Origin of the sequence: Anaerobiospirillum sp. NML120448 (assembly GCF_023050945.1) — a bacterium.
Taxonomy (GTDB): Bacteria; Pseudomonadota; Gammaproteobacteria; order Enterobacterales; family Succinivibrionaceae; genus Anaerobiospirillum.
The window spans coordinates 1-52948 of record NZ_JALKIM010000019.1 but is presented as its reverse complement, the minus strand read 5'-3'; the positions used below and the strand labels follow the sequence as shown (position 1 = coordinate 52948).

General features: G+C 41.0%; 31 protein-coding genes and 7 tRNA genes. 28 read left to right on the top strand and 10 right to left on the bottom strand.

What is annotated here, in order from left to right; all coding sequences use genetic code 11:
* Positions 1–380 precede the first annotated feature (380 nt).
* The 7 genes from MXE38_RS05335 to MXE38_RS05305 all read left to right on the top strand — a co-directional run bounded on the left by MXE38_RS05335 (position 381) and on the right by MXE38_RS05305 (position 4438).
* Positions 381–456 (top strand) — tRNA-Gly (locus tag MXE38_RS05335).
* 22 nt (positions 457–478) lie between these two features.
* Positions 479–554, top strand: a tRNA-Gly gene (locus tag MXE38_RS05330).
* Between the two features lie 28 nt (positions 555–582).
* Positions 583–658 (top strand) — tRNA-Gly (locus MXE38_RS05325).
* Positions 659–689: 31 nt separating this feature from the next.
* A tRNA-Gly gene (locus MXE38_RS05320) sits at positions 690–765 on the top strand.
* A gap of 447 nt (positions 766–1212) precedes the next feature.
* The gene (secA, locus tag MXE38_RS05315) at positions 1213–3903 is read left to right on the top strand and encodes a preprotein translocase subunit SecA (protein WP_246912940.1); all 2691 of its coding nucleotides are present in this window, start codon (positions 1213–1215) and stop codon (positions 3901–3903) included.
* Positions 3904–4242: 339 nt separating this feature from the next.
* A tRNA-Phe gene (locus MXE38_RS05310) sits at positions 4243–4318 on the top strand.
* A 44-nt stretch (positions 4319–4362) separates the two neighbouring features.
* Positions 4363–4438: transfer RNA gene (locus MXE38_RS05305), tRNA-Phe, on the top strand.
* A gap of 879 nt (positions 4439–5317) precedes the next feature.
* Here the strand turns inward: MXE38_RS05305 and MXE38_RS05300 are convergent.
* Positions 5318–5923, bottom strand: coding sequence for an HAD-IA family hydrolase (locus MXE38_RS05300; RefSeq protein ID WP_246912939.1), 606 nt, complete (start codon positions 5921–5923; stop codon positions 5318–5320).
* 125 nt (positions 5924–6048) lie between these two features.
* On the opposite strand from MXE38_RS05300, the gene MXE38_RS05295 reads away from it, so the two are divergent.
* The 10 genes from MXE38_RS05295 (at position 6049) to MXE38_RS05250 (ending at position 19809) form a co-directional block, all read left to right on the top strand.
* Complete coding sequence (locus MXE38_RS05295; protein ID WP_246912937.1) at positions 6049–7473, top strand: FAD-dependent oxidoreductase; 1425 nt, start codon at positions 6049–6051, stop codon at positions 7471–7473.
* A 110-nt stretch (positions 7474–7583) separates the two neighbouring features.
* Positions 7584–8189: an RdgB/HAM1 family non-canonical purine NTP pyrophosphatase gene (gene rdgB, locus MXE38_RS05290; protein ID WP_246912935.1), complete on the top strand. Its 606-nt coding sequence runs from the start codon at positions 7584–7586 to the stop codon at positions 8187–8189.
* A 67-nt stretch (positions 8190–8256) separates the two neighbouring features.
* Positions 8257–9570, top strand: coding sequence for a radical SAM family heme chaperone HemW (gene hemW / locus MXE38_RS05285; RefSeq protein WP_246912933.1), 1314 nt, complete (start codon positions 8257–8259; stop codon positions 9568–9570).
* Positions 9571–9859: 289 nt separating this feature from the next.
* Positions 9860–13972 (top strand): VacB/RNase II family 3'-5' exoribonuclease, encoded by a 4113-nt coding sequence (locus MXE38_RS05280; protein WP_246912931.1) that lies wholly within the window; start codon positions 9860–9862, stop codon positions 13970–13972.
* Positions 13973–14135: 163 nt separating this feature from the next.
* Complete coding sequence (rlmB, locus tag MXE38_RS05275) at positions 14136–14912, top strand: 23S rRNA (guanosine(2251)-2'-O)-methyltransferase RlmB (RefSeq protein WP_246912929.1); 777 nt, start codon at positions 14136–14138, stop codon at positions 14910–14912.
* 243 nt (positions 14913–15155) lie between these two features.
* Complete coding sequence (gene rpsF / locus MXE38_RS05270) at positions 15156–15572, top strand: 30S ribosomal protein S6 (protein WP_246912927.1); 417 nt, start codon at positions 15156–15158, stop codon at positions 15570–15572.
* A 17-nt stretch (positions 15573–15589) separates the two neighbouring features.
* Positions 15590–15820 (top strand): 30S ribosomal protein S18, encoded by a 231-nt coding sequence (gene rpsR / locus MXE38_RS05265; protein ID WP_246912924.1) that lies wholly within the window; start codon positions 15590–15592, stop codon positions 15818–15820.
* Positions 15821–15891: 71 nt separating this feature from the next.
* Positions 15892–16344, top strand: coding sequence for a 50S ribosomal protein L9 (rplI, locus tag MXE38_RS05260; RefSeq protein WP_246912922.1), 453 nt, complete (start codon positions 15892–15894; stop codon positions 16342–16344).
* A 482-nt stretch (positions 16345–16826) separates the two neighbouring features.
* The gene (locus MXE38_RS05255; RefSeq protein ID WP_246912919.1) at positions 16827–17768 is read left to right on the top strand and encodes a Cof-type HAD-IIB family hydrolase; all 942 of its coding nucleotides are present in this window, start codon (positions 16827–16829) and stop codon (positions 17766–17768) included.
* Positions 17769–17994: 226 nt separating this feature from the next.
* Positions 17995–19809 carry an ABC transporter ATP-binding protein/permease gene (locus tag MXE38_RS05250; protein ID WP_246912916.1) on the top strand — a complete coding sequence of 605 codons (1815 nt, stop codon included), beginning with the start codon at positions 17995–17997 and terminating at the stop codon, positions 19807–19809.
* A gap of 188 nt (positions 19810–19997) precedes the next feature.
* Here the strand turns inward: MXE38_RS05250 and MXE38_RS05245 are convergent, their stop codons facing one another.
* The 3 genes from MXE38_RS05245 to MXE38_RS05235 all read right to left on the bottom strand — a co-directional run bounded on the left by MXE38_RS05245 (position 19998) and on the right by MXE38_RS05235 (position 27668).
* Positions 19998–24143, bottom strand: coding sequence for a glycoside hydrolase family 2 TIM barrel-domain containing protein (locus MXE38_RS05245; protein ID WP_246912914.1), 4146 nt, complete (start codon positions 24141–24143; stop codon positions 19998–20000).
* Positions 24144–25060: 917 nt separating this feature from the next.
* Entirely contained in the window at positions 25061–26542 is a 1482-nt protein-coding gene (locus MXE38_RS05240; RefSeq protein WP_246912912.1) for a sodium:alanine symporter family protein, read from the bottom strand.
* A gap of 343 nt (positions 26543–26885) precedes the next feature.
* A complete protein-coding gene (locus tag MXE38_RS05235; protein WP_246912910.1) occupies positions 26886–27668 on the bottom strand; it encodes a DedA family protein in 783 nt (260 codons plus the stop codon).
* 618 nt (positions 27669–28286) lie between these two features.
* Between MXE38_RS05235 and MXE38_RS05230 the strand changes: the two genes are divergently transcribed.
* The 6 genes from MXE38_RS05230 to purF all read left to right on the top strand — a co-directional run bounded on the left by MXE38_RS05230 (position 28287) and on the right by purF (position 41317).
* Positions 28287–35063: a DNA translocase FtsK gene (locus MXE38_RS05230; RefSeq protein ID WP_246912908.1), complete on the top strand. Its 6777-nt coding sequence runs from the start codon at positions 28287–28289 to the stop codon at positions 35061–35063.
* 174 nt (positions 35064–35237) lie between these two features.
* Positions 35238–35954, top strand: coding sequence for an outer membrane lipoprotein chaperone LolA (gene lolA, locus MXE38_RS05225; protein ID WP_246912905.1), 717 nt, complete (start codon positions 35238–35240; stop codon positions 35952–35954).
* 134 nt (positions 35955–36088) lie between these two features.
* Entirely contained in the window at positions 36089–37687 is a 1599-nt protein-coding gene (locus MXE38_RS05220; protein WP_246912903.1) for a replication-associated recombination protein A, read from the top strand.
* Between the two features lie 291 nt (positions 37688–37978).
* Positions 37979–39280, top strand: coding sequence for a serine--tRNA ligase (gene serS, locus MXE38_RS05215; protein WP_246912902.1), 1302 nt, complete (start codon positions 37979–37981; stop codon positions 39278–39280).
* Positions 39280–39798, top strand: coding sequence for a CvpA family protein (locus tag MXE38_RS05210; RefSeq protein WP_246912901.1), 519 nt, complete (start codon positions 39280–39282; stop codon positions 39796–39798). Before serS ends, MXE38_RS05210 begins: the two co-directional genes overlap by 1 nt.
* A gap of 1 nt (position 39799) precedes the next feature.
* The gene (gene purF / locus MXE38_RS05205; RefSeq protein WP_246912899.1) at positions 39800–41317 is read left to right on the top strand and encodes an amidophosphoribosyltransferase; all 1518 of its coding nucleotides are present in this window, start codon (positions 39800–39802) and stop codon (positions 41315–41317) included.
* Between the two features lie 133 nt (positions 41318–41450).
* On the opposite strand, the gene MXE38_RS05200 is transcribed toward purF, so the two are convergent.
* Together MXE38_RS05200 and MXE38_RS05195 are read right to left on the bottom strand one after the other, a co-directional pair.
* On the bottom strand, positions 41451–42098 hold the full coding sequence (locus tag MXE38_RS05200) for a hypothetical protein (protein ID WP_246912897.1): 648 nt from the start codon (positions 42096–42098) through the stop codon (positions 41451–41453).
* A 429-nt stretch (positions 42099–42527) separates the two neighbouring features.
* Positions 42528–42605 (bottom strand) — tRNA-Val (locus MXE38_RS05195).
* 268 nt (positions 42606–42873) lie between these two features.
* Here MXE38_RS05195 and thrS point away from each other — a divergent pair.
* The 4 genes from thrS to rplT all read left to right on the top strand — a co-directional run bounded on the left by thrS (position 42874) and on the right by rplT (position 46195).
* Positions 42874–44823 (top strand): threonine--tRNA ligase, encoded by a 1950-nt coding sequence (gene thrS, locus MXE38_RS05190; protein WP_246912896.1) that lies wholly within the window; start codon positions 42874–42876, stop codon positions 44821–44823.
* A gap of 157 nt (positions 44824–44980) precedes the next feature.
* Complete coding sequence (gene infC, locus MXE38_RS05185) at positions 44981–45523, top strand: translation initiation factor IF-3 (RefSeq protein ID WP_246912943.1); 543 nt, start codon at positions 44981–44983, stop codon at positions 45521–45523.
* An 83-nt stretch (positions 45524–45606) separates the two neighbouring features.
* Positions 45607–45819, top strand: coding sequence for a 50S ribosomal protein L35 (gene rpmI / locus MXE38_RS05180; protein ID WP_246912894.1), 213 nt, complete (start codon positions 45607–45609; stop codon positions 45817–45819).
* A 16-nt stretch (positions 45820–45835) separates the two neighbouring features.
* Positions 45836–46195, top strand: a complete 360-nt coding sequence (rplT, locus tag MXE38_RS05175; RefSeq protein WP_246912892.1) for a 50S ribosomal protein L20 — start codon at positions 45836–45838, stop codon at positions 46193–46195.
* Between the two features lie 521 nt (positions 46196–46716).
* Here the strand turns inward: rplT and MXE38_RS05170 are convergent.
* Complete coding sequence (locus MXE38_RS05170; protein WP_246912891.1) at positions 46717–48030, bottom strand: citrate synthase; 1314 nt, start codon at positions 48028–48030, stop codon at positions 46717–46719.
* A 637-nt stretch (positions 48031–48667) separates the two neighbouring features.
* Between MXE38_RS05170 and purU the strand changes: the two genes are divergently transcribed.
* Positions 48668–49516 (top strand): formyltetrahydrofolate deformylase, encoded by an 849-nt coding sequence (purU, locus tag MXE38_RS05165; protein ID WP_246912890.1) that lies wholly within the window; start codon positions 48668–48670, stop codon positions 49514–49516.
* Positions 49517–49579: 63 nt separating this feature from the next.
* Here purU and MXE38_RS05160 read toward each other — a convergent pair whose 3' ends face one another.
* From MXE38_RS05160 to pdxH, 3 genes are all read right to left on the bottom strand, one after another.
* Entirely contained in the window at positions 49580–50563 is a 984-nt protein-coding gene (locus MXE38_RS05160) for a flagellin (RefSeq protein ID WP_246912888.1), read from the bottom strand.
* 85 nt (positions 50564–50648) lie between these two features.
* Positions 50649–51479: a DUF2726 domain-containing protein gene (locus MXE38_RS05155; RefSeq protein ID WP_246912887.1), complete on the bottom strand. Its 831-nt coding sequence runs from the start codon at positions 51477–51479 to the stop codon at positions 50649–50651.
* A 400-nt stretch (positions 51480–51879) separates the two neighbouring features.
* Complete coding sequence (gene pdxH, locus MXE38_RS05150) at positions 51880–52521, bottom strand: pyridoxamine 5'-phosphate oxidase (RefSeq protein WP_246912886.1); 642 nt, start codon at positions 52519–52521, stop codon at positions 51880–51882.
* Positions 52522–52948 lie beyond the last annotated feature (427 nt).

Below are 52948 nucleotides of genomic sequence, written 5' to 3'. Positions count from 1 at the left end.
GCTTAAGAAATAGAGTACTAAGATCTAAACCCTCTAAACGTGATAAAGAAGCAGGCAAAGATCTACCTCTTCTTGCTCAGTCAATTGTCGATGATCACAAGTCTGGCAAAGGTACATTCGAGGGTATTGAAGTTAGCTTTAGCTAACTCTTAAGTACATGGGCATGATTTTTTTGGCAGCTTTTGCTTAGAGAAGTGGCTCTAGTGATGGCTTTGTTACTATATTGGGCACTTTTGGGTGAAAAAATTTTTTTAAAATTAAATTAGATAAATATGAGCTTTTAGAGAGGTTTTGCGAGGAAATTTTAAAAAAAATTAAAAAATTTTTAAAAAAGTGCTTGCATGGTCAAAAAATTTCCTTATAATGCTGCGGCATGGAGAGCGGGAATAGCTCAGTTGGTAGAGCATAACCTTGCCATGGTTAGGGTCGCGAGTTCGAACCTCGTTTCCCGCTCCAGTACAAAATATATTTTCTTTATGCGGGAATAGCTCAGTTGGTAGAGCATAACCTTGCCATGGTTAGGGTCGCGAGTTCGAACCTCGTTTCCCGCTCCAAAGTGAATGTATAAGTTGCCTTACATATGCGGGAATAGCTCAGTTGGTAGAGCATAACCTTGCCATGGTTAGGGTCGCGAGTTCGAACCTCGTTTCCCGCTCCAATGTAAAGCAAAGAAACTATCTAATCTTGATGCGGGAATAGCTCAGTTGGTAGAGCATAACCTTGCCATGGTTAGGGTCGCGAGTTCGAACCTCGTTTCCCGCTCCAGATCAGTAAGTTTCAACAAATTGGGTGCTTTAGGCACCTTTTTTTGTTTATAGAGCTTTAAGACCTTAAATGGTCTTTTTTTGTATCTTTTGCATAGATACATCATAATAGAATAGATTCTCTAGCGCTCAAAATATACAAAGTTTGCCTTTAGGACTTGAAATTTTTTCTTGTTGACCCAATATATTAAAGCATGGATTGGTTTTAAGACGTTTAGTTCACGCTCTGCTACATATATAGTAGAGGGTGGGGCTGAATTTTTTCTTTTTAGCTTTCCGTTAAATTATCTTCTTTTCTTTGTTGCGCTAAGTTCTAGCTATTATAGAGTTTGTAAGATAGTTTTATATTGTCTTTGTATAAGCATAAGCTTGAGACTTAGTTATTTTTTTTAGAATGCCAAAGTGCTATATAATAGCCAGTGGTTTCCTCTAACAGTGTTAAGAAAAAATGTTCATTACATCAATCGTTACCAAGATCATTGGCAGTAGCAATCAGCGTACTATCAAACGCTTAAATAAAATCGTTAAACAAATTAATGCTCTTGAGCCTAAGTATGAAGCTTTAAAGGATGAGGAGTTTAAAGAGCTTACTCAAAACTTTAAAGATCAGATTGCACAAGGCGCTACCTTAGAGAGTATTTTGCCTGAAGTTTTCGCTGCAGTTCGTGAAGCTGCAAAGCGTACTCTTGGTTTACGCCCATTTGATGTACAGCTCATGGGTGGTATGGTTTTAAACTCTAACCAGATTGCAGAAATGAAAACTGGTGAAGGTAAAACCTTAACTGCTTTAATGCCTTGTTATTTGAATGCTTTATCAGGTAAAGGCGTACACGTTGTTACCGTAAACGACTATTTGGCTCGTCGTGATGCTGATTGGTCTCGTCCATTCTATTCCTTTATGGGCATGACTGTAGGCTGCAATGTTCCTGGCATGGATCCTGACTCTAAGAGAGAGGCTTATGCTTGTGATGTTACTTACGGTACTAATAACGAGTTTGGCTTCGATTATCTACGTGATAACATGGCCTACACCCCAGAGCAAAGAGTACAGCGTCCATTAAATTATGCCCTCGTTGATGAGGTGGACTCCGTTTTAATTGATGAAGCTCGTACCCCTTTAATTATTTCTGGTCAGGCAGAGGACAGTTCCGATCTTTATCGTAAGATTGACCAAATCATTCCTAAACTTGAGCTTCAAGAGAAAGAAGATACCGAAGATTACACAGGTGATGGACACTACACTGTAGATCTTAAATTACGTCAAGCTTATTTAACTGAGCGTGGTCAGCTTTATGTTGAGGATTTATTACGTGAGTTAGGCTTGCTTAAGGAAAATGACTCCTTATTCTACTCTTCTAACATTGTGCTCTTACACCACGTTATGGCTGCGCTACGTGCTCATGCTTTATTCAAGCGTGATGTTGACTATGTGGTTGCTAATGGTGAAGTAGTAATTATTGATGAGCACTCTGGTCGTAAGATGGAAGGCCGTCGCTGGTCTGATGGTTTACACCAAGCTGTTGAGGCTAAAGAGGGTGTGGCCATTAAGTCAGAGAACCAAACCTTAGCTACCATTACTTTCCAGAACTACTTCCGTATGTATGAGAAGTTAGCTGGTATGACTGGTACTGCTGATACTGAGGCTTATGAGTTCCAGCAGATTTATGGCTTAAATACTGTAGTACTTCCTACCAATAAGCCAATGATCCGTAACGATATGCCAGATCTTATCTACTTAACTGAAGATGAGAAGTATCACGCTATTTTAGCTGATATTAAGGATCGTATTGCTGAGGGTCGCCCAGTTCTTGTAGGTACTATCTCTATTGAGAATTCTGAAAAGTTAGCCAATCTCTTAACCAAAGCTAAGATCCCTCATCAGGTTTTAAATGCTAAGTTCCACGAAAAAGAAGCTCATATTGTTGCTCAGGCTGGTCGTCCAAGCACAGTAACCATTGCTACTAATATGGCTGGTCGTGGTACTGATATTATCCTTGGTGGTAACTTAAAGGCTGAGATTGAAGCTTTAGGCCCAGATGCCTCTCAAAGCGACATTGATCGTGTTACCGAACAATGGCAAAAGCGCCATGATGCTGTATTAGCCGCTGGTGGCTTACACATTATTGGCTCAGAGCGCCATGAATCCCGTCGTATTGATAACCAGTTACGTGGTCGTGCTGGTCGTCAAGGCGATCCTGGTTCATCACGTTTCTACTTGTCTATGGATGACAATTTGATGCGCTTATTCGGTTCTGACAAGCTTAAGAACTTTATGAAGCGCATGGGTATGGAAGATGGTCAGCCTTTAGAGCATAAGTTAGTAACTCGTGCCATTGAGTCTGCTCAGCGTAAGGTTGAGACCAGAAACTTCGATATTCGTAAGAGCTTGCTTGAGTTTGATGATGTTGCCAACCAACAGCGTAAGGTTATTTACGAAGAGCGTAATGCTTTATTAAATGGTGAGGATGTATCAGAGACTATTAGCAATATCCGTATTGATGTATTCAATAGCGTTATTGATGAGTACATTGAGCCAAACTCCTTACCAGAGTCATGGAAGCTTGAAGAGCTTGAGACTCGTTTACGTGAAGAGTTTGTGATTGCATGCCCTGTAAGAGAGTGGATTGCAGAGGATAGCAAGTTAGTTGAGCAAGATATTCGTGATCGCATCGTATCTGAGGCTCAAAAGCTTTACGACATCAAGTGCGAAGTAATTGGCCCTGAGAATCAGAAGCAGTTAGAAAAGGGCGTAATGCTTCAAACTATTGATATGTTATGGAAAGAGCACTTAGCTGCTATGGATTACATGCGTTTAGGTATTGGCCTTCAAGGTTATGCTCAGCGTAATCCAAAGAATGAGTATAAGATTCAATCTTTCAATTTATTCACCAAGTTACTTGAAAACATTAAGTATCAAGTAATTAAGATGCTCTCTCGTGTACAAATTCAAGTACGTCCAACTCCAGAGCAAGAAGAAGCTGCTGCTCAGGCTGCTGCTTTAGCTAACTCTAGCAAAGAGGACATTGCTAGCACCGCTGCCGCTGCTGAGGAGCTTATGAAGCCAAGCATTGGTCGCAATGATCCATGTCCTTGTGGCTCTGGCAAAAAGTATAAGGATTGCCACGGCAAGGCCGTATAGTAATTTGACAAAAAACTCGTAACTATAGTAAACGACAAATAGTTTTGTCTAAAGCCTATGTGATTCATAGACTTATCCAATATTGTTAAAGCAGTAATCACTAATTATTTATGTCGTTTACTATAAAACCGCTAAGCTTGATTAAAGTTTGGCGGTTTTTTTTATCCTAACTTTTTTGGTGCTGAGTTTTTAGCTAAAAAAGATTGAAAAAAATACAGAAAAATTTAACAAAAATTTGGCTTATTTATCGAATTTTGAACAATTTGTTAAAAAATTTCCAAAAAATATTAAAAATTTTTGTTGACACTGTAGGGCTTATTTGGTTTAATAAGCGCCGTTGCCCAGATAGCTCAGTCGGTAGAGCAAAGGATTGAAAATCCTTGTGTCCCTGGTTCGATTCCAGGTCTGGGCACCATTAAGAAATAAAATGGTGCTAAAAAACAATTCACCATTACCGATGCCCAGATAGCTCAGTCGGTAGAGCAAAGGATTGAAAATCCTTGTGTCCCTGGTTCGATTCCAGGTCTGGGCACCATCTTTTAACAGTAGCCTCGAGCTACTTTTTTTATGCCCAAAATTCCCACCTGGCATAATCACCCCAACCAACCCCTAAAAAGACTCGCAAGCCACCTATCTCAATCTTGGATCAGGTTTTCATTGCACTTTTTTCCATAGCAGCACTCAAAACCAATCGCTTTAATTGTATTTAGCGCACCCTCACCATTACTGCATATTCAGTCTAGCGCTTAAAGCTTAGCAGGCTGATGCTCTGCCTTTGTCTGTACCTTTGCTCATTCCTAATATTTGTATGTAGGGCGCTGGGCCATTAGCTCAGCGGGTAAGAGCGTGAGCCATGAGCCATGAACGCAGGCGCTATGCGCTGGGGCGCAGGGCGCAGGGCTCAGGGCCCGCAATGCAGAGCATAAGGGCTCAGCCCCAGCGCAAAACGTAGGGCCACCCACTTTGGCTCTAAGTGGTTAAGGGGTAAAGCCTACTGTTAAAGCCTACTGTTAAAGCCTAGCGTTACAGCTGCTAAGGCCTAAAGGTGCCATAAAAGCACTAGCACTTATAGGTTTGTGTATGGCGAAGCTCATAAGCGCCAGTAGAGGGCCATACTGCTGTGTGTATGGTTGCTTGCCTTGTTGGGGATAGGTTTCAGGTGCTCATTGATGCAATTGTGCCTAATAGAGCGCTGTAGAGCTAGATTGGCGCTATAGGTATGGCTGTTGGTGGCTACTAGGGCTGTGTTTGGTGCTCTAGTGGGCTAGATAGGGTGGCTATGCTGCTGTAAGGGGGTATAGGGCTGTTTGAGGCAGTGTCTTTGGGCTTGAGGTGGGGCTGATAAAGGAAAGATGGCAGGTTTGGGGCCATCTTTCCTGGAGAAATGTGGGGTAGGCTTAGGTGATGCCTTAGCTTAGGCCTTATTGAGCTTAATGAATTGGTCATTGTCGACTACGAGGCAGTCAATGTGAGCGGCGCTTGCTGCTTGAATGCCTGGCATACCATCTTCAATGACAATACATTGCTCTGGTGGAAGTTGCATTAACTCCATGGCCTTTAAATAGGTTTGAGGGTGTGGTTTGTGCTCAGTTACGTCATCGGCGCTAATAATAAAGTCAACCAAGTGTGAAATTTGGTGTATTTGTAAGATATCTACTACATTGATTCTTTGAGTGCCTGTGCCAATAGCAATTTTGGCTCCACGCTCTTTAGCCTCAGTAAGAACATTAAAGACTTTTTTGAACAAAGGAACTTGATTGATGTTGCTGCGGTAGAGTTCAACCTTGCGGGCAACAAAATCTTTCACTGACCCTACATTACAACCATGTTTTTGGAGATCTAAAACGATGTTGTAAGAAGAGCAGCCACCTCGGTCGTAAATAAATTGAGGATCAATAACGTAATCGTGCTCTTTAGCTACTTGTTGCCAGGCTTTGACATGGAAAGGCATAGAGTCAATTAAGGTGCCGTCTAGATCAAAAATAAAGCCTTGGTAAGGTGAAAAATCTACATTAATCATAAAAAACTCCTTTTAAACAAATTTTGCTCTTTGAATTGCTATTTAAATTTTAAAAAAATATGTTTTCGTTTGCTATTATTACTATGATGCTAACTGATCATTAGTGCTGTAGTAGGATAAGGATTATGAGTGAGATAGTATTATCGTGCGATACTGTCATTATTGGAGCTGGTAGTGCAGGTCTTGAGGCTTATAAAGTAGCCAGTGCCTCAGGAGCTCATTGTATTTTAGTTGAATCAGGTCCCCTTGGTACCAGCGCTAAACGCACGGGTGACACTCCTTTATCTTACTTGTCTGCTGCTGGTAGGCATTGCCATTCGTTAATGGAGCTTGATAAGTATGGCGTGGGTATGAGTTTTGACTTTGCCTTCGATACTGATCATGTGCTTAATACTTTAAGAGCAGTAAGAGCCAAAGACACTAGTGAGATCCTATCTTTTATTTACCGTATTCCAGAGAGTAATCGACTAATTGGTAGAGCTCGCCTTTTAGATGAGCATACCCTTATGGTTAATGAGAGCCATAAAGTAAACTTTAAGACAGCAGTAATTGCAACAGGCTCAGTTCCTGTAGTGCCTTATGAGCTTAGTCAGCATCAGGCCTCAGGCGGTATCTTTACTACTAATGACTTTTTTGATTTAGATCATTTGCCTAATTCTATGGCCATTTTTGGCTCTAATCGTGAGGGCTTACAGCTAGGACAAGCTCTTAGCTATTTAGGTGTTAAGGTCATCGTTTTTGGCAATCAAAATCTTTGGAATTTAACTGATGATTCTGTGGTATCAGCAGCGGTAGATGTTTTTAATGATCGTTTTGACTTGGTCTTAGACAGTTATATCACGGCTATTGAGCGCTATGATCGGGGCTATGGTATTTACTATTTAGAGTCCAATTATGAAAATCATTTAGAGGTTGAAACTATTCTAGCTTGCTCTATACGCTATCCAAAGCTCGATGGTTTACATTTACGAGAGCTAGGTATGTCGCTTGGACGTACAGGATGTATTAATGTTGATGAGCAAACCATGCAAACCTCCATTCCTCACATCTTTGCCGCAGGTGATGTGACCGCTCTTAATATGACTACTGCTAGTGCTAGGGCTCAAGGCATTGCAGCTGGTACTAATGCAGTTAATTATCCTAATCTCAAGAAATTTACTCAGCCTTTTAAGCTTAATATTTTAGCCACCGATCCTGAGCTTGCTATGGTGGGTATGACTTATGAAGAGGTTAAGCAAAGAGCTAAATCAGGGCAGTCTTTTGTTTCCTCTGAGATTAGACTTAATGATGGCTTCTTTAGAGTTACCCAAAATGAGGGTGGTCTGTTCAGAATGTATGTGGACGAGGCTAGCCATAAAATATTAGGTTCAGAAATTTGTATGCATGATGCCTCTCATATTGCCCATATGCTTGCTATGGCCATGTCTCAGGAGTTAACTGTAGAGCAAGTTGCAGCTTTGCCTTATTTCAATCCTTCATACGAATCAGTGCTTAAAAAAGCTTGTGAGCAAGCAACTAAAACTATTGAGCGCAAAGTAATAGGACTTTAATGCTTAAGACTAGCAAAATAAGCTAAGCTTAGTTATTATTGCTTCGCAATTAGCTTTGCTTAGGGTGAATCTTAAGTCTAATGATGGTTTGGTAGATATAGAGCTTTATTATGTTAAAAAAGATTGTATTAGCCTCCAATAATAGTGGTAAGGCCAGTGAGTTTGGCGAGATCCTTACCCCTCTTGGTGTTGAAGTTCATTTACAAAAGGAATTTAACGTACCTGAGGCCGAGGAAAATGGTCTGAGCTTTATTGAAAATGCCTTAATCAAAGCTCGTAATGCTGCTAAATATTCTAATTTGCCTTCCCTTGCTGATGACTCAGGGTTATGTGTCGATGCACTAAATGGTGCTCCTGGCATTTATTCAGCCCGTTACTGCGGTGAGTGGGGTAATGATAAGGGCAATAATGATAAATTATTAGAAGCCCTTAAAGATGTTCCTGTAGAAAAGAGAAGCGCACGTTATTTTGTAGCTTTAGCTTACGTTCGCTCATATGACGATCCTGTTCCTGTAGTGGTTACTGCCTCTTGGGAAGGTAGCATAGGTCTAAAGCCTATGGGTCAAAATGGCTTTGGCTATGATCCGTTATTTGTTGTTACAGGTCGTAATTGCACAGCTGCTCAAATTCCATATCAAATTAAGAATGTTATTTCTCATCGTGCTCGTGCCTTGTCTTTACTTGTAGCCGAGTTACACCGCTGTCACGATATTTAATTTTCAAAAAGAGAGCTCTAGTAGCTCTCTTATTTTTTAGGCAAATTACTCTAGAAGATTTTATTTAATGTCTCTTGCTAAGCAAATTTTAGTTAACCATTATGATGAGATTACAGCTCATCTTAGGCATGCTCAAGAATTAGCCTCTACTTTGCCTTTAACCCTTAATTTGGAGCCTCAAAGTCGCAAAGACTATCTTTTTTCCCATCACGATATAGCTTTATATATTCATTATCCTTTTTGCGTGCATAAATGCCCTTATTGTGATTTTGCCTCCTTGGCTCAAGGTGCTGATGTCGTTCGTGATGGGCAATATATAGATTTACTGATTAAAGAGTTTGAACTCAAAATCCCGCTGTTAAATGGCCGTAAGCTTATTTGTGTTTATATTGGTGGTGGCACACCTAGCCTTTGTGAGCCTAAGTTGTGGGGTCGTTTATTTGAAAAGATTGGCCCATATTTATCTGATGGGGCGGAAATTTCTTTAGAGGCTAATCCTGGCACCATAGACTTAGCTTTGCTCAAAGAGTTAAGAGCGGTGGGCTTTAATAGAATCAGTATTGGTGTTCAGAGTTTTAATGATCAAGCTCTCAAGCGCTTGGGCCGTATTCATAATGCAGAGGAGGCTATTAGTGCTTGTAAGAACGCTCAAAAGGCAGGATTTTATAATTATAATCTCGACATTATGCATGGTTTGCCTAGACAAGATGTCTCTTTAGCTCTTAGTGATCTAAAAACAGCCCTACAAATGGAAAGCACGCATTTATCTTGGTATGAGCTAACCTTAGAGGAAGGTACTGTTTTTGGTGACCATCCTCCTGTACTGCCAGATGAAGATGTTCTTTATGCTATTGAGCAGGAGGGCTTTTATTTATTAGAACAAGCAAATTTTGAGCATTACGAGGTTTCTGGCTATAACTTAGGTGGCAACTATCGTTGTATTCATAATCAAAACTATTGGCTTTATGGTGATTATTTAGGCATTGGAGCAGCGGCTCACCAGAAGGTTTCATTATTAGAAAAAACCTCTGAGGGGGACACCATGCGTATTTATCGTAGTGCTAATAGTGAAAACTATCTTGAGTATATGAACTCTTGTATGAAGGCCTATTCTAATTTAGAAGAAGGGGTACTAAGTAAAAACTTAGTAGCTCAAGAGGAAATAGCCTTTGAGTTCATGTTAAATCGTTTAAGATTATTTAACGATCAAGTAAGCTCTAAAGAGTATTTAATGCGCACTGGTATGCCGATTAATACTATAGAAAAAGAGCTTAAAAAGATTCAGGCACAGGGCTTAATTGAACTTGAAAATGATTTAAGTTTTTCTTTAAATGATCAAGGCAGATTAATGCTAAATGATGTTATTTCATATTTTTTGTGAAATAAGTAATAAAGTTTAATTTTGTCTAAGTTTGTAATAGCTAAGTAGCTTAAAATCATAATAGGCAAGGTTTAATTTTATTAATTGCATTCAAGCTCACGTGCTAAAGACTAACTCTCTGATATTTCAATCTGTCTTCCATATACAATAAGATAGACAATATTCTGGACTAAAGTACACCTAACAAGACAGGTGTAAGAATTTTAAACTCAAGCTTTAAGTAAGCTGACAGCTAGTAATCATAATCAGCCGTTGGGCTTAATTAGCTTTGCACAATAAGGATTAATATATGGCAAATGAAATGCAAACTAGCACAATGTTGCCTCAAGCTGGGCAAGTGTTTGCACAGTTACTAGAGCCCAAAAAAGCTCCTAAAGGTGACTTGCAAACTGACTTTAAGACAGCGCTGTACCTTTGTGCTGCTACCAAACACTACACCTTTGAAGAAGTTCTTTCTCAACGCAAGCTAGATATTCTTAGCTTTATGCTTTCATCTGTAGGTTTTAAAGGCTCAACCAGTAATATAGGTATTGAACAATACCTTGATACTATTCAAGAGTTACTTGATGATGGTGCTATTGAATATATTGGTGAAGGTGCTGGTTTTGTTGCTAGTGCTTTTAAAAAGGTTTCACAAGGTAAGGTAAGCTGCGCTCGTTCCAATATTTATGCACCGCCTGGTATGCAAGGAAGTGAGCTGCGCTTTACTGATGAAGAGGGCAATGTTTACCCATTATTTAGTAAGTATTTAACTATTCCTGGCGATGTGGTCAAAGTAGTTATTAATACTTTCTTAGGGGCAGCCTATGTGGTCAGCTTTGTGAAAATGCGTGCCTCTTTAATGGGTGATATGCCTGAAAACTCAGAGCAGATTTTCTTTAGAGAAAAAGGTTTTAACGCCTATGACATTCGCGTTACTAAAGATCACACCATTACCCCAGGTTCTTTGGTGGTAGCAGAAATTATTTCTCGTAAATCACCAAATATCCTTATTGTTAAAGCCCAGGAGCTTAAAGGCGATCGTGGTGTCTTAGACAATTTTATTGTTAAGGCTATTTTAGAGCATGATATTGCTAGTGCCTGGCCAGATACAGTAAAGCGCTCCATCAAGAACATTCCTAAAACAGTTAATCACGATGAACTCAAAGGACGTGTTGATTTACGTAACTTGCCTTTAGTTACTATCGATGGCGAGGATGCACGTGATTTTGACGATGCTGTTTACTGTACTATTGAGGATAACAAGTATCACCTTTACGTAGCTATTGCTGATGTTTCTTACTATGTAAGAACAGGTAGTGCTATTGATGCTGAGGCTTTAGAGCGTACTACCAGTGTGTATTTCCCTTACTTTGTAGTTCCTATGTTGCCAGAGGAGCTATCTAATGGTATTTGCTCTTTAAATCCTAATGTAGATCGCCTCTGTATGGTATGCGACATGATTATTTCTAAGGCAGGTAAGATAGAAAGTTATGACTTCTATCCTGCTGTTATGAATTCTCATGCCCGATTAACTTATACCGAAGTTCATACCATGATTACTGAGGGTAAAGCCATTTATCCTGAGCATGAACAATGTCTACCTTGGATTGATAATCTGTATAAGGTTTATCAGGCCTTAAGTAAGGCTAGCGATAACCGTGGTGTCTTTAAGTTTGAAAGTACCGAAGTACATTTCCTCTTTGATGAGCATTGGAAAGTGAAAGGCATGGAGCCTGATGAGACCACTGAGGCCAATCAGCTAATTGAGGAATGCATGATTGCAGCTAACGTATGTGCTGCTACCTTTGTTAAGGAAAATGGCTTCCAAACTTTATATCGTATCCATGATGTACCTTCTGAGGAAAAACTAGATCGCCTAAGAGCTATCTTATCCCTTCACGGTATTGATTTGCCTAATGGTTATGAGCCAACCCCTCAAGACTTTAGAAAGGTCTCTGATCAAGTAAGTAAATTGCCAGAGGGTGTGCATCAGGTCATTGCTCTACAATTGTTGCGCTCTATGTCTAAGGCTCAGTACAGCCCAGACAACATTGGTCACTTTGGCTTAGCGCTACAAAATTATTCACACTTTACCTCTCCAATTCGCCGCTATCCTGACTTGCAAATTCACCGAGTCATTAAGTACATCTTAGAGAAGAAGCAAAAGAGAGATTGGGGCAAAATTGGTTCTCAACAATATAGCCATGATGCTTTAGTTAAGCTAGGCACAGCCTGTACTAAAAATGAAATTCAGGCTGCTAACGCTGAGTACGATGTTGATAACTCCTTAAAGTGCGAGTACTTAAAGAACTTTATTAATGAAGTGGTAGATGGCACTGTATCAGCTATTACTGATAGGGGAATCTTTATTACGCTTAACGATTTCTTTATCGATGGCATGATTAAAGATATTTATACAGTGGACCATGGCAATATCAAAGGTTTTTCCATTGGTTCTCGTAAGGTCTATCATGAAGGTGATCAAATTAAGGTGCGTATTGCTGCTGTTAAGAGTGAAGCACGCTTAATTGATCTTTTACCTGTAGTAAATCCTCGCAAGAAAGATGTTTCTTTTGATATTCAAGAGGCTAAAGCTTACTTAAAGCAACAAGCATCTAGTGATCTTAAGGCTTCTAATGAGATTAAGACTAAGTTCTTAGACAGTATTAGTCACTTTACCCGTGGTGTAGCTGCTGATAATGACAATACTGCTACTAGAGCTCACTTAGACTATTCTATTAAGTCATCACTAAATATTGAGGATGATATGGAAGCTATCAATGAAAAGCCTGCCTCTAGCAAGAAGGCCGATAGCTCAGTACCAAATGCTACCAAGAGTAGCTCTAAGAAAGCTCCAGCTAAGAAAGCTGCTGCCAAGACTGCTACTAAAGCTACAGCTAAGGCAGAAACTAAAGCTGATGCTAAAGCTGAGGCTAAAGCCTCTAGTAAGAGCGCCAAAGAAACTAAAGAGCCAAGCAAGGCTGTAGTTTCAGAGGATGTCTCTGGTGGTACTGTCATTACAGTAAAGCGTAAGAGCAGTTCTAAGGGCACTAAAAAGACTACTGTTATTGCTCTTGAAAATGATGCTAAGAGCAAGGCAAAGAAAGAGGAGATTGATCCTTTATTGATTGATACTGCCTCTAGAATTGACGCTGATTTGGGCTCTGATAATAAAATTAAGAGCACCAAGAGCGCTAAGAGCGATAAAACCAGCGCTCCTAAAGTAACTAAGTCTGGCTCTAAGGGCTCAAAGTCTAATGCTAAGTCTAAGCAAGTATTAGATGATGAGGAAGTTACTCCAGTAGATTCAGGCTCTTTAACCGATAATCTCACCCTGGCAAAGGAGGTTAAGTTGGCTAAACCACAAACCAAGACTGCTAAGTCTAAAGCCAAGAGCGCACCTCAAGTTGATGAGGTAAAGGATCAAGCTGATCCAAAAGTAGCAGCTAAGCCTGCTGCTAAGAGCACATCCAAGGCTAAAGCAAGTGCTAAGGCTAAGGAAGTTGATACCAAGGCCTCCACAAAGGTCAAGGCTGAGTCCCCAGTAGAGGTTAAAGAGGCAGCTGCTAAAACTTCTGCAAAGAAAGCCTCAACCAAGGCTCCTGCTAAGGCCGCTCCAAAGAGCAAGGCCAAGGCCAAAGCTGAGGTCGAGCCTGCTGTTGAATCTAAGGTAGAACCTAAGGCTGAACCAGCCAAGGCTCCAGCAAAGAGCACCGCCAAAAAGGCATCTCCAGCCAAGGCCGCTACCAAGGCATCTCCAGCCAAGGCAGCTACCGCAGCCTCTGCTAAGGCCGCTCCAGCCAAAGCAACTGCTACTAAGAGCGCAGCCAAGACTGCCGCTAAGAGCGCAGCCACTGCTGAGGCTAAGTCCAAGGTTGAGGAGGTTAAGGAAGAGGTTGCTAAGGCACCAGCAAAAGCTGCTGCCAAGAAGACTACTAAGGCTCCAGCTAAAGCTGCTGCTAAGAAAGAGCCAGCCGTAGCTGAAACTCCAGCTGTTGCTGAACCTGCCGCTAAGGCCAAGGCTCCTGCTAAGGCAACTGCCACTAAGAGCGCCTCTAGCGCCAAGACCTCAGCTAAGGCTGAGGTAAAGGAAGAGGCTAAAGCTCCTGCTAAGGCCCCAGCCAAGGCTGCTGCCAAGAAGGCTACTACTGCTAAGAAGGAGCCTGCTAAGAGTGAGGTTACTGAGGTTAAGGCAACTAAGGCCAAGGCCGAGCCTAAGGTTGCTACCAAGGCTAAGGCTGAACCTAAGGCTAAGGCTCCTGCTAAGAGCACCGCTAAAGCAGCTACTAAGAGTGTAGCTAAGAAGGCTACTACTACAGCCTCTAAGGCTGCTGAGGCTAAGGCTCCAGCCAAGGCTCCTGCTAAGAAAGCTGCTGCTAAAAAGGCTCCAGCAAAGAGCAAGGCTAAGGATGAGGCTTAATGGAGTGCTATTTGGCAAAAGCTAAATTGTTGTTGTCAATTAAAACTCGTTAAGTGATATATTAGGGGCGGGCGCAGCCTGCTCCTTTTAAAGAATTTTTATAAGGGGTTAGGTGCTCAGGGCAATTAACCCCTTTATTGTGCGTAAAAACAGGAAATTATTAATGCAAGTGCAAAAGAAGAGTCGTAGTCGCGAAATTGTTTATGGCATCAACTCTGTAGAGCAGGCTATTGAAACTAGCCCAGATAAGATCTTATCTGCCTGGGTAGTTAAGGGCCGTGAAGATGATAAGCGTATTAAGAAAATCATTAATGAGTTATCTATATACGGTATTGTGGCTCAAAGCGCTATGCGTCACTTCATTGATGAGAAGACTGATAATGGTGTACATCAGGGCATTGTTATTGAAATGAAGTCTACTCCTCCTAAGAATGAGCATGATTTAGCCGACTTTTTAGATGACCTCAATGCTAAAAAAGAGCTTCCTTTCTTATTAATCTTAGATGGCATTACTGATCCTAGAAATTTAGGTGCTGCTATGCGTTCAGTATGGGCCGCAGGTGCTCATGCCGTGATTGTTCCAAAGGATAAAACAGCTCCATTCAATCCTGCTGCTCGTAAAACAGCATCTGGTGCTGCCAGTGAAATTCCTTTATTTGCTGTTACCAATTTGGCTCGAGTATTAGATGATTTAGCTGATAGAGACATCAAAATTATTGGCATGGATGGCGAAGCTACCAATAGTATTTATGAGACCAATTTAACTGGTGCTCTAGCTATTGTGATGGGCTCTGAGGAGTCAGGTATGCGCCGCTTAACCCGTGAAAAGTGCACTGATATTACTAAGATCCCTATGGCTCAAGGTGTTGAGAGCTTAAATGTTTCTGTAGCTGCTGGTATTGCTCTTTTTGAGGCAGTAAGACAGCGCTCATTGAGCTAATTTTTCTTTAAAGCATTATGAAAAACAACCACTTAGCTTGTACAAGTTAGGTGGTTTTTTATTTTGAGTGCTTTTTATTAAAAAAATGGCTTATTTTTCTGTGATAGAGCTTGCAAAATTTCCATATTAAGGTAGAATACAACGCACTTCAGTCGCGTTGACATACCAGTGGTTGGATGTCACGTAAGCTTCCTTGTCTAAAATACGACTGAAATTTTAGACTTTTACCGTAAGGGGCATTTCATGCGTCACTACGAAATCATTTTCCTGGTTCACCCAGATCAGTCCGATCAGGTTCCAGGCATGATCGACCGTTATAAGGGCGAGATCGAGAAGACTGGCGGCAAGATTCACCGTCTTGAGGATTGGGGCCGTCGTCAATTAGCTTACCCTATCTTAAAGCTTCACAAGGCTCACTACGTTTTAATGAACGTTGAGGCTGAGCAAGAGGCTATCGACAGCATTGAGAACAATTTCCGTTTCAACGACGCTGTTATCCGTAATTTAGTCATCCGCACTTCTGGCCCTGTAACCGAGCCATCTCCAATGATGAAGGCTCGCGAGGATCGTCGTGCTGCCCGTGAAGACAACGACACCCGTCGTCAACGTAACGACCGTGATGAGTCTTCTGAGGCTGACGTTTCCGCTCAAGAAGCCTAATTTGGAGGACTAGAATAATGGCTCGTTATTTCCATCGTCGTAAGTTCTGCCGTTTCACCGCTGAGGGTGTAACCGAGATCGATTACAAGGATGTAGCCCTTTTACGTAACTATGTTACCGAGTCTGGTAAGATCGTTCCAAGCCGTATCACTGGTACTAGTGCAAAGTATCAGCGTCAGCTCGCTACTGCTATCAAGCGTGCTCGCTTCTTAGCCCTTTTACCTTACACCGATCTTCACAGCCGTTAATTGTTAATCACTGCCTCAATTTTATTGAGACAATAACTTTTAGGCGAAGCAAGATTTAAAGGAATTTTCTAATGGAAATTATTCTTCTCGATAAGATCGCTCACTTAGGCGGTCTTGGTGACAAGGTAAAAGTTCGTAACGGCTATGCTCGTAACTTCTTGTTACCACAAAAGAAGGCTGTTTTAGCTACTGAAGAGAACTTAAAGAAGTTCGAAGCTGAGCGTGTATTATACGCTGCTAAGATTGCTGCTGAATTAGAGGCTGCTCAAGCCCGTGCTAATAAGATCGAAGAGTTAGGCTCTATCACCATCGCTTCTAATGCTGGTGACGAGGGTAAGTTATTCGGTTCTATCGGTACCCGCGACATCTCTGAGGCTTTAACTGCCGCTGGCGTTGAGGCTCACAAGAGCGAAGTTCGTATGCCAGAGGGTGTAATCCGCTCTATCGGTGAGTACGAGATTGCTCTTCAGTTACACGCTGATGTTAAGACTGCTATTAAGGTAGTTGTTGTTCCAGCTAAGTAATTTTTAAATTACTTTATATGGAAAAAATAGGGCAGGTTTATCCTGCCTTATTTTTTTCCACCTGTACGGACGACGAATTAACTTTTCAAGTAGTAACTAACTAAAAAAGTGTGTTCTGTCAGGCTATTGTAGATATAGCGTGGAGAACTAGTACTATGCTGCCATTAGATCTACTTCATTGCAGGTATTACAGACATTTATTGTTGGTTACGTTAAAGTCGTCCGTACAGGTGGTATTTTTTTTCTACGTCCTACCATCTTTCCTCTCTTTTTCTTATTGCCCTTCTAGTAATAATTTCTTAGCTCTTCTCATCAATTAATCCCAGGCAAACAGTATAATAATAATTTCTTCTAGCCTGAGGCTCCCTTACTATAAGAGCTTTAGTGAAGTTACGCTTACCAATACCACAATTTTAACCGAGCTAAAAAAGGAGAGTGTGGCTAAAACTGTCTAAGACAGAGATTGCTGCGCTATTAGTATTATGACTTTAGATCATTTAGATGCCGATACCCAAAAAATTCGCGACCAGCAGTATATGACTGTTGAGGTTAATGAAGATGCTAAGCATGCTCAATTAACTTTGCCTGATTTAAAGACTTTAGCTCCTATTAAATTAGTGGCTCTAGATTTAGATGGTACTACTTTGCGTGAGGACAAAACTTTCTCACCAATGTTAATTGATACTATCCATAAAGTTCAGGATATGGGCGTTACCGTAGCTATTTGTTCAGGACGTGCTCCAGAGAGTATTGCTGAATTTGCTCATATTTTAGGTCTTGATAAGGGTCATGGTTATTGCGTGTGCTTTAATGGTGGCGCTTTAATTAACCTAGAAGACATTACTAAGGATTTAAGTGTTAACTGCTTAAATGCTCAAGATTTAATTGATGTTGAGGCCTTAGCCGTTCAAAATGGCTGTGCCATTCATGCCTACTCCGATCGTCGTGTATTATTAACTGAGAGCAATATTGTCTTTACTGAGATGGAAATTGCTGCTTCTATGCAGCCTTTTGAAAAGATCTTGTTCCCTGATGAGGTTAATCCAAAAGAGCTGGTTTATAAAATTATTGCCGTAGGCGATGAAAGTAAGCTTGATCAAATGAGAGAGCATTGCCCAGCAGAGTTTAATGAGCGTTTTAATATTGCTCGTACCCATGCTAACTTCTTAGAGTTTATGAATAAAGACTGCTCTAAGGGTGCTACTTTAAAGCGTCTTTGTGACCTATTGGGTATTACTCTTGAGAATGTAGTAGCCTTTGGTGATGCAGAAAATGATATTGAAATGATTGCTCAGGTGGGTGTAGGTGTGGCTGTTGCCAATGCTATGCCTCGTCTAAAGGCTGTCGCTAAGTATCATACCTACAATTATCTTGATGATGGCGTTGCGATATATTTACAAAAGCTTTTAGGCATTAGCCTTTAATTTTGGTTAATTTATTTGTAAAGCTTATTAAAGCCTAGTAGTTGTGTTAGATACATAGTACTAGGCTTTTTGTTTGATGCCTAATAGCAAGCTAAATTTTGTATGGCACAATATGAGCCACTTAATTTTTGCTTAGTAATTAAGTGATCGATATTATTATTAGCCCACATGGTAGCTATGGGGCATAAGTTGCTGCAACTTTATGCCATATTTAAGGAATTTATAGATGAGTACTACTAAAGCAGAAAATACCTTTAGTGACATTACTGCTAATACTCAAGGTGTGCAAAATGGCCATAGAGGTATTGATAGTTTGCCTTTAAAGGTCACGCTTAAGGCCTTTTTTCTCATGCTCAAAAGTTATTGGGGATGTAAGGACAGTATTAAGTCGTGGATTTTATTGGTAGTAATTATCTCACTTACAAGCGGCTCTGTTTATATTGCTACCTCTATTAATAGTTGGTACAAAGAATTTTGGGACACTATCCAAAACTATGATATTGATGGCTTTAAGCATCAACTCATTATCTTTGTAATTTTAGCTTCCATCCATGTGGTAGTTAGTGTTTACAACGCCTATTTAAAATCATGTTTAGCTATTAATTGGCGTACCTGGCTTACTGGCAAAACTATGACCCGTTGGCTAGAGAGCGACAACTATTACAAATTGCAATTGGCTGATAAGAATACTGATAACCCAGACCAACGTATTGCCGAAGATCTCAATATGTTTGTCTCCTCTACCATTGTGCTTATTATTGGTACTGCCACTGATCTAGCCATGATGATTTCCTTTGGCGTGGTGCTATGGCAGCTCTCCTCAGCCGTTGATATTACTGTCATGGGTATGTCTATTCATTTACCTGACGGCTATATGTGCTATTTGGCCTTGCTTTATGCCATTTTAGGTACAGCTTTAACTTTCTACTTAGGTAAGCCTTTAGTAAAGTTAAACTTTAGACAACAACGCTATGAAGCTGATTTCCGTTTCTCCTTAATTCGTGTACGTGAGAATAGTGAGTCTATTGCCTTGTATAAAGGTGAGGAAGAGGAAAACAAGTATTTACGTCAAAGCTTCTCTGATTTAGTAGCTAACTATATTAAGTTAATTGTTTGCACTAAGCGCTTAGGCTTCTTAACTTTAGGTTATTCCCAAACAGCTGTAATTTTCCCTATGTTAATTTCAGCTCCTCTTTACTTTGCCAAGATTATTACTATGGGCTCTATTATGCAGATCTCATCAGCCTTTGGCCGAGTACAAGATAGTTTGTCTACCTTAGTAAGTAACTTTACCTCATGGGCTTCCTGGAAGTCAGTAGTAGATCGTTTAGCTTTATTTTACTTATCCATGGAAGAGGTAGAAAAGCTACGTTGTATTGCTATTGAAAAGAATGCTACCAAACTTGAGGTACGTGACTTACAAATTAAGAGCCCAAGAGACAAGCTCTTGTTAGATCACGTCAATTTAGACTTATCCTCAGGAGAGTCTTTATTAATCCGTGGTGCCTCTGGTTGTGGTAAGTCAACTCTTATCAAGGCTTTGGCAGGAATTTGGCCTTATACCCAAGGTCAGGTGCGTTATCTTAATGAGGCTAAAGTCTTGTTCTTAAGCCAAAAGCCTTATTTACCTCAAGGTTCATTGCGTCTGGCCGCCTCCTATCCAAGTGCCCCTATCGAAGATGGACGTACTGAGCAATTCTTTAAACTGGTAGGTTTAGAGCATTTAATCCCTCACCTAGATGAGGTTGATACTTGGAGCCATATTCTATCGCTAGGTGAGCAGCAGCGTGTAGCCATTGTGCGTGCGCTCTTAAATCAGCCTGACATGTTGTTCTTAGATGAAGCCAGTTCAGCCATGGATGAGCAAAGTGAATCCTTGGTGTATGACTTACTAAATCAATATTTGCCACAGTGCATTATGATTTCAGTAGGCCACCGCTCTACTTTAATTGCTAAGCACAAGCTGGTACTTACCTACCAAAATGATGCTAAGTACACCATAGAGCCAAGTAATCAAGATAGCATCAAGCTAAGCTTATAATAATCAAGCTTTCCCATCTCTTGTCGTGCAGCAAGTAGGCACAGCAAGCATGGCAGCGCAGACTGTTGGGCGGAGCAGCAAGAGGGCGCAGCCAGTTGGGCGGCGCTGCTAGTGGCGATAAAAAAGGCCTCTACCTTAAGATAGGTAGGGGCCTTTTGAGTATTAATTAGTTAGAGAAAACTAAGAGATTACTTAATTACAGTGGTGTAATCTTGGTTTAAACCAGAGACCTCATTAGAGGAGATAGGCTTTAAGGTAACAGTGTACTTGTATTGCTTATCAGCTAAGTTCTGATATTTCTCAAATGGCATAGCACCCCAAGAGTTATCTCCGCCTAAGCCCATCTGACGATTGGTAAGACGTAAGGTAATATCACCCTCTTGTAAGTAGAAGCTATGGTTGTAGTTAGATAATTGCTCTGGAGTATAGAGTAGAGCATTAAACTCCATTGGAGTACCTAACTCAGCTTTAGCAAGTAGTCCTAAGCCATCCTTGTTGGTTAAAGCAACCCAACGAACATCGGTATGGTTACCTGTCTCTTGAGGCTTAATAAAGTCAGTATAGAACTCCTTAACATCCTTGCTGTATACACCAACAGGATAGCCCCATTGACGATCGATGTAGTTCTCATCAGGACCACGGCCAAACCAGCTTACGTTAGCAAACTCACGAGGCATGGTGAGCATATTACTAATTTCTGGAATGATAGGTAAACCTTGGGTTGGGTTTAAGGTAGTCTCGATCTTAATATCGCCAGAACCATATACAGTAAAGACTTGCTCATAAGCGGAGTTATCAGCTACTGGTAAAGTGCTACTTACCTTGAAGCTAATTTGCTTGGTAGAGTCTTTTACAGTCTCAACCTTAACAACTTTCTTGCTAAGACCAGCATAACGCCACTTAGAGGTCATAAACTGGTAGTAGTAGCCAAGGTCAGAGTCAGTGCCAGCACGATAGAAGTTTGGCATGATACCTGGGGTCTTAATTGAGCCATGGTCATTGTCAACAATTAAGTCCTTACCCTTATAGTTAATACCAGTTACAGTACCAAGAGCACGGTCAAAGGTAACTACTAAATCACCACTTTGGTTGGTAATGGTGGTTAATAAGCCTTCCTCTCTGACCTTGAGATCTGGCATAGAGGCTACGTCTACACTAGTAGGTGCTACCTTGGCATCCTTAGAGAAGTCTAGAGCAAATTGCTCATGAGCTATTTCATGTCCTGCCTTAGCATAAGGAGTATCTTCTTTGAGCTTAAAGGAGACATTTAAGAAGTAGTCGGCATTGGCCTTAACCTCTGGTTGGCTATAGGCAATAGAGATAGTCTTCTTAGCTAGTGGCTCAACATTAAGATCCTCAGCACTTAAGGAACCAGACTGGATGACTACGCCATTTTCAGTTAAGTTCCAGGTAGCGTCAAATTCGTTTAAGTTGGTAAATAACTTACGGTTTTCTAAGACAAACTTACCACTCTTAGCATTTTCTGAGGTAAGAGCAATTTCCTCATAGCCTTTCTTAACTTCTACTAATTCTGGTTGTACAGTGAAGTCAGCAGAAATTAAGCCGTTGGCACAGAAGTTCTTATTGTTTGGATTGCCTGAGCGAATGTCATCCCAGTCTCCGCCATAAGATAAGTAAGTGCTCTTCTCATACTTCTTATTGGTAGTGCCATCAAAGTCAAGCCATAATAAGGAGCTTGAATCAACCTTACGATCAGTGCGAGCTAATTCATCTTGATCTAAGGCACGATTATAAATGCGAACACTATCAATTAAGCCCTTAAAGGTTGGCATGGTCTCAGCTTTAGTAGCATCAAAGAGAGGAACACCACCAACACCTACTGGGTTTGGACCTACAGCAATACCCTTAGGATTGATTTGAGTAGCTACTACCTTGCCATCCAAGTACAACTTCATGGTTTGACCATCGTAAACACCTGCAATGTGGTGCCACTTGTCATTCCAATCAGCAGGGGTAGGAATAGAGGCGCTAAACTTCTCGTACATGTCCTTGTCAGAATTTAACTCACCGCCAAAGATATAGAACTCGATAGTATCGCTAACTACCTTCTTGCCTTCATTGTCATAATCTACGCTACGTTGTAAACCATAGGACTCATTGCGGGAGGCACGATCATCGCCCTTAACAATAATAGGGGCATTAAGAGCCTCTTGATCTTTAGCTGGCTTTACCCATGCTTCTAAGGTAAGAGGTTGGTTGCCGCTTAATACTAAACTTGGATCATTGTAAACAGAGGCAAAACCATCCATGGCTTTACCGTTCTTACCTGGAACGAGTTTACCTGTTAAACGAACTTCAAGGTTAGAGGCCTTTTCAGCTAACATCTTGTCAACTGGAGTTGGGATCTCTAAAGATTGATCACGCCAATCCCAAATAAAGCCACCTTGTAAGATTGGGTGCTGATTATAGAAGTCCCAGTAATCCTTAAAGTTGCCAATGCCATTACCCATACCATGAGCATACTCGCATTGAAGTTCTGGCTTATCACCATACTTAGCCCACCAGCCTAATGGGTTGGCATTCATATCTGGATTGGTAAGATCATTGACGCGGCGATACATACGTGACCAGACATCAACCTCAGGAATATCACGATGTGCTTCGTAGTGAACTAAACGAGTATTATCCATTTGATGGCAAACATCAGCTAAGATCTTCCATACATCGCCACCATAGCTCTCATTACCTAAAGACCACATAATAATGGATGGGTGGTTCTTAGCACGCTCAATGGTAGATACCATACGATCAACTGATGGCTCAATCCACTTAGGATCGGAGGCTGGTAATACTGAGTCAATAGAATCGGACTCAACATTGGCCTCATCCATCATATACATGCCATACTCATCACAAAGCTCATACCAACGAGGCTCGTTTGGATAGTGAGAGTTGCGAACTGAGTTGAGGTTGTATTGTTTCATCAATAGGATGTCACGGATCATGGACTCTTCGCTGATATAGCGGCCATTTTCTGGGCTGATCTCATGACGGTTAACACCACGGAAAACAATAGGCTTACCATTGATAGCTACTTGAGCCTTATTGGTACCCTTATTCAAGATTTCAACTTTTCTAAAGCCTACGTTAGAGGAAGTAGACTCAATAATATTACCTTGTGGATCACGTAAGGTAATTAAAGCACGATAAAGATTTGGCTTTTCAGCAGACCACTTTAATGGGTTTTCAATCTGTTTAGTGAACTTAACCTCAGCATAGCCTGGGGTTTGATCATAGGTGGCACCATCACCATGCATATTGGCTAGAGTTGCTACCTTAGAAAAATCAACAGGGGACTTTTCGTTAAATACGGCCTTACCATCCTTATCAAGTAAGGTGGTCTCTAAAGTATAGCCAGATGGACCTTGAGCTAAGAGAGTGCGTACTTTAGCGGTAAAGTTAAAGGTTGCGTCCTTATAGTCCTTATCAAGATCAGTGGTATAGCCAAAATCAAATAAGTTGGCGTTCTTGTCCTTAGCAATTAAGGCTACATCACGGAAAATACCACTTAGACGGATATAGTCGTGGTTTTCTAAATAGGAAGCATCAGACCAGCGATAGACTTGAACGGCAATAACGTTCTTCTTACCTGGGGCATTTAAGTATTTTGTAATATCAAATTCTGAGGCAGTAAAGCTATCTTCACTATAACCTACCTTTTGACCGTTAACCCAAACATAGAAGGCGGACTCTACACCAGCAAAGCTTAAGATTACTTGCTTACCATCCCAGTTAGCTGGAGTGGTAAAGTCACGACGATATGAACCTACAGGGTTGTATACAGTAGGGGAAACACCTACGCCAGGCTCCTCAGTACCTAACCAAGATAAACGGGTATCAGTGTAGTAAGGACGGTCAAAGCCCTGAGTTTGCCAAGAGCCAGGCACTTGAATATCTTTCCACTTGTTAACAGAGTAGCCTACTTTATAAAACTCATTATTACGCTCATGAGGGGTGTTGGCTAAGGAGAATTTCCAAGTGCCATTTAAGAGCATGTAGTTTTCAGAGCGGCTACGATCTCTTGCTAAAGCATCTTCTTCGTTGGTAAAAGAATAGAAAGAAGCATGGGCTTTTTCACGGTTTACGGCATAAGCAGTTGATTGATCAAACCATTCCTCTCCCTTAAACACATCAGCCTTAGGGTCACGTGCTTTTGGTAAATCGGTTGAAACACGTAAGGAACCATCGTGCACTTTTACTACAGTATCTGGTCCAGTATTCCAACTAGTTTGTTGATTGTTTGATTCACAGCCAATTACAGCTAGAGCAGATGAAACGGCAACTGCTAAGAGGGTAGGCTTTAATTTTTTCATTAACCTGATCCTAAAAAATATATAGCCACAACAATAAGTTGTACGCTATACGCTACAAAACTATCCTAAACTCTAATACCTATGTTGCTTAGGTATCTTATGTTTGCTTATCGCAAATTGTGTTTTGCGTGCAAAAACTACAACTGCACATTTTGTGCTGTGCTATAAAGTAAATAAAATAAATATATTAAGAAAAGCTTAGATGTGTCTACATGTAACCGATGTCGCAAAAATTGCACAATTAATTGTGCAAAATATCGATATGATCACATGAATTTTATTCTTGTAATACAAGTATAATAAGCGCTATATACTGACAAAACACACATTTTGTACAATAAAACCAAGCTGAATCCTAGCAAATTTTCCCTAGCCTAAAAGTCCCATCATCCCCTTAATTTCATTTCCTAAAGCCTTACTGCTATTGTGTTTGTTAGCCTTATAAGCTCAAACCACCAGCACCACCTTAGATCAGTAAAAAGTACATAATTGCAATGTTCGCTATCATTGATTTTTAATTAAATATTACCTAAAGCCTCTCATTAGCCTATCCTATCAAAGACCAGTTCTAGCACTATGCCAGCGTACCGTACGGGCGCAGTGTGCAGGCGCAGTGTGCTGGCACAGCATGTAGCGCTTATTTCAGCGCCTAACCCAAGTGATGAGCCAAGGATTGGCAAGGCAGCATGGTAAGGCATGAAGGGGAAATCAAGGCAAGGCAGAGATGGGGAGTGCAAGGGTAGATAAGGAAATATCAGAAAAGCGAGTGGGCAGGAAAGCCTAATGCCAGGAATTAATAGGGTTAAGGCTAGATTTGGTTTTAAGATGGGGTATAAAAAAGCTGTTATTAATTTTAATAACAGCTTTTTTTGAGAAAAGGGGCTAACTAAAGAAAAGTTAGTTAGTGACAAGAGTACTTAGTTGTCACGGTCGTTCTGTTCTTTAACTACACCTTTTGCCATAGCACGGCGCATTACAGCCTGTAAGTTAGCAAAACGGTTGGTTAGAACCTCTGATGGTCCAAAGAGAGGACGTTGACCTTTTAAGAACTTGTCATCGTAATCACTTACGGCACGGATAACTAACTTATAAAGACCGATAACAGCAAGAATGTTTGGAATAACCATTAAGCCATTAAAGAGATCGGCAAGCTCCCATACTAAGTTAACCTCTAAGAAGGCACCCATAAGTAGGAAACATAGCACCATCACAGAGAAGAGGTTAAGGTTTCTATAGCCAAATAGGTACTTAAAGTTTTGAGCAGCAAAGAAGTACCAGCCAATAATAGTAGTAAAGGCAGCAAAGAATAAGCAAACAGCTACGAATCCTGCACCTGCATCGCCCATGCCTCTAATAAAGGCGGTTTGGGTCAGAACAATACCTGTAGTTTTGCCATCTAAAGAGCCAGTAACTAAAATTACTAAAGCAGTAGCATTAAGTACAATAAAGGTATCAATGGTTAAGCCAATAATAGCGGCTAAACCTTGTTCGGCTGGGTGGTTTACTCGAGCTACAGCGTGAGCATGAGGGGTAGAACCCATACCAGCCTCATTAGAGAATAGACCACGAGCTACACCATAACGAATAGCTTCTTTAATACCTGCACCTACTACACCACCAGTGGCAGCCTCAGGATTAAATGCGCCAATAATAATAGACTCAAATGCAGGCAAAATCATATCGTAGTTGGTAACCATAATATAGATGGCACCTAGAACGTATACACCTGCCATAAAAGGCACAATCTTTTCTGCAAAGCTAGCAATACGCTTAATACCACCGATGAAAATAAAGCCTGCTAAACAGATAAGTAACATGCCAGAGAACCAGTTAGGCACATTAAAAGCAGAGGAGAAAGCAGTGGTAATAGAGTTTGCTTGCACCATATTGCCAATAAAGCCTAAGGCAATAATGATAAGAGCAGCAAAGAGAACAGACAAGGACTTAAGGCCTAAGCCCTTATAAATATAGTAAGAAGGGCCACCAGTAATATTGCCTTGACCGTCTCTAGTACGGTATACCTGAGCTAATACAGCCTCGGCAAAAATGGTACCCATACCAAAGAATGCAGCTACCCACATCCAGAAGATAGCGCCTGGGCCACCCATAACCATAGCAGTAGCAACACCAGCTAAATTACCAGTACCTACTTGGGCGGCAATAGCTGTAGCTAAAGACTGGAAGGAGGTCATACCATGTTGACCAGCTTTTTCACCACTAAAGCTAAAATGACCAAAAACATGCTTTACAGCACGACCAAATTGGCGAATTTGAACAAAGCGAAGTTTAAAAGTGAAAAAGATACCAGTGCCTACCAAAATTGGAATCAAGCACCAAGGGCCCCACAGAATGAAGTTAATTTCTTTCACGATCAACGTGAGCTGATCCATAGTTGACATGCACTATTCCTTTAAAAGGGTTCTCTTGAGAGTAAGTCATGAGAAAACAAGCTCATCTATATCTGACATAGGGGAGACCTCTATGATTTAGTAGGTCTTTCCTATGCCAGTTATATGCTTTAACCATAATAGAAAAATAATTAAGACTATAGTTAGGTATAAAGTAAACAAAGATGGCTGGATTAATTGATAGTTGTAAATGTGAAATAAATTCTATTTAAATCACGTGCGGGGGCTATTCTAGCATATATAAGAGCGTTTGCTTGGTTTTGGGGCGGGGTGCGAAATAAAGGTGCAAAAAATAAAAACGGGTAGCTTGTGTGGCTACCCGTGGTGCAATTCATTAATTTTGCTCTTTACTATTTTCTGGAGCCAGAGGTTTGGCTGTCTCTTGCAAATCTTTTAAGTCAGCTTGAGTATCGCTCTGTGTAAGCTGTGCAGAGCTATTATTAGCTTGAGCTTGACCTTGAGCTTGACAGCCACAAGGAGATGAGTGGCTATGAGAGTCATCAGTAAAGGTCTTAAGCTTGCTGTGGAATCTCTTCTTTAGATAAATAACTAATACTACTAAGATTACTAAACCTAAAGCTAAGTAAATCATCTTTTGGACATCTTTGACATACTCCATAAGTAAATCAAGATTGTCGGCAAAGAAGTAACCTAAGTACACCCATACAGGAACAGAGATTAAAGCCGCAAGACCATCCATTAAAATAAAGGTCAGATAGGAAATACGGCGTGACATTCCTGCTACTAAGAAAATAGGAGATCTTAAACCTGGTAAGAATCGGGCAACAAACAATAGAGATAAGCCGTATTGTTTGAACTTTCTTTGAATATGAGAAAAACGTCGTGGAGATAGGATACGGCGGAACATCTTAATGCGCTGGATACGATAACCAAAGAATCGACCAGCTAAAAACATAATACTATCGCCGATGAGGACACCAGCTAGTCCCACAATACACATAGTGTGCGGATTAGCTAAATCTAATCCAGAAATCACACCACCAGAGACTAAGGTGATATCTTCAGGGACAGGTAGACCAAATCCGCACAAGATTAAAATGCCAAATACAGCTAAATAGCCATAGTCAGTAAAGAATGCGATTAAAAAGTCTAACACTTGCTATCCCTTTTAAATAAATGATTAGAGGCTATAAATAGCTCAATCATAAGGTGAATCTTAGGCCAAAACATAGGCTATTAGTAAAAACAAATAACCTTAATCTGCCACTTAACAATTAGCTATAAAATAAAAGGACTTTAATAAGTCTAATGTTGAATGCAATTATACTCTAAACATTAATTGCTAAATAAATAATACACCTTGGTTTAAAAGCATGTTGAACATACAAGTTATTAAGGTGATTATTTTGTTGTTAATTTAATAAGACAACCCTGCAATATTAACAGATTTTGCTAATAATTTAAGAAAAATCGGCTCTTTTACGTGTTTTTTGCTTAATTATGACGGAGATTTAACGCTTTTAAGGTGAGGCTATTCAGTAATATAGGCAATTTATGGTATGGGAAAGTGGAACTAATGATATTAGTTTGGACACTAATTTGATGCTATTAAGGTATATCTAACCGATGGGCTTTTGCTTTATAAAAAGCCTTTTTTGCCTTATACTTTGTAGACTTTTTTGACTTAAAAAAGTTATTAATTAATACTGAAAGTCTAATGATAAGACTTACAAGAAAGATCTAATCTTCCAAGATCTTAAATAGGAGACGTTTTATGGCAGCCGCAAAGGGAACACCGAGCGTAAGTGGTGATCGCAATCCTTTACGCATGGTGCTCTTTATTTTGAGCATTGGACTATGTTTTTTGTGCTTTTATTTAATTTTAGACTTTCAGGGCTCTGCTCAGTCTAAATTAAGTGGTGAGCTTATTTTAGGCCAAGTAGATTCAGCTAGCTATAATCACAAAGATGCTCCTATATTAGGCTTTTTCTTTGAGTACTTTGGCGTGCTTACTTATTTGTTTGCTGCCATGATTGTGTATTTAGGCTATTTTTTAGTTTTAAAACCAATTGATATTTGGCATGCAGACTTTTATAAAGCTTGTTTACGCCTCTTAGGTTTTAACTGCACTTTAATTGGCTTATCAGGTATCTTGTCTCGTTACTTTGATATTGGCTTTACAGGTGCGGGCGGCCTTTTAGGTGACATGCTTAATATGTTTTGCGATTTAGCTTTGCCAAGCATTTTAAGTGTCTTTATCTTTGCCATTACTGTTTTTTGTGGTCTTTCCATGCTTTGGGGCCGCAATCCTTTCTTTATCTTTGATAGAGTAGGCGATCTCTTCTTCAAAGTATTGCCAGCTAAGAGCAATACTAATGGTAAGAAACACAATACTCATCATTCTTTAGCTCAAGATGATAATGACCTTACTTTAGATCAAAATACCTTAGGCGCTGCCGCACTTGCTACAGGTGTGATGGCCTCAGCTACAGCCTCTGCTAAAGAGCAAGATATGGCCCAAGACTTGTCCCAAGACATGTCCCAAGATATGGCTTTAGAGCAAAATGGTTCACTACCTAATGCCGATGAGCTAAATGTTGCCTCAGAGGATAAGGTACTTCCTGATTTAGAATCTTTAGCTCAGCAGCAATTGAGCGCTGATAATAATATGTCCCCAATAGCTGCTGCTGATAGCCATGGTATGGAAACTAATGGCTCTCAAGAGGCTCAAGATGGTTTCTTTGCGCAGGTTATGAACAGTGAATATGGTCGCATGTCTCCTAATGACCAGTCTGCTGTTAATAACGAGCCTTACCAAGCTTTAGAGCAAGATAATCAAGTCTTAGCTCAAGATTTAGAGCAAACCCAATCCCCAGTTCAGAACCAAGCTCAGGGCTATGAAATGGGTCAGGAAATGAGCCAGGGCCAGGGCCAAGTCCAAGGCCAGAGCCAAGTCCAAGGCCTTGGTGAGGTGCCTCAACAGGCCATGGCGCAGGATAATGAGCAGGGTTATTATGAAAATAATGAAGAGCTTATTAATAGTGCTGCTCAAAATGTTGCGCCTTACAGTGAGTCTTACGCAGAGCCAAGCTCTGAGCTTAACAATAATTTAGGTACAGCAATTGATCCTAATGAGAGTTTTATTAATAGCAATAATCAAGCTGCTGTACAGCTTTTTGCTAATGAAATGCAATCAGAAGAGGACAATAGCTTTAACAATGCTTTAGCTGGCTTAGAGCCTCAAGAGGACTTATCACAAGTTCCTCCAATGCCTAATTTGAATAATACTCAAGAGTCAACACCAGAGCCTGGCCAGGATTTCTTTGCTTTTGCCAATGAGCAAAATAATATGCAAAATCAGGCCATGCAAGATGAGTTATACCCACTCCCAGACCAGACTCAGAGTTCTGGTATGGCTCAGGCTCAGGGCCTTGGCCAAGCTCAGGCTCCTGCCCAGGCCCAAGCTGCTGCGCAGACTGCTGCTCAGTCCCCAGCCTCTGTACCTGCTATAGAGTCTGATCAAGTATTTATCTCCAATGCTGCTATTGATGATATTGGTACTCAGCCAGCATTAGAGCAGAACTTAGATTTAGCAAATACTAAGGTAGAGTCTGGCGTTGACTTTAATGCTGAGGTTGCACCAAATCAATTTTCCTCTAATATGAATGGCTCTTACCAGCAAGGTAGCTTTGATCAAGGAACTGATATCCCTGTTTCAACCTTTAAAGATGCTCAAATGCCTATGAATAATGAGCAAGTTGAGCTTCCACAGCAGGACATGGGACAAGGATCCTATGCTAATGAGTTAGTTCCAGAGGCCACTTTAGAGTCTGCACCTATCCAATCTCAAGATGATGCCCAGGCTTATACTCAAGCTAGAGAGCAAGCTTTAGAGCCAGCACCAACTACAGTGCCAACTAACAACTTAGCTACAGAAAACTCCTTGCCTCAAGATTCTGATTTAGGTAGTGAAGGCGCTAGTGATAATGGCCCATCAACCTTGATTTCCTCAGGTGCTAGTGTGGCTCAAGCTGATGCTATTGCCGCTACAGCTGCAACAGCTGATGCCGTTCCTGTGGCTGCTGCTAATGCATCTACAGTAAATGGTGTAGTGGCTGCCATGGCTGCTGAGGGTACAGGTGTGACTGCAGCTGCAGGGGGCATTGCTTCTGCTGTTGGTGGTTTAGCCGCAAAAGAGGCTTTAGCTGATGTGGCTGCCACTGCAGCTACTGCTGTTTCTGCTGCCGCTGCTACAGCTAACAATACTGTAAAAGACGATAAGAAAGAGAAGGGTGAGCCTGATAGCCCTTATGGCTATGGTAGTTATGCTGCTAAGCATGCTTTAGTGCCTAGTGTTGCTTTAGAAGATAGCAATAACGAAAGTGACGATGGTTCTGATAGCGAGGCTGTTCATACCATTGTTCAGCGTACTGATCCTAAGGTGATTGCTGCGCAAATCGCTGCTCAAAATAAAGAAAAAGAAGAGCGTGAGCGTAAGAGACGTGAGGAGCAAGAGCGCAAGGAACAGGCCGAAAGAGAGCGCAAAGAGCAAGAAGCTGCTCAAAGAAAAGCTCAAGAATTACAAGAAGCCCAAGCAAAGGCTGAGGCAGAGGCTAAGGCCAGGGCTGAGGCAGAGGCTCAAGCGCAAGCGCAGGCTCAGGCTATGGCTCAGAGCCACGAGCAAGAGAGCGGTACTAGCGCAAGTGCTAGCGCTAGTGCTGGTGATAATACTACTGATGGCTTACCTCAAAGCGATGATGATCAATATGAGTATGTGTATGAAGAGGACGATGAAGCTCCTATTTATGCAGGTACTTATGCTGCACGTCTAGCCCGTGAAAAGGCAGCTCAAAACGGTCAACCTCTTAATAAGCGTCGCCTTAAAAAGATTAATCGTGATACAGGCGAAGAGGTAATTGATTTAGCTGAGCCTAATACCCATGATATTGGTGTAGATCTTCCTTTAGAGGAGCGTCCACGTACCATTATTAGGGACAGTCGTAATGATGCTGAGGACATTTCATCTAAGACTAATAACTACTATCCAAGCGCTAAAAACACTAATAATAGCGTGCCAGAGCATAATAATGCTGAGCAAGCCTCTGGCTTGTCTGAGCAAGTGGCTGATAGTTCTAATCAAGATCAACAAAGCGATAGCCTCAATGGCGCTAGCAATGATGATAGTGAAGGCCCCCATTTAAGCTCTCAGTTAAGCGATAGTGTCTCAGATGGTCAAGAAGCCCCAAAGAATGAGCTTATTGAAACTCTCTCTAATTTAGCCTCAGAAATGGATGATGCTAAATTACAGCATTTTAATGAGCATCAGGATCTTGGTATGTCTAATAGCGATGAGCAGAGCTTTAACTTTGATAAGTTAGAGCAGGGAGCTAATACCCACGCTAATACTAGTGACAATACCAATACCAATACCAATACCAATACTAATGCCTATGATAATGCTGAGGTAAACAATACTGAGGATGATATTGTTAGCACCAATATTCAGATGGGCAGCGGTTCTCCAGTTCCTGAGAGTCAAAAGTTTAATCAAGGTAATATTAGTACCAATATTACCCGCTCTAATGCTGCTACAGATGCCTCTTTGGATAATGATAGTGACTTTTTCCGTTTTGCTACTACTAGGGATAATGAGTTACAGGCAAAAAATGGTGAGCAAAATAATGCTTCTAACGCTGTAGACGTAAATTTATTTGATGATGATTACGACAAGCCTTATGTACCAAAGCACGTTTATGACTTTGGTGGTAAGGAGGTTGGTCACATTGATGAAAGCCTTAGTGGAACAGAGGGCGGCAGTGATGATGAATTTGTAACAGGCGCTGCTGTAGAAGATAAAACCTTGCCTGGCCAGGGAGGTTTTGACTTTGCTCGTTTTGTTACCTCCTCAGAGGAAAACAGTGAGTCCAATAGTACTAGTGTAAGCACTAGCGCTAGCGATGAGAGCAAAGACCTCTCTCAAGAGCAAGAAGACAATATTATCTCCTTTAATAAATTTGATGAGCCTAAAAAGAGCTATGAAGTTGGTTCTTTAAGCTCTGCTTTTATTCCTATGGAGGATGAGGGCCACGATAGCCAAGTCTCTAAGGGTAATTCTTTATTTGGAGATTATGACTATGTTCATGACTCTTACGAAAATAAAGTAAAAGAGCAGCAGTTAAAGCAAGAGGTTAAGGCTGAGGCTGAGGACAAAGCTGAAACTGAAGCTGAGGCTCAGGTAAAGTCTGAGATTGCTACTTATGAGGATGCTCAGTTAAGTGAAAATAACGCTGAGGACTATCAAGAAGACGCTCAAAATGAACAGTATCAGGATGATGAAGAGTACCAAGAAGGTCAATATTCTGATGGTCAGTTCCCTGTAGGCGCTAATGGCTTTGATCAAGGCATGATGGCTAATCAAATGGAAGCATTTAATAATGCCCAAATGATGAATAATCAAGCCATGTACAATCCTATGGCTAATCAAATGCCTAATGGACAGCAAGTACAGTATATGCAATTGCCTAATGGCCAATATGTACCAGTCATGCCTAATGCCATGAATAATATGGCTCCTAACATGATGTACCCAAATATGGCAAACCCTAATATGCCAATGGGACAAGTACAGTACATGCAATTGCCTAATGGCCAATATGTGCCTGTTATGCCTAATGCCATGAATAATATGGCCCCTAATATGATGTATCAGAACATGGCGGCTAATAATATGGCTATGGCAGGTGCTATGCCTAATATGCCTATGGCTAACAACCAACAAGCTAATATGTTGCCAGGCAGCTATGAGCCAGCTAACACTAATGATAACCAGCTCCATTTACAAGATAATATGCCCGGCAATGGCTTTGTATCTGGACAAGTTGAGGCAAGTGATGCTCATTCTATGGGTGAACATGGCCCTAGTGGAGTAGGTTTGCCTACTGCTGGTAATGCCTTTATGGGGGCTCATAATAGTTCAAGCAGCAATTTACCAAGCTATATGGCTGGTGTTAGCCAGGGTGCTGGCTCTGGTGGTGCTGCTCGTACTGAGCGCTCAAGCTTGGCTTTATGCTCAGTGCCACGCCATCGTTATGATAGCTGGCGACCATCTTTAGACTTATTAGCACGTTCTAATAGTCATGTTGATATTTCTTTAGATGAGTTGAATAAGACCTCAGAGCGTATTAATGATGTCTTACACTCTTTTGGTATTAAGGCTACGGTAGCAGACTATTTAACTGGCCCTGTAATTACTCGTTTTGATTTGGACTTAGCTCCTGGTGTTAAGAGTACAGCTATTTCCTCCATTGAAACTGAGCTATGCCGTAATTTAATGGTGCCTAATGTACGTGTGGTTCCAATTGTTGAGGGTTCTTCTTATGTAGGATTAGAAGTTCCAAACCCACAACGTCAATTTATTACCTTAGCTGATATGGCCTCATCCCGTGAGTTCCAAGAATCAAAAGCATCCTTGCCAATGTGCTTAGGTGCTTCTGTAGTGGGCGCTCCAGTGGTGAAAGATTTAGCTGAGTGTCCACACTTACTAGTAGCAGGAACTACAGGTTCTGGTAAGTCAGCAGGTCTTAATACTATGTTGATCTCCTTATTGTTAAAGAGATCTCCTAGTGAATTGCGCTTAATTTTAGTAGACCCTAAGCAGCTTGAGTTCTCTATTTACAAGGATTTACCACATCTTATTACTCCTGTTATTACTGATGTGGCCGAGAAAACTCCTATTGCTTTACGCTGGTGTGTAGACGAAATGGAGCGCCGCTTTAAACTTATGTCTATGTTGGGCGTAAGAAAGCTCTCTGAGTACAACGACTTGATTAAGTCTAAAGCCGCTAATGGTCAAAGTGTAGCTGATCCTTTATGGAATAAGGATTTTAGCCCTCAGCCTCAAGCTTTAGAGCCTTTACCATGGATTGTAGTGGTGGTCGAAGAGTTTGCTGACCTTATGGCTCAAAGTGGACGTAAAAAGGATAAAGAAAGCACTCCTGATGGCCTAATTGCTCGTCTGTCAGCTAAGTCTCGTGCCGCTGGTATTCACTTAGTATTAGTTACTCAAACTCCTCGTTCTGAGGTGGTAACAGGTATGATTAAGGCTAACTTCCCATCACGTGTAGCCTTTACCGTACAAAACCGCTTAGATTCAACCATTGTGCTGGATGAAAAGGGTGCTGAGTGCTTACTGGGTAATGGCGATATGCTTTATAAATTCCCTGGTGAGGGTACAGCTACTCGTGCTCATGGTTCCTTTACTTCTAATGATGATGTTAAGGCTGTAGTTGATGCCTGGAAAGAATATGCTGGTGCCCCTGAGTACCTTGAGGACGTTGTGGCTGTTCAAGAGGAAGAAACTGAGGATCCAGCAGAGAATAAAGCCAAAGAGCTTGATGTTAAGTTTGATCAGGCTGTTGAGGTAGTACGTGAGTATATGGATAGACGTAATAAGCCACCTACTGTAACTGACTTACAAACAGAGTTAGGTGTTGGTTATCCTCGTGCTAAGAAGATCTTTATGCAGTTAAGCCGTGAAGGCATAATTGATTAAAGATCTAAGCTAAAAGCTCACCAATAAGGCCTAAGGAGTGATCCTTGGGCCTTATTTATTGTAGTTGACATAGCTTAGTACCTAATTTTAGTTAAAGTATGTTTCGCTATGATGTAGGTAAAAAGACTTGTAAAATAAGGCTAATCTTTTAGGGTAATCAGGAGTTTTTTTGCTATGGCTTCTCTTAATTTTGCTGCTAAGTTTTCATGCTATGCACTAGTTCTTTCTTTGGGATTAATTGCAGGACAATCTTACGCTCAAAAGCAAGTTAACATTAATGATCTGGTTCCTATAAATAAAGAGAACATAAGTGAAGATCAGCAAGCTAATAAAAAGGCTCTGCAAGAGTTAATTAGTGCAATGCCGCAATTCACTGCTAATTTCAAACAGCAGTTGTCAGATAGCGATAATACTTTGCTTAGTGAATCCCGCGGTAAGATTTATATCTCTCATCCTAATATGTTTATGATACATACTAAAATTCCAGATGAGACTGCGCTTTATACTAAAGACCATGATATCTACTACTATGACTCTATTGTTAATCAAGTATCAATTTACTCTATAGATAGTTTGGGTACTAATCCTTTAATGCTGCTAACTGGCAGTGACCCTCATAAATGGGACGATTATTATGTGTCCCGTGATCGTCAGCGTTTTACTCTCATACCTAAAGCATCAAAAGACTTTAAGAGTATTACTATTTCTTTTATTGACCATCGTTTTGAGGATGATAATACCTATATAAAGGCTATCGACTCTCTATCAATCCGTATGGATGATGGCAATACTAATTTCTACTTATTTACCAATCAAAAGAATAAAGTAGCTAAAGATAGTTTTGACTATCGTCTACCTAATGATGTTGAAATTGATGATCAACGCCAGTAAGGTCGCTCCTTCTGGACTGAGCCTTTTGGCCTGAGATAGCATGACCTGGGGCTGTATGGCAGTCCTTGGTGCTTTGCAGTGCTGGGGGCTGTAAGTCCTGATGGGGCGGTGAGCTGTTTCTTATAGGATTTATTATGGATAGCAGACAAGGCTCATTATTTGTTGACTGGGAGTTTAGTGATAACAGCTCAGAGCTTAACAATAATGATGAGGCTCAAGAGGTGGTGAGTGCTAGCAGCGCTAGCACGAGCACTGGCACTAGCAGCGCTAGCGCTGGCTTTGCCAGCACTGGTGCGGGCGTTAATAATTTAGTTGACGATAGGGCTGATGAAGATCCTTTTGCGCCATTAGCTGCCCGTCTGCGTCCACGCAATTTACAAGAATATATTGGTCAAAGTCATTTATTAGGCCCTGGCAAGCCATTGCGTCAGGCACTAGAGCGTGGTCAGTGCTACTCCATGATCCTATGGGGCCCTCCTGGAGTTGGTAAAACAACTCTAGCCTTTATTATTGCTAAAAGCACCAATGCTAAATTAGAACAAATTTCGGCAGTGGCAAGTGGCATCAAAGATATTAGAGAGGCTATTGAAAGAGCTAAAGAGCGCCGTCGTCATAATGTTAGAACCATTCTCTTCGTTGATGAGGTTCACCGCTTTAATAAGGCTCAGCAAGATGCCTTTTTGCCTTATATTGAAAATGGCACAGTAATTTTTATTGGTGCCACTACAGAAAATCCATCCTTTCAGGTTAACTCTGCACTCTTATCTCGTGCCCGTGTTTATGTATTAAAAAAGCTCAATAATGAAGAGTTAGACCAACTTATTGATTGTGCTCTGACCAGCCCAAGGGGCTTGGCCTCTTTAAATTTAACCTTTGATGATAGGGTTAGGGCGGCTTTAAAAGAATTATCCGATGGTGATGCCCGCCATTTGCTAACTACTTTAGAAATGCTCTCTGACGATGCAGCTCCTCTACCAGATGGTCGCAAAGTAATTACCTTTGCTATGGTAGGTGCAGTTGCTGGTAGGCGTTTAATTAGTTATGACAAGGGTGGAGATGCTTATTACGATTTGATTTCAGCCTTTCATAAATCAGTACGAGGCTCAGATCCTGATGCGGCCTTATATTGGTATGCCCGTATTTTAGAGGCTGGTGGTGAGCCTTTATATGTAGCACGCCGCTTATTAGCTATTGCCACTGAAGATATAGGTCTTGCAGATCCTCAGGCTATGCAAATTGGTTTAAATGCCTGGGATATTTTTACTAGAGTAGGTGAGACTGAGGGGCAAAGAGCTATTGCTCAAGCAGCTGTTTATATGGCTTTAGCTCCTAAGAGTAACCATCTTTATACTGCTTTTGGTAAAGCCCGATCTGATGCTAGTAAGCTACCTTCTTTTGAGGTGCCTTTATATATACGTAATGCTCCTACCAAGTTAATGGAGGAACTGGGCTATCATAATGGCTATCGTTATGCCCATGATTATCCTTTAGGTTATGCCCCAGGTGAGTGCTTTTTACCAGAGGAATTGCATGGACGTAGTTATTATCAGCCTTCTAATCGTGGCTTTGAGGACTATTTATTAAAACGCATGCAATATTTAAAACAGCTTGACGCTATCGCTCCTGCATCAGAGCAGCGCTACGATGCTGAACATGCTAAGAGAATGCAAGAGCAATTGCAGCGCTATAATCCAGATTTGTTTGATGAGAGCGATACTAATAGCCATCATTAGTCTTTAGCGCTAAAATTAGCGCAACTTTTTTGCCGTTTTTTCATTTAGTTGTTAGATTTTTCTGCTTACCTTTAATGATTGAGCGCAACTCTTTTAGGCTTAAATTCTAATTCGTGTTAAAATTTAGAATTTGTCATGACAAGAAAGATGCTTAAAAAAAGCTTTCTAATATTTGATTATTTCTGACTGTCATAAATTAAAAATTGCTGCGCTAAAATAGCTCTTTTTAATTTACGGTAGTTAGTAATTCTTGTCTTTGCTTTTTTGTTTTAGAACATTGGCGAGCTTATCATGCTTGATTCGAGATATATTCGCACAGATTTAGCTAAGACCAAAGAGATCTTAGCCACACGTAATTACACTCTTGATGTAGAAAAGTTAACTGCACTTGAAGAGCAGAGAAAGGACTTAATGGTTCGTACTCAGGATCTTCAGGCTAAGCGTAACTCTCTTTCCAAGTCTATTGGTCAAGCCATCCGTGAAGGTAAGGATGTAGAGTCTATTAAGGCAGAGGTTAGTGCTATTGGCGATGAATTAGATAGCACTAAGAAGCAGCAAGATGCTGTTTTAGCTGAGATTGAGCAAATTGCTTTAACTATTCCTAATTTACCAGATGAGTCCGTACCTGTAGGTAAGGATGACAGTGAGAACGTGGAAGTTCGTCGCTGGGGTACTCCTCGTACTTTTGATTTTGAGGTTAAGGATCACGTTGCCTTAGGTGAGGGCTTAGATCAATTAGACTTTGCTAATGCCCGTAAGATTTCTGGTGCTCGTTTTGCCTTAATGAAGGGCCCAATTTGCTCTTTACACCGCGCTTTAGTGCAGTTAATGATTGATTTACACTGCCAGCAACAAGGCTATACTGAGGTTTATGTTCCTTACTTAGTGAACACCGATTCTTTATATGGCACTGGTCAGTTACCAAAGTTTGGTGAGGACTTATTCCACACTAATTTAAATGGTAATGCTGATGGTGATGATGTAAACCGTCATTTCTGCTTGATCCCAACTGCTGAGGTTCCTCTTACCAATATGGTTCGTGGTGAGATTATTCCAGAGGATCAATTACCACTTAAGTTAACCGCTCATACTCCTTGCTTTAGATCAGAGGCTGGTTCTGCAGGCCGCGATACTCGTGGTTTAATTCGTATGCACCAGTTTGATAAGGTTGAAATGGTTCAGGTAGTACGTCCTGAGGATTCATTTGTAGCCTTAGAGCAGTTAACCCGTGATGCTGAGTCTGTACTTCAGGCTTTAGAGCTTCCATATCGTGTAGTAGCTCTTTCTACTGGTGATATGGGCTTTAGTGCTGCTAAGACCTATGATTTAGAGGTTTGGATTCCAGCTCAAAACACTTATCGTGAAATTTCTTCTTGCTCTAACTGCACTGATTTCCAAGCACGTCGTATGCAAGCTCGTATGCGTCGCAAGGATGGCAAGATTGAGTTAGTTCATACCTTAAATGGTTCAGGCTTAGCTGTTGGTCGTACTTTAGTTGCTGTAATGGAAAACTATCAGAACGAAGATGGCTCTATTACTGTACCTAAGGTATTACGCCAATACTTAAACGGTCTCGAGGTTATTTCTAAATAATGTTAGCTACAGCAGATATATTGATTCTCGCTGTAGTTATCCTTTCTGGTGTCCTCTCTTTATTTCGTGGATTTATAAAAGAGGTCATTTCAGTGATAGCATGGGTGAGTGCCTTTATTGTCTCTAGTAAATACTATGAGCTTTTATCGGTAAAACTCACCTTTTTATCAGACGAGATTGTCCGAAAGTCCGTTGCTTGTGTAATTCTTTTTATAGCCACCATTGTTGTAGTTGGCATTTGCGGTATGCTCATTACCTCTATAGTAAATAAAGTAGGTCTGTCAGGAACAGATCGTTTACTTGGTATGGTCTTTGGCATATTGCGAGGCGTACTAATAGTTTGTGTGATCTTAGCCTTAATGCAAATTGGCTTTAAGCTCCATATTCTAAGTTTCGTTGCTGATTCTCCTTTCTATCGAGACTCGGTATTTATTCCAGAATTGCAACGTATTGTAGATTGGTTCTTTGTACATGGACCAACCACCCCAGAAGATTTAGACCTCAACGTAGGAGCCTAGTATGTGCGGAGTAGTGGGCATTGTTGCCAACTCACCAGTAAATTTATCCTTGTACGATGCTTTAACTGTGCTACAGCATCGTGGTCAGGATGCAGCTGGAATTATTACCCTTGATGAGGGTAATTTCAGACAAAGAAAAGCTAACGGATTAGTTAGTGAAGTGTTCCAGCAAAAGCACATGATGAGATTAAAAGGCAACATTGGCATTGGCCATTGTCGCTATCCAACAGCAGGCTCATCCTCTGCTGCCGAAGCTCAGCCTTTCTATGTCAACTCTCCATTTGGTATTGCTCTTGCTCATAATGGCAATCTTACCAACTCTAGAGCCTTAAAGCAGAAGTGCGAGAGCATCTTCCGCCATGTAAATACCAGCTCTGATAGTGAAATCCTTTTAAATATCTTTGCCTGGCGCTTACAAACCATTACCAATTATCAACGTTTCCCAACTGCTGATGATATCTTTAACGCTATTCGTGGTGTTAATGAGGATATTAGCGGTGGTTATGCTGTAGTTTCCTTGATTATTGGCGTAGGCTTAGTTGCTTTCCGTGATCCTTTTGGTATTCGTCCTTTAGTTTTAGGTCACAGAAAAGATGAGAATGGCAAAGATGAGTACATGGTTGCATCTGAGTCTGTTGCCTTATCTATTTGTGGCTTTGAGTTAGTACGTGACGTTGCTCCTGGTGAGGCTATCTTTATTGATAAGAATGGCAATCTTCACAGTGATATGTGTGCAAGCTCTACTAAGTTACAACCTTGCATTTTCGAGTATGTATATTTTGCTCGTCCAGATTCTGTAATGAATGGTGTGAGTGTTTATGCTGCTCGTGTATCCATGGGTACTAAGCTTGCTGAAAAGATTAAGCGTGAGTACAGCCATTTAAATATTGATGTGGTTATTCCAATTCCTGAGACCTCCAGTGATATTGCTGTACAAATCGCACGTATCTTAGGTGTTCCTTACCGCCAGGGCTTTGTTAAGAATCGTTACATTGGCCGTACCTTCATTATGCCTGGTCAAAAGCAACGTAAAAAGTCAGTACGCAATAAGCTCAATCCTATTCCAGCAGAGTTTAAGGGCAAGAGAGTATTATTAGTTGATGACTCTATTGTTCGTGGTACTACCTCTGGTCAGATTGTTGATATGGCTAAAGAGGCTGGCGCTCAGGCTGTTTACTTTGCATCAGCAGCTCCTGAGGTTCGCTATGCTAACGTTTATGGCATTGATATGCCTACCGTTAAAGAGTTAATTGCTTATGGTCGCAGCAATGAAGAGATTTGTGAGCTTATCGGCGCTGATGCCTTGATCTATCAAGATCTCAAGGACTTAGAAGATGCCGTACGTGAGCAAAACCCTCAGCTTACTGACTTTGAGGAGTCAGTATTTACTGGCCACTACATTACTCCAGGTGTGGATGAGGAATATTTTGCTTTCTTAGATCAGCAGCGCTCAGACGACGCTAAAGCTGATAAGGCTTGGAAAGATTCTAATGAAAGCTTAGAAATATACAATATCTAACGAAACTAGTTAGTTATTAAAAAAACAAAAGAGAGTCTGTACTTTGCAATGCAGACTCTCTTTTTTTATTAATTAAAAAGGCCATCTTAGCAAGCTAAGATGGCCTTAATTAGTTCAATTTAGTAAAAGCTAATTAAGCACCCTTTTGGAGACGGTTTAATTGCTCATTTAATAAAGTGATTTGAAGCTCGTTCATCTTAGAGATTTGATCACGAATAGCGGCTTGCTCCTCTGGGGCAGCCTCTGATAAACGTTGCTTAGCATCCTCTAAGTCAGTCTTAATTTGAGTTAAGCACTCATCAATCTGGGTGTCAGAAAGCATATCTGGGGTAGCAACCTCAGTGCCTTGAGCAGCGGCAGCAGATGGGCTTAATAACATATTAGCTAATAACACACCAGCGCCAGCGCCTGCTAGGGAGCTTAAGAAAGAGCCGCCCATGCCCATACCGCCTGGAGCTGCAGCTGGAGCGCCAGCTTGAGCCTGTTGAGGCTGAGCATTACGGTTAGCGGTATTGTTATTAGTAGCAGTGTTGTTATTGGCTGCGGTCTTGTTATCGGTAGTACGAGTTGGGGTAGCAGCTTTACGAGTTGAGGTTGTGGCTCGTGGAGTTGCACGTGGGGCTGCACGGCGAGCGCCACCACGACGAGCATCTAGCTGAACAGATGCAACATCATTAACTAAACCATTAACAAAATTGGTGATTGGATTAGCCTGTACACCCTGAGCGCTTAAAGCAAAAGATACGGTGATAGCGGAGGCAATTAAAGTTTTCTTTAACATTGTGCAAACCTAAAAAAAATAGGACTAAGGACTAACTAAACATTTATTAGGTTAGAGCATAACACAAGCAAATTAGTTTTAAATTAGCAAATTGTATTCGTATTAAGGCGCTCACATTTTTTTGTAATTTTAGTAATTACAGAAAATAAAGAGCCCTATGGTTGTTAAAAGATCTAGGTAAAATAATGATTAGGCCATATAAAGCATGGCTATAGTAGCAACAGTAGCTAAGATAATTAGGCCTAAAAATAAGTAAGTAAAAAACTTGAGCATGGCTGACCTTTAAGAAAAACTGATAAAAATAAGCAAATTAATTTGGTAGGTAGTAATAATCTTATTAAGTTGAGGCGGGAAAAGAAATAGGTAAGGTGAAGTTTCTATAGATACAACGGATATAAATAAAAAAATCAGCGTAGTGCTGATTGTAAATGGTGCGCCTTAGTGGACTCGAACCACCGACCCCCACCATGTCAAGGTGATGCTCTAACCAAGCTGAGCTAAAGGCGCATTGTTCTGTCGAACGCTGTGCATTATAGCGGCCAGTTTTAGCCTTGGCAAGTGTAATTTTATATTTTTTTAACAAAAAATTAGTTTGAGGCTAAACAAAGTGCTTATATTGTAGTGCAAAGCATACTCCAAGAGCGTATACTGTGCATTCGATGGCTTCGCACAGGACAGTGCTGACGAGTTAGTTTGCGCATAGTTGCGATGCAATCTTTGTTTTATTTTTTTAGAGGACCTCAAGGTGCATCGTTGGCACCGTTGGTTTTGAATTATGCCTAAAATTACTCTACCTAATGGCGATATCAAAGAGTTTGATACCGCAGTATCAATTGCCGACATTGCTGCAAGCATCGGCCCTGGTTTAGCTCGTAACTGTGTTGCTGGTCGCATCGATGGTGTATTACATGATGCTTGTGACTTAGTTACACATGATGCCAAGGTTGAGATTGTTACTCCAAAAGATAAAGATGGTTTGGAGATCATTCGTCACTCTTGTGCTCACTTATTAGGCCACGCTATTAAGCAATTATGGCCAGCTACTAAGATGGCTATCGGCCCAGTTGTGGATAACGGCTTCTACTATGATGTTGATTTAGACCACAAATTAACTGCCGAAGACATGGAAGCTCTTGATAAGAGAATGCATGAGCTTGCTAAGACTGATTACAAGGTAATCAAAGAGGTAGTTGACTGGAATGGTGCTTATGATGCTTTTACCAAGCGTGATGAGCCATACAAGAAGTTAATTTTAGAAGAGAATATCGATAAGTCAGATAAGCCTGCCTTATATCACCATGAAGAGTACACTGATATGTGCCGTGGCCCTCACGTACCACACATGTCATTCTGCTCTCACTTTAAGCTTACCCACTTTGCTGGTGCTTATTGGCGTGGTGACTCCAAAAATAAGATGTTGCAGCGTATTTACGGTACTGCATGGGCTAGCAAAGAAGAGCTCAATGAGTACATTAGAAAGCGTGAAGAGGCTGCCAAGCGTGATCACCGTGTTTTAGGTAAGAAGCTTGACTTATTCCACTTCCAGCAGGAAGCTCCAGGCTTAGTATTCTGGCACCATGATGGTTGGACCATCTACCGCTTAGTCGAAGACTACATGCGTGGTATGTTACATAAGTACGGCTATATTGAGGTTAACACCCCTCAAATTATGGATCGTGTCTTATGGGAGCGTTCTGGCCACTGGGATAAGTATGCTGAGAACATGTTCACTACTTCATCTGAAAACCGTGAATATGCTATTAAGCCAATGAACTGCCCTGGTGCTATCCAGATCTTTAATAGCCGTACCCGTTCTTACCGTGACTTGCCAATTCGTATGGCTGAGTTTGGTAAGGATCACCGTAATGAGCCTTCTGGTTCTTTACACGGTTTATTACGTGTACGTGGTTTCGAGCAAGATGATGCTCACATCTTTATTACCGAAGATCAGATCCTTCAAGAGGTTACTGAGTGTATTAAGATGGTTTACGAAGTTTATGATAACTTCGGTTTCCACAACATTGACGTAAAGCTTTCTACCCGTCCTGAAAAGCGTATTGGCTCTGATGAGATTTGGGATAAGTCTGAAAAAGACTTAGCTGATGCTTTAACTGCCAATGGCTTAGAGTTTGAGTTACAGCCTGGTGAGGGTGCTTTCTACGGTCCAAAGATCGAGTTCACCTTACATGACTCTTTAGGTCGTGCCTGGCAATGTGGTACTATTCAGCTCGACTTCTCACTACCTCAGCGTTTAGAGGCTCACTATGTAGGTGAGGATAACCAAGAGCACGTACCAGTTATGATTCACCGTGCAATGCTTGGCTCTTTAGAGCGCTTTATCGGTATCTTAACCGAGGAGTTTGCTGGTGCTTTCCCAACCTGGTTAGCTCCAGTTCAGGCCGTAGTAATGAACATTACCTCCAACCAAGTTGAGTATGTAAAAGAAGTTACTAAGAAGCTTGATGAGGCTGGTATTCGTGTTCAATCCGATCTCCGTAACGATAAGGTAGGATTCAAGATTCGTGAACATACCTTAATGCATGTTCCTTACATGTTAGTATGTGGTGATCGTGAAGCTGAGAACGGTCAAGTGGCTGTTCGTACCCGTAAAGGTGTAGATTTAGGTGCAATGTCAATTGATGATTTGATCAGCATGATTAAATCTGATATTATATCGCGCAAACTTTTTACCAAGGCTGATGAAAAGCCTGAGGAAAAAAAGTAGAAACAAGCTGCAACAAGTCGCTAACTTAGAGATTTAACTCTCTAAACAAGAAGGGCTAGTAACTTATACTTTGCTAGCTCTTTTGTTGTGCTTAAGTGCACAATGATTTTGGTATTGCAGGTTGATCCCTGAATAATTTGAATAGTAGGAGTTTGCTATAAACAGCGCAAAAAAGACCGGTAGGCCACAGCCAAAGAACCGGGTTAACGGTGATATTAGATGTCGTGAAGTACGTCTAATTGGAGAGGACAACGAGACAATAGGTGTTGTACCTACTGCTCAAGCTCTACGCATGGCTGAAGAAGCTGGTGTAGATTTAGTAGAAATCAGTCCTAATGCTGATCCTCCAGTTTGTCGCTTAGTTGAGTATGGCAAGTACCTCTATGAGAAGAGCAAGGATCAGAAGAAGAAGAAGCAAAAAGTAGTTCAGATCAAGGAAATTAAATTCCGACCTGCTACTGATGAAGGCGACTATCAGGTTAAACTACGCAACCTGATCCGCTTCTTAGAAGAGGGCAACAAGGCCAAGGTGACCTTACGCTTCCGTGGACGCGAAATGGCTCACCAACATCTTGGTCTAGATGTTCTCAAGCGTGTAGAGCATGATCTATGCGAAGAAAAGGGATTAGCTACAGTTGAAAGCGCCTCTCGTGTTGAGGGTCGTCAAGCAACTATGGTTTTAGCCCCTAAAAAGAAATAAGAATCTTAAGGGATTAAAAGATTTAATCACAATAGTAGATTAAACCCCTTACTTTCTACTCATTAAATGCGGAGTTATTTACAATGGCTGGAAAAGTCAAGGTCAAGATGAAGACCGATCGTGGCGTTGCCAAGCGCTTCAAGAAGACTGGCAGTGGTCACTTCAAGTGCCGTCACCAAAACTTACGTCACATCCTCACTAAGAAGAGCCGTAAGCGTAAGCGTTCATTACGTGCTATGAACATCGTTCATACTTCAAATGTTCGCGCAATCATGCGTCAATTACCTTACGCTTAATCGGAGGATACAATAAATGGCAAGAGTTAAGCGCGGTGTTACCGCTCGTGCACGTCATAAGAAGGTTTTAAAGGCAGCTAAGGGTTACTACGGTGCTCGTTCACGTACCTACCGTGTTGCCGTCCAGGCTGTTACCAAGGCTGGTCAGTATGCTTACCGTGATCGTCGTCAGAAGAAGCGTCAATTCCGCGCTCTTTGGATCGTTCGTATCAACGCTGCTGCTCGTCAGTACGGCTTAAGCTACTCCAAGTTCATGAACGGTTTAAGAAAGGCCAACATCCAAATCGATCGTAAGGTTCTTTCTGAGCTCGCCATCAACGAGAAGGCCGCTTTCGAGACCATCGCTAACCAGGCTCGTGCTGCTTTAGGTTTATAATTTCCTAAAAGCTCAGCTTTTTAGCAAAAGAGGGGTTACCAAAAAGGTAACTCCTTTTTTTTTGCCCCAAAACCCATTCTTTGCAATTAACTCTGTCACTACCGAATGGGTCAAATCTCTATCTACCGCAATAGATAGGGATTTTTATTGCCTAAACTAGGCACCACGCCTGGCAAGGCCAAGCGTAGCTTAGCAAGGGACAGGGGCCTTACAAACACATACTTTCTAATATGGTACTAGAAAGGCTAAAGTAGCAAAGATAGAACTGGTAGCTACTGGTGGTGATGGTGATGGTGATGGTGATGGTGATGGTGAGTGTTACTATGATTGGGTTAGCGAGGCTTAAGGTCATGGCCATGGTGGGCATGACCATGGTGGTCATGGTCATGATGGGCGTTGCCATGGAGGGCATTGCCATGATGGGCTATAGGGGAGAGCAATAAAAAAAGCCCAGAGAAGGGATATCTCTCTGGGCTCTTAAATATTATATCTTTTGGATTGGTTTTAATAGGATAGGCTTATTAGCGCTCATCCATAGCGATAACGTGACGCTCAGGAGAGCCAATGTAAATCTGACGAGGACGACCGATACGGCTTTCATCCATATTCTGCATCTCGTTCCAGTGAGAAATCCAACCAATGGTACGTGCTAGAGCAAAGATTACAGTAAACATGCTTACTGGAATGCCAATAGCCTTTAAGATAATACCAGAGTAGAAGTCTACGTTTGGATAGAGGTTACGCTTTACGAAGTACTCGTCGCTCAGAGCAATCTGCTCTAATTCGGTAGCTACACGTAAAATTGGGTGATCCTTAATCTTAAGCTCTTGGAGAACCTCATGGCAGGTTTCTCTCATTACTAAAGCACGAGGATCATAGGTCTTATAAACACGGTGACCAAAGCCAGAGAGACGGAAAGGATCATCCTTATCCTTAGCACGCTTAATAAATTCTGGAATACGATCAACAGTGCCAATTTGCTCTAACATGCGTAAGCAAGCTTCGTTAGCACCACCGTGAGCAGGGCCCCATAAAGAAGCGATACCAGCAGCGATACAGGCATAAGGGTTAGCACCAGAAGAACCTGCTAAACGTACTGATGAGGTAGATGCGTTTTGCTCGTGGTCAGCATGTAGAGTAAAAATACGGTCTAAAGCACGCTCAATAACAGGATTTACTTCGTAGTTCTCACATGGGGTAGCAAACATCATGTGAAGGAAGTTGCCAGCATAGCTTAAATCATTGCGTGGATAGATAAATGGGTGGCCGATAGAGTACTTATAGGCCATAGCTGCTAAGGTTGGGATCTTAGCAATTAAACGAATTGCTGTTGCTTGACGGTGCTCAGGATCATAAATGTCTAAGCCACCGTGATAGAACGCACTAAGAGCGCCTGCCACACCACACATAACTGCCATTGGGTGGGAGTCACGACGGAAGGCTTTAAATAAAGAAGCGATTTGCTCATGGATTAAGGTGTGGTGACGTACTTTAAAGCAGAAGTCATCATACTCACGCTTGCTAGGCATTTCACCGTTAAATAACAAGTAACAAACTTGTAAGTAGTCAGCCTTACGAGCAAGGTCGGCAATAGGGTAGCCACGATATAGCAATACGCCTTTCTTACCATCGATGAATGTAATTCGAGAGCTACAAGCAGCTGTAGACACAAAGCCTGGATCATAGGTGAAGTAACCTTGCTTACCTAACTCACGAATATCAATACATTCTGGACCGATAGTGCCTTTTAAGATAGGCAACTGAATAGGGTCATGGCCAGGAATAGATAAAGTTGCTACCTTGTCTAGGACTGTAATGTCATGTAAATCACTCATTGCTTTCCTGCTCCTCAAATACATTAGACGCAACAGACAAGATGAATATACCTATTAAAGTGCAATTTTTGCTAAAAATAGTAAAAATGAACTAAATTGGGCAGTTGCTATACGAATTGCTGCATATTAGTGCATAAAGGCTAAAATCCTATATTTTCCTTAATTAGTGATAGTTAATCATAGTTACAATTCTATTTTCCCTAGTTACTATTTTAGTTAGCTCTCAACAACTATGCTTTACAATGGTGCGTATTAAATAGGAATAGTAAGAGGAATTAACGAAAATTTTTCAAAAATTTAGGATGATCGAATTTATGCACTAATAAAGCTAGTTAATGGCTGTTTTTATCTCTTTTGTGCACCATTTGTATACATTAGTCATAATGAATTTGTATAACTGTAAAGACAGTGAAAATGGCTTATGGCTAGCCAAAGATAACTATCAAAGCTTAAAAGTTAGCGCTTAGTCCTTTATAAAAAGTTGCAAGTGGCTTTAGACCGTGTTTTCTTTCTGTTAATATCTTTAGACTAACTTTTATTAAGATCACAATTTCAGGTAGAAATAATTGTTTTTTGATAAAAGTAAGTAGCCCTAGAATTTTGGTCTCACTAATCATAGAGTGGATTGGATTTTGTCATGCAACAAAAGATTTTAACTACTGAATGTACTGATGCTACTGGTTTAATTGCTAAGGTAACTACCACTTGTTTTGAGTTTGGTATTAACATTGTGCACCAAGATCAGTTTGCCTCTGAAGAAGATAACCGCTTTTTCATGCGTTCAGTTTTAGAGGGTGACTTTAATCAGAGCAACGAAAGCAAGTTTTTACAATGTGTAACTGCTAAATTACCTGATGATGCTATTGTGCAGTTAAAGGATAAAGCCGTTAAGCCACGTATTGCTATCTTGGTAACTAAAGAGTCTCACTGCTTAGGCGACTTGCTTATGAGAGCCTATAGTGGTTCTTTAAATGCAGAAATTGTCATGGTTGCTGGTAACTATCCTGATTTAGGTGACTTAGTATCTAAATTTGGCATTCCATTCCATGTTGTTTCTCATGAGGGTATTTCTCGTGACGAGCAAGAAGAGCGCATGATGAAGCTCCTTGATGACTGCAATCCAGACTATATTATTCTTGCTAAATACATGCGCATTTTATCTCCAAAGATGGTTGCGCATTATCCAAAGGGCAAGTTAATTAATATTCACCACTCATTCTTACCAGCCTTTATTGGTGCTAAGCCATATCAACAAGCTTTTGAGCGTGGTGTAAAGATTATTGGTGCTACCGCCCACTTTGTTACTGATAATTTAGATGAAGGCCCAATTATTGAGCAGGACGTAATTAAAGTAACTCATCGTTATGAGGCTGCTCAGATGGCTAAGGCTGGCCGTGATGTAGAGCGTTTAGTGTTAGCTCGTGCTTTAGGTAAGGTCTTTAATAATAAGGTCTTTATCCACGGCAATAAGACCATTGTGTTCTAAGATTATCTAGATAAGAGCATGATCAAAAAAGCTTCCTACGAAAGTAGGGAGCTTTTTTGCTTTCTACATACCGCCTAATAGAGAAAGAGCAATATTAGGTCGACTATTAGCTTGGCTTAAAATAGAGCTAGCAGCTTGCTGAATAATATTAATTTGAGTGAGATTAGCTGTCTCAGATGCAAAGTCAGTATCACGTATACGAGAGCGGGCATCAGCTTGGTTTTCTGCTACATTAGATTGATTACGGATAGAGGATTCTAAACGGCTCATATAAGCGCCTAAATCAGCACGACGGGATGAGACCTCATTGATTACATAGTCAATGGCTCCTAGAGCGTTACTGGCAAGCTCTTGAGTTGAGATATCAACTGTTAAAGCTTCTGCTGTGCCATCCTGGGCCTTATCAACTACAAAAGCACCCTTGGACATATCCTCAACAGTTTGATTGCGTCCACCTGGGCCAGTTGGATATTTGGTGTCAATCATAAGCTCAGGGACAAAGAAATTTTTAACCTGAGCAACAATTTGATCGCCGTGATTGGCTCCTACTTGTAAACGCAAAATACCTGGAATATGGTTTTTACCATTAGGGATATCCTCATAGATATCATCTGGGCCTTTCATATGACCCATGAGAATTTTTTTGCCTGCAAAAGTAGTATCGGTAGCAATAGCTGATGCGCCTAAGAGAGCTTGTCTTACCTCATGCTGAATAGCAATACGATCATCATTAGAGTAGGTGCCGTTAGCTGCCTGTACTAGTAAAGTACGAGCACGTTGGAGGCTATTGGTAATTTCATCTACAGCTCCATCAATAGTCTGAAGCAGGGCCAAACCATCGTTGGCATTACGATTTCCCTGATTAAGACCATTTATCTGTGAGGTTAAGCGATCTGCGATTTGCAGTCCTGCTGCATCATCTTTAGCAGAGTTAATGCGCAAGCCTGAGGCTAGGCGCTGGTAAGATACATTTAATTGGTTCTGGGCATTGTTTAAAAAGCGCTGACTCTGTAAAGAGCTAATATTAGTTTTGACATAGATGGCCATAAAACTATCCCTAAATTAGAACCATAAAATGCATAGTTATTTTTAAATATTTTGGTAGCTATATTATAAAGTTATCACTGCTCAATTATAGTCGTCTAATATCAGGTTTTTGATAAATATTAGTAATATGGAAGATAGGTAACTTAGCGGCAATACAAATCTTATCCAAGCGTCTATCTCTTTGTTTTCTATCTTCACTAAGGTGAGTAGGATCATCTAACTCAATAGCACAAACAATGCGATCAGTGCCTTTTTCAATTAACAAAAAGTCAAAACACATGTTATGGCATTTTTGAGCAAATAACAGACGCTGCTTCCTATCGATTTTTTCACTGGCAGTCTTAGGTAGATCAACCATAGGATTGATATTAACTACTGAGCCGACACTAACTTGGCAATAAATTTCGTACTTGTAGCCAAACCAAATTCTCAGCTTTTCTAAATAGTGATGTTCAAAGTTGGTAACTAAGAAATTTTTATGTTCAATAGCGCCTGCTTTAATCATAGTAGTGAAAAGAGCATTAAGTTCACTAGTATCAGGACCTTTGGCAGCACTATCTGGAGTGGCTTTGACCAACTCACTGGCATGATCAGTGGCATTAGGATGAGTAAAGCCAGTTAAGGCTTGATCTGATTTATTGTTTAGAAAATCAAAGCTTGGATCATGAGGCTTTTTACTAAATAATTTGCCAAAGAGACCTTTAGAAGCTTCCTTTTGAGGTTCGCTAGCCTTTTTATTGGCTTTATTAGCAGCAGGTCTTCTAGTTTTACTCTGGGCCTTATTGTCTTGCTCTTTACTCTTTTGGCCTCCACTTGGCATAAGTAGTCCTATGATTAAAACCACAAATAAAGCACCAGCAATATGAAGAACTAGTTGAGACAAAGATAAGGAGAAGAGATATTCAATAATAAACATAATACAGCGCAATTAAACCCACAAAATCATAATCAGATATATTATATCATTATAAAAGTAATGCATTAAAAATTATATAGCACCACTATCCCCATTCTGCCCAACTAAGCCCTAAAAGCCACTCCATCCCCATTCGTTAAACTCCTACCCAGCTCAGCTCAGCTCAGATCAGCTTAGCCCAGCCAAGCACAGCTCCAGCCCTTACATGCCCTGCCAAGCCCAAGCCACTTATAGCCCTTCACTGTCTTGCCCGACTAAACCAAAATCTTGGCCCTGATAGGCCTATAAAACGACAAAACCGACTCACTTGGTAATGGGTCGGTCTTATCAATGCGGCTCAGGCCAGTGCTAGCCCAGCGCCAGCGCTGGGCGCTAGGCGCCTAGCGCTTAGTGCTGGCACTTATGGGGCTAAACGAGAGGTAGTCCAGGTACCATCTTCATTTAGGTCGTAAATGAAGCGGTCATGCAGGCGGTTTTCACGGCCTTGCCAAAATTCTACCTGATGGAAAAAGACACGGTAGCCACCCCAGAAAGTTGGTAGTGGTACTTCACCATTTTTGAATTTTTCTCTAAGCTCGGCAAATTTGCTCTCTAGTACGGAGCGGGCGCTAATTCTACTGGATTGATGGGAAGTCCAAGCGCCAATTTGACTGTCACGAGGGCGGGAGTGGAAGTACTTAATTACCTCAGGTACAGAAAGCTTTTGGGCAGTGCCCACAAACATTACTTGACGCTCTAAGTAGTACCAAGGAAAGAGCATAGAAATTTTAGGATTGTGAGCTAAGTGTTGTGCTTTACGAGAGCCTAAATTAGTAAAAAATACTAAAGACTTTTCATCATAGTTCTTTAATAAAACCATACGTGAATAAGGCTGACCACTTTCGTCCACAGTGCTAACAACTACGCCATTAGGGTCGTAAAGATTAGCATTAATCATATCCTTGAGCCAGCGCTCAAAGAGAGGAATAGGAGTGGGGGTTAGATCCTTTTCATCAAGTCCTGCCATGGTATAGCTGCGGCGTAATGGTCCTACATCAATCATCTCTAATCTCTTTAATTTAATGGCTGCAATCTAAAATGAAAAGCTAAATAGTTTGTGTCAGTTTGGCGTTTGAGTAACGCTCAGCCTGAAAACTGCTATTTGAGCCTAGTATCGGAGCTTAATTGTAGTTCTTAGTTTATTAAAGTGGAGAAATTTCACTGCAAATATTGTTAGCTGCCCTGAACTAGAGCAAGTAACCTTATAAGGAGGGTTTAATAAAAATTTGTACCATTATTGGGCAATGACTGAGAACAAGAGTTTATTAAGTGATAGTAAAAGTGCATTTTTATCGCAAGTAACATGATTTTTTAAAAATCACTATTTTGGTGCTTAGAGAGCAAGAGCTCTGCATATTTATAAAGTTTTTATTATTAGAAATTCTTATATAAAGATAAGGTATTTTTAATCTCTTGTCTTTATAAAATCC

Excerpts from the sequence above, each read along its gene's own strand:
- secA (WP_246912940.1), top strand. The coding sequence starts at position 1,213 with ATGTTCATTACATCAATCGTTACCAAGATCATTGGCAGTAGCAATCAG.
- MXE38_RS05300 (WP_246912939.1), bottom strand. The coding sequence starts at position 5,923 with ATGATTAATGTAGATTTTTCACCTTACCAAGGCTTTATTTTTGATCTA.
- MXE38_RS05295 (WP_246912937.1), top strand. The coding sequence starts at position 6,049 with ATGAGTGAGATAGTATTATCGTGCGATACTGTCATTATTGGAGCTGGT.
- rdgB (WP_246912935.1), top strand. The coding sequence starts at position 7,584 with ATGTTAAAAAAGATTGTATTAGCCTCCAATAATAGTGGTAAGGCCAGT.
- hemW (WP_246912933.1), top strand. The coding sequence starts at position 8,257 with ATGTCTCTTGCTAAGCAAATTTTAGTTAACCATTATGATGAGATTACA.
- MXE38_RS05280 (WP_246912931.1), top strand. The coding sequence starts at position 9,860 with ATGGCAAATGAAATGCAAACTAGCACAATGTTGCCTCAAGCTGGGCAA.
- rlmB (WP_246912929.1), top strand. The coding sequence starts at position 14,136 with ATGCAAGTGCAAAAGAAGAGTCGTAGTCGCGAAATTGTTTATGGCATC.
- rpsF (WP_246912927.1), top strand. The coding sequence starts at position 15,156 with ATGCGTCACTACGAAATCATTTTCCTGGTTCACCCAGATCAGTCCGAT.
- rpsR (WP_246912924.1), top strand. The coding sequence starts at position 15,590 with ATGGCTCGTTATTTCCATCGTCGTAAGTTCTGCCGTTTCACCGCTGAG.
- rplI (WP_246912922.1), top strand. The coding sequence starts at position 15,892 with ATGGAAATTATTCTTCTCGATAAGATCGCTCACTTAGGCGGTCTTGGT.
- MXE38_RS05255 (WP_246912919.1), top strand. The coding sequence starts at position 16,827 with ATGACTTTAGATCATTTAGATGCCGATACCCAAAAAATTCGCGACCAG.
- MXE38_RS05250 (WP_246912916.1), top strand. The coding sequence starts at position 17,995 with ATGAGTACTACTAAAGCAGAAAATACCTTTAGTGACATTACTGCTAAT.
- MXE38_RS05245 (WP_246912914.1), bottom strand. The coding sequence starts at position 24,143 with ATGAAAAAATTAAAGCCTACCCTCTTAGCAGTTGCCGTTTCATCTGCT.
- MXE38_RS05240 (WP_246912912.1), bottom strand. The coding sequence starts at position 26,542 with ATGTCAACTATGGATCAGCTCACGTTGATCGTGAAAGAAATTAACTTC.
- MXE38_RS05230 (WP_246912908.1), top strand. The coding sequence starts at position 28,287 with ATGGCAGCCGCAAAGGGAACACCGAGCGTAAGTGGTGATCGCAATCCT.
- lolA (WP_246912905.1), top strand. The coding sequence starts at position 35,238 with ATGGCTTCTCTTAATTTTGCTGCTAAGTTTTCATGCTATGCACTAGTT.
- MXE38_RS05220 (WP_246912903.1), top strand. The coding sequence starts at position 36,089 with ATGGATAGCAGACAAGGCTCATTATTTGTTGACTGGGAGTTTAGTGAT.
- serS (WP_246912902.1), top strand. The coding sequence starts at position 37,979 with ATGCTTGATTCGAGATATATTCGCACAGATTTAGCTAAGACCAAAGAG.
- MXE38_RS05210 (WP_246912901.1), top strand. The coding sequence starts at position 39,280 with ATGTTAGCTACAGCAGATATATTGATTCTCGCTGTAGTTATCCTTTCT.
- purF (WP_246912899.1), top strand. The coding sequence starts at position 39,800 with ATGTGCGGAGTAGTGGGCATTGTTGCCAACTCACCAGTAAATTTATCC.
- MXE38_RS05200 (WP_246912897.1), bottom strand. The coding sequence starts at position 42,098 with ATGTTAAAGAAAACTTTAATTGCCTCCGCTATCACCGTATCTTTTGCT.
- thrS (WP_246912896.1), top strand. The coding sequence starts at position 42,874 with ATGCCTAAAATTACTCTACCTAATGGCGATATCAAAGAGTTTGATACC.
- rpmI (WP_246912894.1), top strand. The coding sequence starts at position 45,607 with ATGGCTGGAAAAGTCAAGGTCAAGATGAAGACCGATCGTGGCGTTGCC.
- rplT (WP_246912892.1), top strand. The coding sequence starts at position 45,836 with ATGGCAAGAGTTAAGCGCGGTGTTACCGCTCGTGCACGTCATAAGAAG.
- MXE38_RS05170 (WP_246912891.1), bottom strand. The coding sequence starts at position 48,030 with ATGAGTGATTTACATGACATTACAGTCCTAGACAAGGTAGCAACTTTA.
- purU (WP_246912890.1), top strand. The coding sequence starts at position 48,668 with ATGCAACAAAAGATTTTAACTACTGAATGTACTGATGCTACTGGTTTA.
- MXE38_RS05160 (WP_246912888.1), bottom strand. The coding sequence starts at position 50,563 with ATGGCCATCTATGTCAAAACTAATATTAGCTCTTTACAGAGTCAGCGC.
- MXE38_RS05155 (WP_246912887.1), bottom strand. The coding sequence starts at position 51,479 with ATGTTTATTATTGAATATCTCTTCTCCTTATCTTTGTCTCAACTAGTT.
- pdxH (WP_246912886.1), bottom strand. The coding sequence starts at position 52,521 with ATGATTGATGTAGGACCATTACGCCGCAGCTATACCATGGCAGGACTT.